We start from the raw sequence: 55,409 nt of genomic DNA, 5'->3' as shown, positions 1-55,409 counted from the left end.
GGGCCGACGCCGACGGCGTACAGCTGCGTGTCCAGCTCCGACTCGACGAATTCGAGGTAGGCGCGGGCGTTCTCCGGGAGCGCGTCGTAGCCCTCGCTGGCGACGGCGTCCCAGTCGACCTCGGGCCAGCCGTCGAACGTGCGGTAGTTCACCGAGCAGCGACCCCACTCCTCGGTCGTCGGCGGGACGGTGTCGATCTCGGTGCCGTCGAGATCGTAGCTGACGCCGACCTGGACCTCGTCGAGCCCGGCCAGTACGTCGATGTGGCCGACGACGACGCCCGTGAACCCGCTGGCCCGCGTCGCGTGGCGAAGCACCGGGAGGTCGAGCCAGCCGACACGGCGCGGTCGGCCGGTGACCGTGCCGTACTCGCCACCCTCGTCGCGGATGTAGGTCGCGAGTTCCTCCTCGCGCTCTCCGGCATCACTCAGCGGCTGCGCCGCTTCGTGGTCCGAGGCGCGCTGCGCCTCGCTGCCCTCGTAGCCCGGCGTGTCGCCCTCGACGCCGGCCAGCTCGGTCGGCAGCGGGCCGCTGCCGACGCGGGTGGCGTAGCCTTTGACGATGCCGACGATCTCGCCCTGCCCGATCTCGGTCGGCCCGAGGCCGGTCCCGGTACAGGCCCCACCGGCGGTCGGGTTCGACGAGGTGACGAAGGGGTAGTTCCCGTGGTCGATGTCGATGAGCGTCCCCTGTGCGCCTTCGAGCAGCACCTCGTCGCCGTCGTCGATGCGAGACTGGAGGTAGTCGCCACAGTTGACGGTCATCCCTTCCTCGGCGAGTCGCTCGCCGTAGCCGCTGTAGGTCTCGAAGAGCGTCGCCAGGTCGAGTTCCTCGCCGGCCTGCTTGTCGTAGACCTCTGCGACGACGGCACGCTTCTGGGGGACGACGTACTCCAGTCGCGTCCGCAACACCTCCTCGTCGAGGAGGTCGCCGACCCTGATTCCCCGCCGGCCGGCCTTGTCCTCGTAGGTCGGGCCGATCCCCCGACCCGTCGTCCCGACCTCCTCGTCTTTGTCCTCCTCTTCGATCCCGTCCAGTCGCCGGTGGTACGGAAAGATGACGTGGGCGCGCTCTGCGACGCGCACGTCCGGGTCGAGGCCGCGCTCGCGGAGGGCGTCGAGTTCGTCGAACAGCGTCTCGGGGTTGACGACACAGCCGTTGCCGATGACGCAGGTCTTCCCCCGAACGACGCCGGAGGGCAGCAAGGAGAGTTCGTAGGTCTCGTCGCCGACGACGACGGTGTGGCCGGCGTTGTCGCCGCCCTGATAGCGAACGACGACGTCGGCACCCTCACCGTAGAGATCGACGGTGCCGCCCTTCCCCTCGTCGCCCAGCTGCGAGCCGATGATCGTGACGGTCATACCGCCCCGGTATTTTTACCCTCGCTACAAATCGGTGCCGGTTTCGGGTCTGACAGCCCGCTGGCCGATCCGTCAGTACTCCCGCTCACCCGCTTCGATCGTGGTGTCGAGCCAGTTGGCCTCGGGCGGAAGCGGACAGGAGAACGTCTCGCTGAACGCACAGAAGGGGTTGTACGCGAGATTGAAATCGAGCACGACCTCGTCGCCGTCGGCGAGGGTCTCGTCGGGCTCCAGTTCCATGTAGCGCCCGCCGGAGTAGGTCTGCTGACCGGTCGTCTTGTCGCGGAAGGGGACGAAGATCGCGTCGTCGGCGTCCTGACGGTAGCCCGCGAGTTCGTACGCTTCGCCGTCGATCTCGAACTCGAACGTGACGACGCGCCGGTAGCGGACCGTCCGGCCGTCGCTGGTCTCCATCTCGACCGGCTCGGGCGAGTCGGCGACGGTGACCGTCGCAGTCACCCGGTAGGTCGGATCGGGTGCGAAGTAGTCCAGCCCATCGAAGTCCTCGCGGTCCTCTGGGGGGATCGGCGACTGGCGGTGTTCGTCGAAGAAGGCGTCTTTCTCCTCGCGACTCGCTCGCAGTTCGTCGGCCCATCCGTCGGGTACGTCGCTCATGGGGTGGGGTACGCCACGGGGAGGTTTATACTGCCGGCTGTCGGACGCGAGCGAGACACGACGGGCTCGGCGACGAGCGTCACGAGAGAATGCGCCGTCCGGGAATTGAACCCGGGCTATTAGCTTGGGAAGCTAATGTCCTACCACTGGACCAACGGCGCGCTCACTACGTTCGCGCCCCGTGGATCGCGAACTACTCGTTCGCTCACCAACGGCGCTCTTTTCGTTCGCCCCGCGGATCGCGAACTACTCGTTCGCTCACCAACGGCGCTCGTTCACACGTTGTACCTCGGTCGCACTTGAACGTAGCGTTTCGTCGGACGACAGCGACTTGTCGCTACAGGCCCCAGTCGTCGCCGTGACGCCACGGACGGACCCGCTTCCGCCGTCGCTCTTGCTGTACTTCGACGCGAGCGTCCGCTACGGCCAGGACAACGCGACGCCGACCTCCGCAGCGGTGGGGTTCGTCGTCGAAGACGGTACGGAGACGATGATAGAGGGATCGCTTCCGGTTCGGACGTTCGTCTCCAGCGCACACTTGGAGTACCGCGCGCTGTTAGAGAGCGTGCAGGCGGTCGCAGGCCTGGACGGGCGGATCGCCTCGTTACACGTCCACGGCGACGCCGACGCGGTGATCGACGCGGTCGACCCGGCGACCGACGCGACGCCGGGCGACCGAATCATGCGCCAGCGCGTCGCGGCCATCCGGGCGGCCGTCGACGAGATCCCGACGGTCACCTACCGCGCAGTCGGGCGGGGGCGCAACGAGCGCGCCCACGAACTCGCGCAGTCGGGCCACGCGACCGAGTAGCCGAGGTCAACGTCGGCGGCCCAGCAGGGCCGCGATCGCGAGTGCGAGCGCCGCGGCCAGACCGTCGAAGCCGGGACCGGAGCCCGTCGTCGTCACCGCACCGCCGCCCGACGCGTCCGTCTCGGGTGGCTCGCCGCCGGACGCTGCGTCGGTGGTCGGCTGCCGGTCCGTCTCCGTCGGGGTCGCCGTCGGCGCATCGACTGCGATGGTGCCCGCCGCCGTCCCCGGATCGACGCGACCGCCGTCGTCGTCGTCGATCTGGGCAGCCTCGACGGCGAGGGGCGCGGTGCCCGTGCCGTTGGCCTCGACGGTGACCGTCGCGAGGGTCACGTTCGTGGCACCCGGGCCGACTGCGGACTCTAGGTCTGCGGCCTCGATCGTGATTTCCCGGCCGTCGGGACCGACGTCGGGGTCGGTCGTCGGTCGGAACTGGTCGGGATACTCGGCACCGCCGACGGTCGCGACGCCAGAGCGGAGCGCGAGGCGGACCTCGAACCCGGCGAGTCCGTCCGGAGCCGAGTCGAGTGCCACGCGAACCGTCGTCGAGCCGTCCGGTTCCAGCGTCGCGTCGTCGATCGTGAGCGTCGGCTCGCTCTGGACGCCTCCGGCGGGCGCGACCGCCAGACAGGCCGCCAGGACGACGACGCAGGCGAGGACGAGCGGTCGAGTGGTCATCGGTCGACGATCAGATCTCCTCGTAGAGTTCGACGACGTCGTCGAAGTCGATCCGACCGTTGTCGTTGAAGTCGTAGGCCTCCGGATTCAGCTGGACGGCGTCGGAGTCGATCGCCTCGAACAGCAAGACCACGTCGTCGTAGTCGACGCGCCCGTTGCCGTTGACGTCCTCGTAGCGCCCGTCGCTGTCGGGGTCTTCCGGGACAGCGCCGCCGCCGGCAGCGGGGGGGCCGGTGATGACGAGCCCGCGACGGGTCTCGACGCCGATCTCGACGCCCGCCTCGTCGTCGATCCCTTCGACGGACACCGCGAGGTCCGTCGTGCCGGGAGCACTGCCGGTGACTTCGACGCCGGCAAGCGTCACGTCGAGTGAGCCGGGCTGGATCGAGCGCTCGATGTCGCCGACGCGGATCGTCGCGCTCGAACCGTCGTCGGCGATACTGACCTTCTGCAGGCCGATCGCGTCGGGGAACGTCACGTCGGAGATCGCCGCGACCTCGGGATCGGTGAGCGAGACGGTGAACTCCCCACCGGCGAATCCACCCGGCGCGGCGTTCATCGTGAGATCGACGGTGCCGGTCGCCTCCGGGGAGACGGCGACGGCCGAAGCGTCGAGGATCGCGTCGGGCTGGTAGACGTACAGCCCGTCGTTGGGGTACGAACGAGCGGGGCCGCCGAAGCCGTCCTCACAGCAGAGCACGCGCCCGTCGTCCATCACGTAGACGTTGTCGATGTTGCGCAAGGCGTCGTCGGCGTCGGCGGCCGGATCGGTGAAGTCGGGGCCGACGATCACCGGCTCCAGCGTCGAGACGTTGTAGTCGCGTTCGATCTGGCCACGGTAGACGACGCCGCCGTCGACGCGGTCCATCTGCACGTCGCCCTCGTCGTCCGCGAGGGCGTCGTTGAACTCCGAGATGCCGAAGTAGACGAAGTCGCCGGGGCCGGCGTCGTCCTGGCTGTCGACGCCTTCTGCCTTGTTGAACTCGATGGAGGCTCCGATCTCCTTGGCGGCGGCGCGCGTTTCGAGGAAGGGCACGCGTCGGAGCGCCTCGTCGACGTTCTCCGGGCCGTTCTGTTCGTACTGGGCGGCCCACTCGACGATCTCGTCGTTCGTGATGTAGTTCTGGTTGCCGTCCTCGACGACCGCCTTGTCGGCCTCTTCGAGCGCGGTCGCCAGGTCGTCGGTCCAGTCGGTCTCGGCGTGGGCTTCGAGGTAATCCTCCTGGGTCACGTCGTCGTACTCGGCGATCCAGGACTCGATTTCGGCGTTGCTGGCGTGGCCGAGTGCCAGCCACTCGATCTCCAGAGAGGCGGCTGCCGGAGAGTTGCGCTCGCCGCCGTCGGCGACCGAGGCCGCGTCGTTGGTGATCTTCGGCGCGTACAGAGTCCCCTCGACGTCCATCGGGTCCTCGTAGCTCGGGATCGGTTCGTCGGCGACGAACTTGTAGATGCCCTTGCTGTCGCCGTCCGAGCAGCCATAGACCGTCCGCTCGTCGGGCAACACGTCGGGCGACTCCCAGGCCGCTCGCCCCATCACGTAGTACTTGATCGGCTCTGGGGTCTCAGCGGCCGGCTCGCGGAAGTCGACGTGGTAGCCGTAGCGGTAGGGGTTGGGGTACACGTCGCCGATCGGGTTCGTCGTGTTGTTCTCGTTGTCGCCGGTCTGGTCGACCTGCTCTGCGCCGAGGTAGTACGCGAGGAACTCGACGCCGTCCAGCGCCCAGTACCCCTGGACGAACCACGAGTCGTCGCCGTAGTACTCGTCGATCGCGTCCTGAATACCCACCGGGTTCGGCCGGTTCCAGAACTGACAGCTGGCGACGAGCCCCTTGCCGGTGCCGGCCGACTCGATGTCGCCGACCGTGTTGGTCAGCGAAACACGGGGGTGAGCGTAGTTCTCCTCCGAGGAGAGCATCGTGTTCCACGGGCTGCGGTCGCCGTAGCAGTTGATCCGCGTCCCGCCGAGTTCGCGGAGCGGTTCCGTGTTCGCCAGGTTCGTGGCGTTCTCCAGGTCCGCTTCCCACTCGCCCTCGTCGGTCCGACTGACGGGCAGACGAGTGACGTTGCCCGGACTGTTCTCCCAGTTCGTGTAGAGATACCCCTCCGTCCCGTCGTCGTTCGTCGGGATGAACTGGTTGCAGTCGGGGTTGGTCGCGGCCGCGCCGTACTGGGTCCCCGCGAAGTTGTCCTGCGTAATCTCGGTGCCGTCGGGGGTCTGGACGACGCCGAATCGCTCGTCGCCGCCCTGGATCTCTTCCCGAGCGTGCGCCAGGAAGACGTACTCGCCCTCCGAAGAACGGATCCGTCCCTGTTCGTCGACCGTCGAGGGAACCGACAGCTCGGAGAAGTCGTCGTTGTCGCCGTCCAGTTCGAACGTGAAGCCACTGAAGTAGCCCACCCCGGCCCGGTCGAAGGGCGCTTCGTTTGCCTTCACGTCCGAGTTTTCGAAGTCGCCGCCACGGTCGCCCGTCGCGGGGTGTTGGTTGCTGTAGAGGAGACTGCCGTCCTGAAAGACGAACGGGCCAGTCACTTCCGCGCCGAAGGAGGTCGTCGAGAACCGCTTCAACGACCCGTTCACACCGGGCGCACCCGGCGTGTCCGATTCACCCACTTCGTCACCACTCGCGACACCCGCGACGCTCGCACCGAGCGCCGCTGCCACCGAACTCGCCATTAGATTTCGTCGATTGAGATCTACCATCTGCGGGTGGATCCGGGGAACCGCTGGTAAAGCTCGTTTATATGAGGGGTCCGTGCGTCGACGTACCGCTGTGACCGAAATTACTAGGCGACCCTAATCAAAACTATCTCGATATCTATTGAGAAATAATTTCACACAGCGCCGGGAAAATTCCGGGCTTTCGACAGAGTTCGAGGGCGGACTGCCCCGCCGTCGACTGTGAGACGAGAGGTGTACAGGTACCGGGCCGGTTCAGAGCGTCACTGACGGTCGACGATGCCCTCGCGAATCTCACTGGCGCGCTTGCGGACCCGCGAGACGTAGCGTTCGGCCCGTTCGGGCTTGTGGCCGTAGAAGGAAGCGACCCACTGGGCGTCGACGCCCGGCATCGTCACGAAGTACGCCGCCAGCGTGTCCCGGCCGGCCTGGACGATCTCCGGCGGGATACCCCGACCGCCGGTCCCGACCTCCGCGAAGCCGTTGACGTCGAAGTACACGTCGGCGTACAGCAGCGCGCTCTCCTCGTCCTCGAAGGTCTTCCCACAGTGGTCCGGCGCTTCGAACCGATACTGTGACCCCTCCTCCGCGGGGAGTTCGACGACCGAAATGTCCAGCGGATACGACGCACAGACCTGTTCGCCCTCCTGTCGTTCCCGTGACTGAGACATACACCGGTCGCTCGGAGGGAGACCACATCAACGTATGTAAGAGTCGTACGGAGCGGTCCCACAGCCTCCTGTGAGAACTATTTGCACGACCGAGCGGAGCCACCGCAAACGGATGCGTACCCGATCGACTGCTGTCGTGCGGTCGGTGTGTGGATCGTCCGCCGCCGGGTCAAGGCCTTTGACGCTGGCAGTCGACGTACCGAGTGATGTCCCACACGCTGGTCAACTACGAGGACGTGGAACCGCGCGCCGAGAGCATGCACTTTCTGCGAGACGCCCTCGGAACCGAGCAGTTGGGCGTGACGGTGCTGGACTGCGACCCCGGCTGGAGCGGGATGGAGCACGACCACGCCGACGAGGACCACGAGGAGGTGTACTACCTCGCGGAGGGCGCGGCGACGGTCACCGTCGACGGCGAGGCCGTCGAGATGGACGCCGGCGACGCGCTCCGAGTGTCGCCCGACGCGACCCGCAGTATCCAGAACGGCGACACCGAGAGCACGTTCGTGCTCGTCGGTGCGCCCTGAGAGCTGTTGCTGTCGGGTTGTAGCGAACGAAGATCGGTCAAAGTGTGGTGCAGGTGAAAACGGATGTGGTAGGTGGAGCGAACGAGTGATCGACGACCGCAGCCGCGAGCCTCGCGGGTCACCAGGTTTCCTGTTCGTTGGTCCAGCGGTCACTCTCCGGTTGCTCTCTCATATCGTGGCGCACATACTACCGTAAAGCTCCTTCCTACACGAAAAAGGAGAATCGGTTTGGGATCTACAGCGTGTCATAGAAGATGTTAATAATATTAGAGTGAGTGACATTCAATATAACGAGGGTAGTGTCACTCAGCCGAATGGTGTTGAAGGTCATGAAACAAACGAAATAAATAATAAATGAAGATGGATGTGAATTGGAAGACTATCGCGATAGATCCGAGAAAATCGCTCGTCCCAGCAATCATCGTCCTCCTTACCGGCGGTTTTCTATCGTTCGCCACACACACGAATACCATCTCTATTCCGAGCTCATTACGAATACTAAATATAACATCCACTATGGTATTCCCGGTCATCATCGGCACTCTCTCCTACACTTATTTCCGAACCGAGGTGTCGCTGTGGGAGATCCCAGTAGTATTCTTCTGGGGTTTGATTAGTAGCATGATTATTTTGTTTGTTTTGTTCTTGGCGACACTCGATTCAGCGGTGTCCTCGACCGCGTCGCCTGGCAGTGTCGGTGTCTCCCGGGGGCTCTGGTATCTCAAACTTTTCGCAGTTGATTCCGCTACGTACTCGCTATTATATGGATTCGCGGCAACGCGTCATCGTATCCTCCGCGCCCTATTGGTTCTTTTCACGCCAATTTTATACGGTACCATATATGTCGCTCTCTTAGTTGTGTAATACTCTTTCTACCGCGAGCAATCGTCTGACAGTACTTGCAGTAACACGCATCCCATAGCGCGGAAGGTGTCTGTGTTCTCGTCGGCGCTGTCTGCACTCTGTCGGCTGGACGGACGTTCGAGTCGAAACGATGGCGCAACCGCTATTCGATCGAAGACGGAGAAAAACCGCGTTTTGCGGACGATCCGGGCGTCAGATTACGGCGTTTGGGGTGGTGTGTTGTTCTAACCGAACTTCACATCATGCCGCCCATGCCGCCGCCCATACCGCCCATGCCGCCGGGCGCGCCGCCGGGGCCGCCTTCCTCGTCGCCGCCACTGGTCGAGAGGTCGCCAGCCGCGATGATGTCGTCGATTTTGAGCACGAGGTTCGCCGCCTCGGCAGCCGACGAGATCGCCTGTCGCTTCGCGTGGGCGGGCTCGACGACGCCCTCGTCGAGCGTGTTGACCACGTCACCGCTGTACACGTCGAGGCCGGCCTGGACGTCGCCACCCTCGTGGGCGGCGCGCAGGTCGACCAGCGAGTCGATGGAGTCCAGGCCCGCGTTCTCTGCGAGCGTGCGCGGGATGAGCTCCAGCGCGTCGGCGAAGGCCTCGACGGCCAGTTGTTCGCGGCCTTCGACGCCGTCCGCGTAGTTTCGCAGGCGGCTGGCGAGTTCGACTTCGGGTGCGCCGCCACCGGCGAGGATCTGGCCGTCGGCGACCGTCGAGGCGACGACGTCGAGTGCGTCCTGGACGCCGCGTTCGAGTTCGTCGACGACGTGGTCGGTGGAGGCACGCAGGAGGAGCGTGACGCCGTGTGCGGCGTCGCCCTCGCCCTCGACGTAGAAGAGCTCTTCCTCGGTGTCCCGGCGGACGGAGCCGTGGCCGAGGTCGTCGGCGGTGGCGTTGTGTACGTCGGAGACGATGTTCGCGCCGAGCACCTCTCGGAGGAACTCGATGTCGGACTTCTTGGCCCGGCGGACGGCGAGGATGCCCTCCTTGGCGAGGTAGTGCTGGGCCATGTCGTCGATGCCCTTCTGGCAGAAGACGACGTTCGCGCCGGTCGCGGCGATGGCGTCGACCATCTCTTCGAGTTGCTCCTCTTCCTTGTCGAGGAAGTTCTGGAGCTGGCTCGGGTCGTCGACGGAGAGCTGGGCGTCGACTTCGGTCTCGTCGAGCTCGATCGGCGTGTCGAGCAGGAGCACGTCGGCGTCGTCGACGGTGGTCGGCATCTCCTCGTGGACGGGGTCCTTGTCGACGACCGCGCCCTCGATGAGCTCCGAGTCAGAGACCGCACGGCCGGTCTGGGTCTCGATGTTGAGGAACTCGAGGTCGGCGATGACCGAGCCGTCCTCGGCCTCGACGGTGACGGCGTTGACCGCGTCGACGATGAGCTGGGCGAGCAGCTCCTTGTTGAGCTCCGCGCCCTTGCCCGTCATGGAGGTCTCGGCGAGCTTCTTGAGCAGTGCCTCGTCGTCGGGCTCGACGGACGTGGCGATCTCGCCGATCTGGTTCTTGGCTTCCGTCGACGCGAGGTCGAAGCCCTTGATGATCGCCGTCGGGTGAATGTCCTGTTCGAGGAGCTCCTCGGCGTTTTTCAGCAGTTCGCCCGCGATGGAGACGGCGGTCGTCGTGCCGTCGCCGGCCTCGTCTTCCTGGGCCTCGGCGACCTCGACGATCATCTCGGCCGTCGGGTTGTCGATGTCCATCTCCGTGAGGATGGTGACGCCGTCGTTCGTGACGGTCACGTCACCGAGCGAGGAGACGAGCATCTTGTCCATCCCCTTCGGACCGAGTGTCGATCGGACCGACTCCGCGACCGCGCGGGCCGCCGAGATGTTGTGGCTCTGTGCGTCCTTGTCCTTCATCCGCTGGGAGTCCTCTCCCAGAATGATCATCGGCTGACCCTGCATTTGCCGCTGGCTCATAATCGTTCGATTGATTGAATGTGCTTCTATATAAAAGTGTGGGTTTTACCCCGTCGACGGGATCGACGGATCGACGGTCAGGAGATCAGAAACCCGGGGACGACGCCCGAACGACGCGAATAGCGTGGGAAGTGTTGCCACGGGAAGGTCCCCGACTCCCCCATCTTTTATACGGCTCTAGTCGACCGGTTCCTTCCAGTTGACGGTGAGCGTCCCGACGACGAAGCTGTCGTCGGTGGTCGTATCGCGCTGGAACTGGAGGGTGTTCTCGCCCTCGCGCAGGCGCGCCGACGTGACGGTGTCCATCCAGTACTGCCAGCCGTGTTCCGTCGGGAGGTCGAAGCCAGACAGCGCCTGGCCGTTGATCAACAGCTCGTGGTCGTAGCTGCCCACGTCGTAGACCTGCATCTGGACGTACGGCTCGACGGGATCGGCCGTCGGCACCTCGAAGGTGTGGACGTCGCTCTCGTCGGCCGAGAACGTCGCCCACGGTACGTCGAGCGCGTTCGGGTCCGGCCCCAGCTGTTCCTGCAAGGACACCATCGCGTAGTTGGCGCGGTAGTCGGTCATAGTCGATCCCTCGTCCGGCGTGCCCTTATACTACCGGCTGTACATCTGTGAACGATTTCGCCACCCCGGGGTGGCGAAGATCTTCACGAAGCTACAGCCGGCAGTATTAGCTGTCGGGGGGCAGTGGCCTGCTCGCGAAACGCCCGAGGGGCGCGTCTGGACCGGTCACACACCGAGCGAGAGTCCGATCGACAGCGCCAGCGCCACGAACAGGAACAGGCTCGTACCGATCAAGAGGTACGCTGCAGGGCCGTACTCGGTGACGATCGGGTTCTCCTCGTACCGCACCAGTCCGTAGAGGCTCCCCAGCATGAGCATGGCGGCACCGAGCAACTGGACGACGGTGGGCAGGGTCAGCGCGAACGGAGAGACGACACCGAGCTGTGCGACCAGGAGGAGACTGACTCCCAGGAAGCACAGCGAGACCACACGAGAGGGATGCATCTATCGGAAGACACGCGATCAGGGACCGAAAGGGCTGTGAAGTGACCGCAATCAGGACGAGCCCTCCCTGCCTCCGTGGTACCGCCGTCAGATCGGCGAGAAACCGCTAACACGCCCGGTCAGTCGAAGATGGCACGGAACCGGTCGACGCTGTCGTCGGTGCCGGCGACGACGAGGTCGTCCCCGTCGGCCACGTGTACGTCCGGACCAACGTCGGTGATCACGTCGCCGTTGCGTTCGACCGCGACGACGGTACAGCCCGTCCGCGCCCGGACACGGGCCTGTCCGAGCGTCTGTCCGGCGAGTTTGTCGGCCGCGGTGCGGACGATCTCGACTTGCTCGTCCATCGAGATCACCTGTTCGTCGGCCAGGATCGTCGATGCGAGCATCCGGCCGCTGATCGTCGCCAGCGAGAGGACGTAGTCTGCACCCGCGCGGTACATCTTCTGGACGTTCTCGGTCTGTTCGGCACGGGCGATGATCTCCACGTCGGGGTTGAGGTCGCCGATCACGAGCGTGGCGAACTCGGTGTCGGTGTCGTCGGACAGCGCGAGCACGACGGTGCGAGCGTCCGCGATGCCGGCGGCCCGGAGTTCGTCCGGTTCGGTGGCGTCCCCGACCACGTCGACGCCGGGCTTGTCTTCGTGGTCGATGACGGTGTAGTCGATGCCCGCCCGGTCGAGGGCCCGTGCCGTGGTCCGTCCGACTTCGCCGTAGCCGACGACGACGGTCTCGCCGTGGCCGAACTGGCGGACGCTGGACAGCGTCATGTCCTTGAGTCGCTGGAGCTGGTCCTCGCGGCCGGCCACGAGCAACACGGTGCCGTTGTCGAGGGTCGCGTCCGGCGAGGGCGGACTCTCGAACTCGCCCTGGAACCACGCGCCGATGACGTTGACGCCGGACTCCTCGCGGATCTCGCTGTCGGCCAGCGTGCGACCGACGAGATCGCTGCCGCGGTGGATCGGCAGTTCCGCGATGTCGAAGTCCTGTCCGATCTCGATGGTGTCGCCGACGGCCGTCGAGACGCTCGTCGTCACCTTTCCGGCGAGGCTCTCGCCCAGCAGCCGACGCGGCGACACGACGTGGTCTGCTCCGGCGAGGTCGTGGTACCGCTCTCGGTCTGGCTCCTCGACGACGCTGACCGTCGAGACGCTGTCGTCGACCTCGCGAGCCGTGAGGATGATACTGGTGTTGACCTCGTCCGCGGCGTCGGCGACCAGCGCGCGAGCGTCTGCCAGCCCCGCGTTCCGTAGCCCCTCGACCGACTGTGGGTCCGCGTGGATGACGCGGTGGCCGTCCTCGTAGAGCTCGGTCGCCCGCTCGCGGTCGGGCTCGACGACGACGTGGTCGACCCCCCAGGTGTCCAGTTCGCCGACGAGCGTCTCCCCGCGAGGCGTGTAGGTGCAGATGACGACGTGGTCCTCGATGTCGTTCTCGACGGTGGTCGGGACGTTCGTCGAGACGGCCTCCTCGAACAGCGGAAAGAGCAGCACCGGCAGCGCCAGGAAGATCATGACGACGCCGGTGATGTCCATCACCGTCACGAGCAGGAGCATCTCGGGGCTCTCCCACTTGGCGTCTGACCCGTACCCCGTCGTGGTGAACGTCTCGACGACGACCTGGAGAGCCTCCAGAAACGTCCGTGGCCGGCCGTCGAACGCGCTCATGCCGTAGTCGTAGACGAGCGTAAAGCCCAGCATGACGCCGATCAGCCCGACGACGTACAGCGCAGTCCGTCGCTTCCAGGTGTCCATCTACACCAGTCTTATCGACCTCGGTAAAAACGGTTCTCCCTGCACCGAGCGGCCGGCAGCCACGTGTCAGACGCTCGTTCGCTCCGTCTCACGTCCTGCGGTTACACTTTCACTCCGCTTTCATCGCTTTTAACCCATCTCGTGTCCTTGGATCACCCGCACACCCTCCATCGGTGGTGGGCACCATCCATTTCGTTCCCCTTCCCCGAACGTCGCCCAGCGACGGCTGTCGCGCCAACAGTAACAAGCACCGGGGTGTAACTGCCAGTATGCTCGCTTTCGATGACGTGCTGGCCGCCCGCGATCGCGTCGCCGAAACGGCTCGACACACCCCGCTCGACTACTCGCACACCTTCTCGTCGATGACGGGCGCGGACGTACACCTCAAACTCGAACTGTTCCAGCGGACCGGCTCGTTCAAGATCCGTGGCGCGACCAACCGGATCGCGACACTGTCGGCGTCCGAACGCGAGGCGGGCGTCGTCACCGCCAGCGCGGGCAACCACGCACAGGGCGTGGCGCTGGCTGCGACCCGGATCGGCGTCGATTCGACGATCGTCATGCCCGAACGCGCCCCCGTCTCGAAGGTCCAGGCCACCGAGAACTACGGCGGTCGCGTGGTCCTCCACGGGCGAGACTACGACGCGGCCGCCCAGAAGGCCCACGAGATCGAGCGCGAGTCCGGCCGGACCTACGTCCACGCCTTCGACGACGAGATGGTGATGGCCGGCCAGGGGACGATCGGGCTAGAGATCTACGAGGACCTGCCCGGGGTCGACACCGTCATCGTCCCCATCGGCGGCGGCGGCCTCATCAGTGGGATCGCGACGGCGCTGAAGGGCCAGGACGACGACGTGCGCGTGATCGGCGTCCAGGCCGAGGGTGCATCCAGCGTCGCCGAGTCCCTAGAGAAGGGCCACCGGATCGAACGCGATTCGGTCCAGACCATCGCCGACGGGATCGCGACACGGACCGTCGGCGACCGGACCTTCGAGGTGATCGAAGAGCGCGTCGACGAGGTCGTCACCGTCTCCGATCCCGAAATCGCCGTCGCGCTGACGACGCTGCTGGAGCGGTCGAAGACGCTGGCCGAGGGAGCGGGCGCGGTCCCGCTTGCGGCCCTGCTCGAAGGGAAGTTCGACTACGAGGACGACGAGACGATCGTCCCGACGCTCTGTGGGGGCAACATCGACCTGAACACGCTGACGAACGTCATCATGCGAGGGCTGGTCGAGACCGGCCGGTACTGCAAGATCAGGACCGTCCTGGAGGACCGGCCGGGCTCGCTGGAGGAACTGGTCGAGGTGCTGTCGGCGGCCCAGGTCAACGTCTACGGCATCGAGCACGACCGGACCTCGCGGGACATCGCCATGAACGACGCCGAGGTCGAACTGGATCTCGAAACGCGGGGACCGGACCACGTCGCGGAGCTGCTCGACCGGCTCGAAGACGCGGGCTTCGAGGTCGAAGTGCTGGTGTAGCGCCCCACATTTATGCCCTCGCCGGTCGCGCGTTGACGTATGAAACGGATTGTCAGTACCGACGCCGCCCCCGCCGCGGTCGGAGCGTACAGTCAGGCCACGACGACCGACGACCTCGTCTTTACGGCCGGACAGATCCCGCTGACCCCCGAGGGCGACCTGCTCGACGAGGCCGCCATCGACGTACAGGCCCAGCAGGCCCTCGAAAACGTCGAGGCCATCCTGGAGTCGTCGGGCACGAGCCTCGACAACGTGCTGAAGGTGACGGTGTACCTCGACGACATCGACGACTTCGAGGCGATGGACGACGCCTACGAGAGCTTCTTCGAGAGCGAGCCGCCGGCCCGCAGCGCCGTCGGCGTCGACGAACTCCCGAAGGGCGTCGGCGTCGAGATCGAGGCGATTGCGACGAAGTAAAGGCTGCCCGACCCACAGCGTCGGTATGGACGATCGGACCAGAGAGAGCCTGCTGTGGGGCGTCGTCGGAGCGCTGTCCTTTCTCGTGCTCGTCCAGGGCTACGAGCTACTCGCCGCCGCTACGGTGACCATTGGCGTCAAGGCCGGCGTCGCCCTGCTGGTCGGCCTCGCCACCACGGCGCTGACGACCGTCGCCCGCGACCGCCTCCTCGACGCCCGGCGTCGGCCAGCCGAGAACGAAAGCCCTTAATCACACGCCCGCCGACGTATCGACGCGTGCCAGGATGGCCGAACGGTAAGGCGCACGCCTGGAAAGCGTGTTCCCTTTCGGGATTCTGGGTTCAAATCCCAGTCCTGGCGTCTTCTGGAGCGAACATCACGCCGAGAACCGTGGAGCGTGTTCTCGGCTTCCGTGAGCGGCGAAGACGGTGATAACTGGGATTTGAGCTCGCGAGTCGCAGCCCCGGAACGGTCGAACAGAGCGAGCGAACTCGCGAGCGGCGATCATGGCGACAGCTGGCGTCTTCTGACGCGAACGGATCGCTGAGAACGGCAGCTGTCTGTTCGGAAACGTGGCCGAAAAACCGGACGGCCGCCTATCGCTCGTCGAGGGGCACGAACGTCTGGTCTGTCGGGCCGACGTAGCGAGCGCGTGGGCGGATCAGCCGATTGTTCTCGTACTGTTCGAGGACGTGGGCCGTCCAGCCGCCGACGCGGGACATCGCGAAGATGGGTGTGTAGATGTCGATGGGGATGCCCATCTGGTAGTACGTCGAGGCCGAGTAGAAGTCGACGTTCGGGGCCAGACCCTTCTCTTCTTTGAGGTAGTCCTCGATGGCGGTGGACATCTCGTACCACTTGAGCGAGCCGGCGGCCTCCCCCAGTTCCTTCGAGCGCTGGCTGAGGATCTTCGCTCGCGGGTCCTTGACGTTGTAGACGCGGTGACCGAAGCCGGAGACGCGACGGCCCTCGTCGAGTGCGGTCTTCACCCAGTCGATCGGGTCCTGCTCGGCGTCGTCGACCTCCTTGAGCATCTCCATGACGTCCTGGTTCGCGCCGCCGTGGAGCGATCCCTTCAGCGTGCCGATCGCGGAGGTGATCGCGCTGTGGAGATCCGACAGCGTCGAGGTCGTGACCATGGCCGAGAACGTCGAGGCGTTGATGCCGTGGTCGGCGTGGAGCACGAGCGCCATGTCGAACGTCTCGGCGAGCACCTCGTCCGGTGCCTCGCCGTTGAGCATGTAGAGGAAGTTCGCGGCGTGAGAGAGGTCTTCCCGCGGTTCGACGGCGTCTTTCCCGTCACGGAACCGGGCGAAGGCAGCCAGCACGGTCGGGATCTTGGCGGTGATCCGGCGACCTTTCCGGAGGTTTGCGTCGAGGTCGGTCGGGTCGGCCTCGGCGTCGGGATCGTGCGAGGACAGCATCGAGACCGCTGTTCGGAGTGCGGCCATCGGGTTCTCGTCGGCGTCGGCGAGCTGCTCGACGGTCTGCATGACGTCGTCGTCGACGTGTCGCTCCTCGACCATCGCGTCGGTGAACTCGTCGAGTTCCGCTGCGTTCGGGAGGTGACCGTGCCAGAGGAGATACAGGACCTCCTCGAAGCTTGCGCCGGTCGCCAGGTCCTCGATCGTGTAGCCACGATAGACGAGCTTGCCCGCGTCACCGTCGATCTTGCTGAGCTCCGACTCGGTAACGAGGACACCCTCCAGACCTTGCTTGAGGTCGTCGGACATACGCAGAGAGTTTTTTACCTGCCGGGAAAAACATTGTCTTTCTGTGCGTCGCTTGCCCCGGTCTGTGTGGGAGATTTTTGAACGTTTAGCCATCGATCGGGCCGACAGTGGACGATCGTTCCGACCACCGCACAGAGTTCGACAGAACGGTGATTCGGAGCGGGCGACTCGGCGTCGGCGAGGCCGCCACGGCGAATAGCTTTTGCCCGCCCCCCGCGCAGGTGGAGACATGTCGACCGAGGTGGCCTACGAGCCGGTCAGCGTCAAGGCGGTGCTGGCCGAGATGAAAGACACCGCCGAGCTGTTGATCGATCTCTCGTACTCGGCGGTGTTGCTGGGCAGCGACGAGGTCGCCGCGGAAGTGCTCGAACTCGAAGAGCAGATGGACGTGTTGCAGTTGCGCGCCCGCATGAGTCTGCTCATGGCCGCCCGGAACACGGAAGACGCCGAGGCGCTGGCCCCCGTGCTGGGAATGGTCGGGGCCGCAGAGAAGATCTCCGACGCGGCCGGCGACATCGCCAAGGTCGTGCTCGAAGACATCGGTCTGCCGGAGGCGATGCGGGCCACGCTCCCGGAGGCCGTCGAGACGATCGTCCGTGCGACCGTCGCGCCGGGGTCGCGACTCGCCGACGAGACGCTTGGCGATCTCAACCTCGAAACCGAGACCGGCGTCCGCGCCATCGCGGTCCGGCGGGCCGGCGACTGGCTCCTCAACCCCGACGCCGAGACGACCGTCGCGGCCGGCGACGTGGTGCTCTTTCGGGGCCCGGACGACGGGATCGGCGAGGTGTATCGGGACGCGACCGGCGAGGGCTACGAGCCACCGGCACCGCCCGAGAGCGACATCGAGGACCTAGAGCGGGCCGTCGACTCGATCGTGCTGATGAAAGACATGGGCGAGCTGGCCGTCGATCTGGCCTACGGCGCGGTGCTGTTTGACGACACGGATCTGGCCGAGGAGGTCGTCGAACTCGAAGCCGAGGTCGACGCCCTCCAGTCCCGGTTCGAGGCCTGGACGCTCCAGGCGGCCGGTCGCCACGACGACCCGATCTCGCTGCGCGGGCTCGTCCACCTGGCCCGGGCGACGGAGGTGATCTCCGACGCCGCACTGGAGATCAGCGAGGGCGTCCTGCGGGGCCTCTCGACACACCCCGTCGTCGCCGAAGCGGTCCGGGAGTCCGACGAGGTGATCGTCAGCGTCCCGGTCGCGGCCGACAGTGCCCTCGACGGCACCACCATCGGCCGACGGCAGGTCAAGACGGAGACGGGCATGCGGATCATCGCCGTTCGTCACGCTGGCGCGAGCGATCGGACCGGACGCGAGGGGGGCGACTGGGAGGTGTCGCCGGGGCCGGAGACGACGCTGGCAGCCGGCGACGTACTGATCGCGAAGGGAACGCGCAGTGGTGCCCAGCGGTTCGAGGCGTTGGCCGGCGACTAGAGCGACCGGATCTGGCGGATCGCCGAGCCGGCGACGAACACCGCGGTGATGAGCCCACCCAGCGAGACGAACAGGACGAACGCCAGTCCGGTGTACAGCACCGCCGGCCGCTGGGCTCCGGGGATGACGACGAAGAAGGCAAAGACCGCTGCAGTGAGCAGCGCTGCCAGGAAGAAGCCGCGCTTGGCGTGAGTCGGGACGTTCAGCGCTGCCACGAGCGCGCCGGGGCCGGTGTCGGGCTGACTCTCTGACACGGCAGTCCCTTGGGACGGCCCGAATAAGGAGCCGTCGGTTCCGGCCAGCCCACGACCGCGAGCGGGCTCGCTACGGCGCGAATCCGAACCAGTAAAAGTCCCGGCCACCCAAAGTCGTTCAAATGGTTACCCTCGGGACGGCGACGGCCCAGCCGGGCGAGACGGACACGGGACGGCTGGCAGTCGGCGAAACACGGGACGGAAGCGAGGTCGGGCTGCCGGTCGCCGTCGTCAACGGGGCCGACGACGGCAAGACGCTGTACCTCCAGGCCGCGAGCGACGGCGACGAACTCAACGGCGTCGGCGTCGTCCAGCGGGTCGTCCCACGGCTCGATCCCGCCGAGATCTCCGGAACGATTCTCGTCGTCGGGATCGTCAACTACCACGCCTTCCAGGTGGCAGAGCACCGGAACCCGATCGACGACACGAAGATGAACCGGGCGTACCCGGGCAACGACGAGGGCACGTCCTCGGAGCGGATCGCCGCGGCGACGTTCGACGCCGCCACGCGGGCGGATCTCGTGGTCGATCTCCACCAGGGGTCGACCTCGCAAATGATCGACGAGTGTCGCGTCCGCTGTGGCACGCGCCACCGCCTCCACGACGAGTGTCTCGAACTGGCGAAGGTGTTTGGCTGTGGGTACATCCTCGACCAGAAGGGCCCGGACGGCCAGCTCGCGCGGGCCGCACCGGACGAGGGCGTGCCGACGATCGATCCCGAGCTGGGCGGCTGTGTCGGCTGGGACGAGCAGTCGATCCAGCGTGGCGTCGAGGGCGTGTACAACGTGTTGCGGTACTACGGGTTCCTCGCAGAGTCGCACAGCTTCGAGGCCCAGACTCGCGCTCGGGGGTTCGACCAGTACGGTTCCCCGGCGGGCGGTCTCGTCGACTTCCAGAAACAGCTCGGCGACCGTGTCACACGCGGCGACACGCTGTACACGATCACCGACGTGTTCGGCCAGCAGAAAGACGTGGTTACTGCCCGCTCCAGCGGGATCTTCTGGCGGGCTCGACGCCTCCCCCAGGTGGCGACCGGCGAGTACGTCTGTTCGGTCGGCACCGACATCGACTCGGTGTAGCCGGGCGACAGCTTTCCGTATCGGCGACCCGACACCACGACCATGTACCACTGCGAAGCCTGTGGTCGCGAGTACGGACCCGACGGCCCCTGGCGCTGTGCCTGTGGCCACGCCCTGGACTACGCCCAGCGACCGCTGCCCGACGCCGACGACCCGCCGGACCCGAGGACGCTGGACCGTGATCGTGGGCTCTGGAGCTTCGAACCGTTCCTCCCGGTCGAGCGTCGCGTCTCGCTTGGAGAGGGGTGGACGCCGCTGGTCGACGACGCGGCGTTCGACGCCCAGCTCAAGCTCGACTCCGTCTTTCCGACGGGGAGCTTCAAGGACCGCGGAGCGACCGTCACGCTCTCCCAGGCCGACGCGCTGGGCGTCGAGCGGGTGGTCGAAGACTCCTCTGGCAACGCCGGGCTGGCGATCGCGACCTACGCGGCGCGGGCGGGGATCGACGCCGAGATCTACGTCCCGGCCGACGCCAAGCCGACGAAGCTCCGGAAGATCGAGCGGACCGGCGCGGACGTGGTCCGGATCGAGGGCACTCGCGGGGACGTGACCGACGCCTGCCACGACGCCCTCGACGGGGCGGACGCCTGGTACGCCAGCCACGCCTGGCAGCCCGCCTTCTTCGCCGGGACGGCCACCTGGGCACTGGAAGTGGCAGCCCAGCGAAACTGGACGGTGCCCGACGCGGTCGTCGTCCCCGTCGGCCACGGGACGCTGCTGCTCGGGGCCTATCGAGGCTTCCGGGCGCTGCGAGCGGCCGGCTGGACCGAGGAAGTGCCACGCCTGCTTGGCGCACAGGCCAGTGGCTACGCGCCGATCGCCGCCGGCCAGCCGGCCAGTGACGGCGGGACCGACGACGCCAACGAGGTCGCCGACGGCATCCAGATCCACAGACCGGCACGGGGCGACCAGCTGCTCGACGCCCTCGCCGCGACCGGTGGCACCGCCGTCGCCGTCGACGCCGCGGCCACCGAGCGAGCCCACGACCGCCTCGCACGGGCCGGATATCAGGTCGAGCCGACCTGCGCGACCGCGGTGGCCGGGCTAGAGCGGTTTCGAGCGGCCGGGACGGTCACGGCGGACGAGGACGTGGTGGTCGTCCTATCAGGACAGAATTACTAGCGACAGTCGGCGACGTCGACGGCGAACGACGCGTCGACGGCGAGCCAGTGGGTCTCGGCGTCGACCGGATCGACGTCTTCGGGATAGAGGATACACCGCTCTGAGTCGTCCGCACGCTCCTCGACGACGGCAGACAGCTGTTCGCTGGGGAACTCCTCCTGGGGGAGCGGTTCCGGGGCGATCGACGGATTGGGGTCGCCCGACGATGGCTGGCTCATAGCACCCGGTTGGTCCCCGAGCGGTATTGTTACAGAGCGACTACCGGCGTGTCGGCGTCTGAAACGACCGGCAGTCGGCGGCTTCCGGGGGTCCCAGACGGCCGGGCGTCCATCAGGGACGTGTGTCGTGACTCGGGGCGGGGCCGTCTCGTGACGGTGATAGCCGACAGTGTAAGCCGACCCTAAAGCTAAGCGGACGGGGGCGAACATACGGACGATGGAGATTCTGGTCAACCAACTCGGTTACGAGACCGATGGTCCGAAACGAGCGGTCTGTCGCGCGACGGAGCGCCACGACCTCGACCGTTTCGTGTTGCACGACGGGGACAGTGTCGTCTTCGAGGGGACGCCGGAGTTCGTCGGCGGCGTCGCCGACTGGGGAGAGTGGGTCTTCTGGACGCTCGATTTCTCCTCGCTCTCCGAGCCCGGCGAGTACACGCTCCGGGCCGGCGAGGCCCACTCGCGGCGCTTCGAGATCGGCGAAGACCTCCACAAGGAGACGCTCCTCTCCGATCTGCTGTACTACTGCAAGACCCAGCGTGCCAGCGGCGAGTACGACCGGGCCGACCGGTCGGTGCCGTTCGTGGGCGACCGCGAGGGGACGGTCGACGTACACGGCGGCTGGTACGACGCCTCGGGCGACATGAGCAAGTATCTGAGCCACCTCAGCTACGCCAACTACTTCAACCCACAGCAGGTCCCGATCGTCGCCTGGGGACTCGCCGACGGGCGAGACAGACTACACGACGGCGACCACAGGCTGGGCGGGGAACTCGACGCGCGACTGCGCGAGGAGATCCACCACGGCGCGGACTTCCTCGTCCGGATGCAAGACGACGCGGGCTACTTCTACATGACCGTCTTCGACCAGTGGTCCAAGGACGTAGACCGGCGGGAGATCTGTGCCTACGAGACCGAGGAGGGACACAAGACGACCGACTACGAGGCCGGATACCGCCAGGGCGGGGGCGTCGCGATCGCCGCGCTGGCTCGCGCCAGCCAGGTCGAGGGACCGGGCGCGTTCGACCGTGAGACCTACCGCGAGGCCGCGATCGAGGGGTTCGACCACCTGCAGGCCCACAACACGGCGTACCTCGACGACGGGACCGAGAACGTCATCGACGACTACTGCGCGTTGCTCGCCGCCACGGAACTTGCCGCCGCCACGGACGACGAGCGGTTCCGGACGGCCGCCAGAGAGCGCGCCCAGTCGCTGCTCGACCGCCAGACGAGCGACGATCGCTACGACGGGTGGTGGCGTGCGGACGACGACGACCGTCCCTTCTATCACGCGTCCGACGAGGGGCTGCCGATCGTCGCACTGTTGCGCTACCGGGAGGTCGACGCCGACGGGCCGCTGGACGACGCCGTCGCGAACGCGATCGAGCGCTTCTGGACGTTCCAGACGACGATCGGCGACGAGGTCACCAACCCCTTCGACTACCCGCGCCAGTACGCCAGACCGGTCGACGAGGACGAGCCGCGCGCGTCGTTCTTCATGCCCCACGAGAACGAGACCGGCTACTGGTGGCAGGGCGAGAACGCCCGGATCGCCTCGCTGGCGACCGCGGCCGCGCGATCGCGGGCACAGCTCGACGCGGAGCTTGGCGAGCGCCTCGATCAGTTCGTCCAGGCGCAACTGGACTGGATCCTCGGATCGAACCCCTTCGGCGTCTGCATGGTCCACGGCGTCGGCGCGCCGGAACCGACCTACCACCGCCAGTTCCGCAACGTCCCCGGCGGCGTCCAGAACGGTATCACCGCCGGCTTCGAGAACGAGGCCGACATCGCCTACTGTCCCGAGCTCTGGGGCGACGACCACGCGCACCGCTGGCGCTGGGCCGAGCAGTGGATTCCACACTCGGCCTGGCTGTTCCTGGCGGTCAGTTCGCTGTAGCGTCGGGAGCGGTATATAGGACACATAGCAACCGCCTACATCCCCCGTTCCGTCGCCACCGCTACGAGCGGAGCAGCCACTCAAACTATGCCAGAGACACGCCAGTCCCGGATCGAGCACGCGCTCGAACTGCTCGACCGGGAAGTGACCTACGCGAGCGACGAACGGTCCGCGTTCGAGCGGTTTCGGTCCCGCGTTCGGACGCTCGATCCGACGAGTCCGAGAGACCCCGGCGTCCAGGCGGGCGGCGGTGGCGTCGTCGCCCTCGAAACGGCCGCGCCGACGGACGCTGCGGCACGCACGATTCGACAGGCCTACGACGAGACGGTCCTGTCGGTGCCACACTTCGAGGCCGAGTACGGCGAGACGCTGCGGCAGAACTTCGAGGCAGAACTGGGGACCGAGGTCACCGTCCAGGTGTTCGAGACCGGACGGGTGACGCCGCCGGTCCACGACGCCCTGCTGGCGGCCACCGAGCAGGCGATCGAAGAGCGGACGACGTACCTGGAGACGCTCCGGACCGAACGGGACTCGCTGTGTCGGGCTCGCGACCGGCTCGACGACTGCGAATCGCGGGCGGCCGAGCTCGGGGCACGGCTCACGGCGGCGGACAGCCCCGATCGCAGCGGGATCGACGACCAGTTGCAGTCACTCGAAGCGGTCTGTGAGGACGTGGCCCAGACCAGGCAGGAACTGCTCCACGGCCGTTCGACCGCACAGCTGGTCGGCATCTCCGGGGAGACCCTCGTCCAGTTCCTCTATGCGGAGTGTACGGCGACGTGTCCGGTGCTGGCCGACGCCGCCGACTGCATCGAGACGATCCGACACCAGCGTCGGCGGAGTCTCACGCTGCCGGCCGTCACGTCCTGACCCGCGTCGCGGCCTGTGGGCACCGTGGCCAGCGACTCACCGCTCGGGGTGGCACGGGCCGTCGAAGCCGCCGCGGACGAGGGGCTTGGCGACGTGACGCCGCGCCACCGGCGGGACCTCGTACCAGCCGGGCTCGATCGCTCGGGCCAGCGAGCGCTCGACCTTGCCGTCGCGGTGGGTGTCACAGTCTCGACAGCGGTAACCCTGATCGCGCCCGGCGCTGCTCATCGATCGGCCGCACGCCGGACACTCCGGTGTCACCAGTTCCGTCTGGACGGGATCACGCAGCGCGAACTTCTCCAGTTTGAGCGTGCCGTCGCCGACCTCGCCACAGACCGTCAGCACGTCGCCGGGACGGAGCGCCCGGACCCGGTCCCGGAAGCGCTTGGTCGGCTCGAAGGCCGCACACTCGACCGTCGCGTCCCCGTCGGCCAGTGTGAGGAAGACGTGGCCACCTTCCCGCGTTTCCGGTGGCTCGACCACGGTCCCGTCGGTCCGGTAGGCACTGCCGTCGGTCAGCGCGTCCAGCGGGGCCGACCGGAGGTGAGCGTCGGTCCCCTGATTCGTCACAAAGGTCCGCGTCCGGTCGACCGGTTCGCCGTCGATCGCCGCCGCGACGCTGCGACAGGCCTCTGGATCGTCGCCGCGGATGCCGTAGAGGATCGGACACGGCGTCCGGGGGACACAGACCGGATATCCCGACGCGTGATCGACGGTGTCCCAGACCGTCGGGTAGTGGCGGTCGGCGGCGGCGAAGACGGAGTCGGCGTCGACGGAGCGCTCGGTTCCCCAGCGGTCGCGCTCGCGGTAGGCGATGTGCTCGTACGTCCAGTCCTCGAAGGCCCGCCAGGCACCGACCGCGGCGAGCGCGCCGATCAGACCGCGGCCGTTGCCGACGGCCGTCGACTCGAAGCCGGCGTCGGCGATCCGTCGGCGGGCCGTCTCGACGTCGAGTAGCTCGTGGACGGCAGCCTCGGCGTGGTCGGCGGCGGCCTCGGGGACGGCCGCCGGATCACAGTCCGCGACGACCAGTCCGGGGTTCGTCCGGGGATCGTCGGCCGCCATGGCGAGTGCGTCGGCCCCGAGATCGAGTGCGCGATCGGCGGACACGTCACAGTGGACCGCCAGCGCGGCGTTGCCGCGGGTCTTGTGCTCGACGGCGGGGTCGAGTCGGACCAGCAGCGTCCGCTGGACCGACCCGCCCGCGGCCTCGATGCGCTCTGCCAGCCGCGTGGCTGCGAACGTCGTACACATCCCCTCGGTGCGGGAGTCGGTGTCGTCGAGGCCGATGACCGTCACGCCGTCGGCTACGCTACGGGACACTTTCGGCGTTTCGACTGTCGGTGAGCCCGCAAGCGCGTCGACCTGTCGTCGAGTAGACGAGAACTGGAGATACAGCCGTCCTATCCCGGCGCAACGCATATATGCAGCGAATATCTTGTGTTATAGAGAGGGACAGAGTACTATGTCACGGTCGGCACTGGTCGAGAACGTCACGGCGATGCTGGAAGACGCTGGCTTCCTCGTCAGCGACCGGTGTGCGATTCGGCCGAAGAGCTTCGACGTTGCAGCGCGGCGCGGGGAGGACGTGTTGCTGGTGAAGATCCTGGGCAACATCGACGCGTTCGACGCCATGACCGGCGCGGAGATGCGACGCCTGGGGACCTACCTGAACGCGACGCCGATGGTCGTCGGCCTCCGGACCCGCGACGAGGAACTCAAACCCGGCGTCGTCTACTTCAGGCACGGCGTCCCAGTGCTGTCGCCGGACACGGCGATGGACCTGTTCGTCGAGGAGGTCCCGCCGCTGATCTACGCCGCGCCGGGCGGGCTGTACGTCAACATCGACAGCGAGGTGCTCGCGGACGCCCGCGAGGAACGGGACTGGTCGCTGGGGCGACTCGCAAAGGAACTGGGCGTCTCCCGCCGGACCGTCTCGAAGTACGAGGACGGGATGGACGCCTCCGTCGACGTGGCCGCCGAGCTCGAAGAGCTGTTCGACGCGCCGCTCACGTCGCCGGTCAGCGTCCTCGAGGGAGCCGAAGCCGTCCGAGAGGAGGACGACACCCCCGACGACCCGGACATCGATCCGGCCGACGAGTCGCTCGTGACGGTCTTTACCCGGATCGGCTTCGAGGTCCACCCGACGGATCGAGCGCCGTTCAAGACCGTCTCCGAGAACGAGCACGAGCGCCAGCAGGTCCTGACCGGTCGCTCGGAGTTCACCAAGACCGCCGAGAAGCGCGCCCGGATCATGTCCTCGGTCGGCGAGGTCACCCAGACCCGCTCGATCTACGTGGTCGACGAACTCAAGCGGGAGTCCGTCGACGGCACCGCCATCATCGAGGAGTCGGAGATGGAGGCCATCGACGACGCCGACGACCTGCGGGACCTGATCATGGAACGGGGCGACGATCCGGAAGAAGTGGCCTGACGACGCCGTCCTCGTCGCCTGCCCTCCTGTCGAGAAATCGCCAGCTCACCAGCGGATAGACCGCGAGTGCTGGCCAGCGTCTGGACGCTACTGTCCGATAAATAGTAGCGAATAGCATTAATTTATCCCAATACGAAATATTATTATCCCTCAGCCACACTCGTCGATCGTGTCAATGAGGCGGAGGCAAGCACTCAAATCGGTCGGGGCTGGTCTGACAATCACCAGTGGACTGTTGGGACTGAGCGGATCGGCCGCGGCTTCACAGAACCGGATCCAGTGTACAGTCACGGAGCAAAACGGCGTCCGGACGAAGTTCCAGATGTCGCTCGACGACGGCTCGTTCCTCGACTATCCAGACGACTGGGAGGCAGAGGACGGCACCCTGATCGGGACACTCGACGGCGAGAGCGAGACGTTCGCGATGCAGGCCGGGTACGGTGGCGGTCTGATGCAGCGCATGGGCTTCGACGACACCGGCAGTCGGGGCAGCGCTTCGGTCATCTTTGATCCAGCGTATGCCGACTCGTGCGTGAGCGGTTTCACCGGCAGCGGCGAGGTGAGCGTACGAGAAGAAGCCGGGAACCGCGCGAAGTATCAACTCCGAACGAACGCGGGGATCGCAGAGAAGCCAGTGGTAGCGCCACACGACGGCAATTCCGGAGACAGCGCGGCGGGTGTGGTGAAAGGCGGCCGGGACGACTACCAGACGCGTGGCTACATCGACCACGTCGCCGTGGGGTTGAACAGTTCGACCGTGACGCTGCTGCGAGAGCAGTTCGACCCCACGGACTGCGACAGACTGATCGGCTGATCTCGTCCGTCGTCGATATTTCGCCGCTCGGGATGGCGACGATCGTGACGCGGTGACAGCCGGCAGTGGCGCGCCGCCGTACGTCTCTTCGAGGTACTCGACGATGTCAGACCCACCGTTTCCGCCTCGGGTCCGGTCACGCCGTTCCCGGACCGCTCGTCGCAAAACGTGGGCGAAAAGACCGTCCACTCGCTTCGCTCGTGGACGAAGACACTCCTTACGCTGCGCCGCCGTACGTCTCTTCTAAGTACTCGACGATATCAGACCCACCGTTTCCGCCTCGGGTCCGGTCACGCCGTTCCCGGACCGCTCGTCGCAAAACGTGGGCGAAAAGACCGTCCACTCGCTTCGCTCGTGGCCGAAGAGAATTCCTTACGCTGCGCCGCCGTACGTCTCTTCTAAGTACTCGACGATGTCGTCGGACTCGGACATTCCGTCGACGCCGTTGTCGGGATCGACCAGGACCGGGACGCCGGTCTGGCCCGAGACCTCCTCGACCTCAGTGCGCTCGTCGTGGGAGCGCGGGACCATGTGTGACTCGTAGTCGAGGTCGAGTTCGTCGAGTTTGTCGACCACTTTCGCGCAATAGGGGCAGCCTTCCAGTTCGTACAGTTCGAGGTTCGTCATCGAGAGAGGGTAGAAGCTCGCGGTATATCAGGACCACGGTGGTGTGTGGCGTCCGGACACAGCCACGCCGGCAGCGCCGAATCGCCAGCGAGAGCCACGCCGATCAGAGCTGGCCCGCGAGGAGCCCGCTCGTGCGGACGAAGAAGTAGAAGACGAACGCGGCCGCGAGGACCCACTGGCCGGCGTGGACGTCGCTGGCTTCGCCCTGTGCCGCTTTGACGATCGGGTAGGAGATGATGCCGGCGGCGATACCGTAGGAGATCGAGTAGGTGAAGGGCATGATGAACATCGTCAGGCCGGCCGGAACCGACTGGGAGAGGTCCGACCAGTCGATGTCGGTGATGTTGGCGAGCATCAGCACCGCCACGACCACGAGCGCGATGTGGGAGGCGTGCAGCGGCACCGCCGCGGCGAGTGGCACGAGCGCCAGCGAGGCGAGAAAGAGGAGGGCGACGACGAGGGCCGTCAGTCCCGTCCGACCACCCTCCTCGACGCCGGTCGAGGACTCGATGTAGGTCGTCACCGTCGAGGTGCCGATGATCCCGCCGACGGTCGTCCCGACCGCGTCGGCCATCAGCGGCCGGTCGATGTCGGGGAGGTTGCCGTCCTCGTCGAGGAAGCCCGCGATCTGGGAGACGCCGGTCAGCGTCCCGGCGGTGTCGAAGAAGTCCACGAAGAAGAACGTGAACACGATCAGCGAGAAGCCCAGCGCGTCGACGTTCGAGAACCCGCGGAGGAACGCGCCGATCAGCGGCGTGATGTCGTACCCCGCCACCGAGTAGACCACGTCGGTCGTCCCCGTCAGTGAAGTGGGAGTGTAGAGGAAGACGCCCTCCAGCGACGGGACGGTGGGGTCGGCGGGCACGTAGCCCAGTGCGTCGGCGGCGTAGGAGGCGAGCGTCGTGACGACAATCCCGATCACGATCGAGCCGGGCACGTCGGCGGCGTACAGCGCGAACGTCAGGAACAGGCCGACGACGGAGATGATCGCGATGGGGTCGGTGGCGAAGACGGGGTTGAACTGGAGGAAGGTCGCAGGGTCGGAAGCGACGACGTGCATCGCCTCCAGCCCGATGATCGCCAGGAACAGGCCGATCCCCGCTCCGACGGCGAACTTCACCGGTTTGGGGAACAGTCTGATGATGTACTCGCGGGCACCGGCCATCGTCAGGACGATGAACAGCACGCCCTCGACGACGACGGCGGCGAGCGCCGTCTCCCAGGGGACATTGAGCCCGCGGACCACGGTGAACGCGAAGAAGGCGTTCAGGCCGAGCCCCGGTGCCTGCGCGAAGGGACGGTTGGCGTAGAACGCCATCACGAGCGTCGCGACCGCCGCGGCGATGATCGTCACGACGGTGAGCATCTGTCTGGTCTGTGCGTCGGTCCGGCCAGCGACGTCGATCGCTTGTCCCAGAATCGAGGGGTTGACGACGACGATGTAACTCATCGTCAGGAACGTCGTCAGACCGGCGAGCACCTCCGTCCGAACGTCGGTGTCGTGTTCGTCAAGTCCGAAGAATCGTTCGAATACGCCCATCTACCTGTCACTCAGTCTTGTCGCTGTTAAACGTGACGAGAACGGTGGCGACCAGTTGGCGTTTTGAGGAGTGGGCGCTCACTCGGCAGCGTCGCCGGGCCGGTCGGCCAGCAGATCCGACGCCGTCACGAGCGAAGACAGTTCGAGGTCGTGCTCGGCGAGGTTCTCGGCGGCACCCTCCTCGCGGTCGACGACGACGAGGACCCGGGAGACCGTCGCACCCGCCTCACGCAGTGCCTCGGCGGCGTCGACGGCGCTCTGGCCGGTCGTCGCGATGTCTTCGAGGATCACGACTTCCTCGCCTTCGGCGAGGTCGCCCTCGATGAGGTTGGCGGTGCCGTACTCCTTCTGTTGCTTGCGGGCGATGACGTACGGCGTGCCCGTCTCGACGCTGGTGACGGCCACCAGCGGGACCGCACCGAGTGCGACGCCCGCGAGCGTGGTGTCGTCGGCGTACCAGTCGGCCCCCGCGAGCGTCTCGGCGAAGGCCTCGCCGATCAGTGCCAGACACTCCGGGTTCGTCTCGAAGACGTACTTGTCGACGTAGTAGTCGCTGGTCCCACCGTGTGAGAGCTCGAACTCGCCGTACTTGACGGCGTCAGCGTCCCGCAGCGCGGCGATGAGTTCGTCGTTGGCCATACCGCCAGTCTGCGGTGTGGGCGCTAAAAGGCGTTGAAACGGCGTCGCGTCCGGTCGGTAGGGTCGCCCCGTACAGATTGTGTCGCCCGTTCCGGTGAACGACTTTTCCGTCCCGAGGTGGGGGAGACGATCACCGGGAAACCGCGCCGACGATCCGTATCAGTCCGCGAGCCGCCAGCCGCCGTCGGCCCACTCGATCACGTCGCGTCGCTCCATCTCGGTCAGTACCTCGTCGAGACGGTTGGGCTGGGCGATCTCCATCTGGATGCGTTCGACGCCGTGGTACTCGCGAAACAGCTGTCGCAGGTCGTCCTCGTCGTGGACTCGCTGGTCGCTCTTTGCCATCAGTCCCGAGAGGAGTTCGATCATGTCCTCGACGAAGTTCCAGGGGTAGACGACCCAGGTCCACTCTTCGAGGCGCTCGCCGACGAAGTCTGGCTCGTGCTTGCTGGTGTCGAGCAACTGGAGCGTGGCCGTCCGGACGCTGGCGGGGTCTGCCTCGCGGACGTAGTCGGCGGCGGTCTGGATCGACTCGCCGGTGTCGGCGATGTCGTCGACGACCAGCACGTCCTTGCCGGCGACGGAGTCGTCGGGCATCGGGTACTTGATCTGGGCCTCCTGGCCGGACTGGGCCGTGCCGACGTAGTGTTCGACCTTCAGACTCGTCAGGTCGTCCAGTCCGAGGAAGTCACAGAGACAGCGCCCGCCGAACCAGCCCCCGCGGGCCAGCGCGACGACCACGTCCGGTTCGAAGTCCGCGGCCTTCACGTCGTTGGCGACGTGGCGACACAGGCCGTAGATGTACTCCCAGTTGGTGATGGTACACGAGAACTCCTCGGGGAGATCGCTCATACACGACCTGCGTGTGCGGGCGACCTTAAGCCGATTGCAACGGGTAGCGACCGCGAACGCTGTCGTCACTCCGGCGTCGGAGCGGGCGCGCGCGGCAGGACGACGGTGATCGTGTTGCCCGTCTCGTCGCTGGTGACGAACTCGACCCGACCGTCCGAGAGGTCGACGATCCAGTACACCAGCCACAGCCCCAGCCCGGTGCTGTGGTACACGTCGCTCATCGGTTTGTCGCCGGTCAGTACGCGGTACTCGAACTCGGGCAGGGGCGGGCAGTCGTCGTCGATCCGGATCTCGATCTCGTCGTCGCGAACGCGTCCGGAGATCCGGACGGTCGGGGCGTCGCTCTCGGCGTGTTTGACGGCGTTCTCGATCAGTTCCGAGAACGCGACCTCGACCTCCGAGAGCGCGCTCGCGACCAGTCCGTCGGCGAGTGTCGTCTCGATCGTGGCCGCCGGGTAGCGAACGCGGACGCTCGCGAGCGCGGCGTCGACGGCGTCTGCCACGTCGACGGTCGTCGGACAGGCGGGCGACCGAAAGAGGTGCAGCGTCTCGCGTTGCTTTTCGGTCGTCTGGAGGAGCGCCTCGCCGACCCGCCGGATGACGGCGGCCCGTTCCGGGGCGTCGACCTCGGGGTCGTCGGCGATCAGCTCCGCCTGCCCGAGGATGGTCGTCATGTCGTTGCGAATGTTGTGTCGCAGGAGGTTGTCGACGACGGCGAGCTGGCGCTCCCGGCGGTTGCGATCGGTCACGTCCCGGGTGAACCCGACGATGCGGACGACTTCCCCGTCCTCGACGATCGGCTCCGCCTGGACCCACACCCAGCGGTTGTAGTTCTCGCCCGGATTGACCCGATACTCCATGTCGACCGATTCGCCCCGAGAGAGCGCCGCCATCGACCGCTGAACCGCCGGCAGGTCCTCGGGATAGATGCAGTCGAGGAAGGCGTCCGTATCCGCCTCGATGGCGTCGATCGAGCCGCCGTAGACGGACTCGTAGGCCGGGTTGAGAAAGAGCAGCTCCGACCAGTCGCCGCTGAACATCCAGAGGACGTCGTCGGTGTTTGCCGCCAGCTCTCGCAGTCGGGTCTCGGTCTCGTCGCGCTCCCGTTCGGCCGCGATCCGGTCGGAGATGTCCCGCGTGCTGACGACGTACCCGCCCAGTTCCGAGTCCGTCAGGTTCGACATCCGACTCTCCAGCCACACCCAGCCCTCGTCGCGCTGACGGTGGCGGTACTCGACGGTCACGTCGACGAACTCGTCGTCGACGGCGATCGTCTCCTCGAAGCGGGTCCGAACGTAGTCCCGATCGGACGGGTGCATGTACTCGAAGGCGTTCTCGCCGACCAGATCGTCTGGATCGTACCCCAGGATCGACTTCGCCGCTCGATTGAGGTACTGGTAGGTCCCGTGCCGGTCGACGACGGCGATCTTGTCCTGCGCGTAGTCGAGGAGCACCCGATCGACCGGAGGGTTCATATCAGCGTGTATACACTGCGTGCGGGCAAAAGGGTGGTGGTCGTTCACATGCATCGAGATCCAGTCGTCGAAAGCGACGGAGGCGGTAGCCCTAAGCCGGTCGGCACACGAGTGCCCAGCGAGATGCACGTCTTCGGGTCCAGCGGCGTCAGAGGTGTGGCAAACGAGGAGGTGACACCAGCGTACGTCCTACAGATCGCACAGGCGACCGGCTCGGTGTGGGACGGCGACCGAATCGCGCTGGCACGAGACACGCGGACCAGCGGGGAGATGCTCGCAGACGCCGCGGCCAGCGGGCTGGCCAGCACCGGCCACGCCGTCGACCTGCTCGGCGAAGCGCCGACGCCCGCCCTCCAGGCCTACTGTGCCCGTCACGGCGTCCCCGGCATGATGATCACTGCCTCGCACAACCCGCCAGCGTACAACGGCGTCAAGCTGATCGGCGCGGACGGGGTCGAACTCGACAGGGCCGTCCTCGACGACATCGAGGATCGCCTCGAAGCCACGGAGTTCGACACCGTCCAGTGGGACGGGCTGGGCCGGACGAGGGCGGTCGACGGAGCCGGCGAAGACTACGTCACCGAAGTCCTCGACGCCGTCGATCGGACGGCGATCGGGGCGGCGGAGCTGACCGTGGTCGTGGACCCCGGCCACGGAGCCGGCTGCCACACCAGCCCGACGTTCCTGCGAGAGCTTGGCTGTACCGTCCACACCGTCAACGCCCAGCCCGACGGCCACTTCCCAGGCCGCGATCCGGAACCGATCGATCCACACCTCGCCGACCTGCGGGAGTACGTCCGCACGACCGACGCCGACCTCGGCATCGCCCACGACGGCGACGCCGACCGTGCGGTGTTCGTCGACGAGACCGGGACGACGATCAACGGCGACGCCGCACTCGCGGCACTCGTCGAGGCGACCGTCGAGCCCGGCGACCACGTCGTCTCGGCGGTCAACGCCTCACAGCGCCTCGTCGACGTTGTCGAGGCCGCCGACGCCGAGCTGACGCTGACCCGGATCGGCTCGACGTACCTCATCACGCAGATCCAGCAGCTCCGAGCGGCGGGCGAGACCGTCAGCGTCGCGGGCGAGGGCAACGGCGGCATCATCTTCCCGGGCTACCGGATCGCCCGCGACGGGGCCTACACCGCCGGGAAGTTCCTCGAACTCGTCGCAGAAGAACCCGCCAGCGAGATCGCCGCCCGCTTCGACGACTACGTCAACGTCCGCGCGGCCGTCGAGTACGAAGACGAGACAGAGCGCGCGGCGATGCTCGACGCCGTCGAAGCGGCCGCCACCGAGGCCGTCGCGGACCTCGATACGACCGACGGCTACCGGCTGAAGTACGGCGACGGGTGGGTGCTTGCCCGCCCGTCCGGGACCGAGCCCGTCGTCCGGATCTACGCCGAGGCCCACACCCAGGGGCGGGCAGACGAACTGCTGTCGACTTTCGCCGACCCGATCGATCGAGTCCGCGAAGACGGGTGAGCGATCACGCCAGCGGCGACAGCTCGTCGAGCGCGTCACGGAGCGCGTCGCGCTCGGCCCGCAGGTCGGCGAGTTCGTCCGCGACCGCGCCCGTCCGGAGCCGTTCTCGCTCCGCGTCGGTCAGACGCTCGCGAGCGACGGCACTGTCTCGCAGCCGATCGTAGTCCGACCGGCGAGTGAGCGCCCGGACGGCCCGCAGGTCGCTCACCACGTCCGGGGCGAACCGGGCGACGACCGAGATCCGTTCGTTGCACTGCCAGCGCAGCGTGTCGGCGGCGGGCGGGGGCCAGCCGACGGTCAGGGGGTCGGCGTCGAGCCGTTCGAGGTAGGTCTGGCGGGTCGCGACGGACCGCTTGAGGGCGTCGGCGTCCGCGACGTAGTGGTCCAGCTTCGACTGCGAGTACGCCGCGTACGCGAGCAGCTTCGGGATCGGCTCGGTGCCCGCCTCGTGGCCGTGGACGTACGCCAGCAGGTCCTCGGGCGGTTCGCGAAACGGGACCAGCGGGTACAGCGCCGTCGTCTCGACGAAGTCGAGTACCTCGCGGGCCGACGCGTTCGATCGGAAGGCGTCGAACGCGTCGGTGACGGCCTCGTCGTAGCGCTCGATGGGCTCGCGGAGCCGCTCGGTCGGCGCGTCGAGGTCGGCCTCGCCAAGTTCGACCAGGCGCTCGCGGTCGTCGATCTGGTCCCCGACGGTGTCGAGGCGACGCCGCGCGGCGCGTCTGGCCTCCCGGTAGCGCTCGCGGGCGTCCTCCCACTCGACGAGGGGGTCGACCGTCTCCGCGGCGGCGTCGATGCGCTCGCGGACGGCCGCGAAGTCGTCCTCGGTGAGCCGGCGCTGCTGGAGGCGCTCGTCGATCTCCTCGAAGACGGTCCGCTCTGGCAGTTCCTCGTCGAGGTCGTTCGTGAAGTGGGCGATCCGGTCCTGGAACTCGATGAAGGCCGCGAAGTCGCCGTCGCCGGTCGCCCGACCCTCGTACTCCGTCAGCAGCGCACGAAGCTCCTCGCAGGCCGTCCGGAGGGCCCGGAGCGCGTCCTCGCCGACCGCATCCACGCGCTCGCGGGCCGCCCGCCGGTCGGCGTCGGCCCGCCGGAGTCGCGTGACCGCGTCAGCGTCGGTCATCTACTCGTAGACGTCGTCGGGATCGAACACCTGCTCACCGACGACCTCGCCGTCGACCGTACGGTGGAAACAGGAGCGGTAGCCGGTGTGACAGGCACCGCCCTCCTGGTCGACCAGGTAGAGGATCGCGTCGCCGTCACAGTCCATCCGGATCTCCTCGATTCGCTGCGTGTGGCCGCTGGACCCGCCCTTCTTCCAGAGTTCGTCGCGGCTGCGCGAGTAGTAGTGAGCGTAGCCGGTCTCGCGAGAGCGTTCCAGGGCCGCCTCGGAGACGTACGCGAGCATCACGACCTCGCCGGTGTCGGCGTCCTGTGCGACCGCCGGCAGGAGGTCCTGTTCGTCGAAGGCGAGTTCGCCGTCGCTCATGAGCGGGCGAACGCGTGTCCGCCGCATAGGTCTTCTGCTAGCCCAGCCCCAGCGTCCTGAGCAACGACACCAGCACGTCGCCGTAGGTAACCGAGAGGAGGAGTCCGGCGAAAGTCGGCACGAGGAACGGGATACCCGGCGAGATCCACACCTCGTCCTCGGCGGCGATCACGTCGAGACCGTCACGCAGCCCCGCGGGCGTGGTACCGTACGCTCCGTCGACGTCGTCGAGGAACGCCTCGGCCCCCCAGGGATCGTCGTGGTCGGTGGGCGAGGGGTCGGGTGCCGTGCCGCCGTCGGTCCGAATGTTCCCGTCCCCGACCTCGCCGGGGACCGCCGGCAGGCTGTCGGGGTCCCGGTGGGCCGCCGGATCGGCGCGCAGATCGGCCAGCGTACAGTCTCGCCAGCGCAGATACATCCGGAGGGCGTCGAGGTCGAGCCCGCGGCGGGTGAAGCCGTCGGGCGTCTCCAGCAGGAGGCCGTACTCCTCGATCAACGCCGGCGTCGCGACGGGCTTGCCGATCACCATCGGGAGCCCGACGCGACCGCGAGCGAGGTTCGAGACGGCGACGCCGACCGGATACAGCGCCCCCGCGACGACCGTGTTCGAGAGGATCGTCAGCGAGAACACGCCGATCGCGGGCTGGAAGGTCGGCAGCGTCGTCGTCGGCAGGTAGTAGATCGGGTAGGCGGGAAAGAGCAGTGCCAGCACGTAGAACGCCTTCGTGTCGGCCCCGCCGAAGCTGCCCATGTACCAGAACGCCGTCACCAGCGGGACGATGAACCCGAGGCTGATCGCCGCCTGCAAGAAGAACAGTCGGTCGCCGCCGACGTACGCACCGTACCCGTCCCAGACGAGCAACACGACCGCGAGCGCCGCGAGCGGGAGCCATGCCCTGGTCGGGACCCGCCGTGTCTTGACGTCGCGATAGGCCGCCCACCCGAACACGGGGATCGCGACGAGTCGGAGGAGATCCGAGGCCGGTGCCGCCACCCCGATTCCGGGGACGGTAACGAGACTGTCGAACGTCGAGGATAACACGAGCGGTGGATATCGGCCCACAAAGATATCACTTGCGGGGAGAAAGCGGGGTCGTTACCCCCAGGCCATCCGTGGCCGAGAACAGCAGGTCCTCAGATGACGCGGTTCTGCAGGTAGTCGAGGTGCTTCGCGTTGTACACGATCTTGACCTCGTCGGCGTCGGGGCTGCCGATGCAGGTCAGACGGACGTTCTTCTCCTCGACTTCCTCGTCGGAGAGGATCTGCTGCATGTCCATGTCGATCTCGCCTTCGACGACGATGGCTGCGCAGTTGGCACAGGCACCGGCGCGACACGAGAAGGGCCAGTCGTAGCCCTGGGCTTCAGCGGCTTCGAGGATGTACTCGCCCTCGTTGACTTCGAGCGTGCCGTAGTCCTCGTCCGAGAGGTCGGCGTCGGCGGCGTCTTCGAAGACGCCGTCGTCGTACATGTCCCAGCCTTTGTCGTCCACTACTTCGTAGTTGAGGTACTCAACTGTGGGCATCACCTGTTCGGTTGGCCCCCCGCACTGTTAGACTTTGCTGTTCCGCCCGAGCGGCCGCCGGAATTCGGTCAAAAAATCGGGACGAACTTGAACACCAGATAGGCGGCGAGCGTCGCGACTGCGGGAACGAAGTTTTGTGTGAGGATCACTCTCGCGGTCGTCTCCGGTTCGAACAGGTCCGCCGCTTTCGGGATGTCTTCGGGCTCGCCGATCGGCTGTTTGTGCTTCTCGCTCGGCGTGCCGGCCTGGCCGCCGACGGTCGGCGCGTCGGGGGCGTCGGCGGTGAGTGCGCCGACCGACACCTCCGGGGTCTCGCCGTTGCCCGTGACGGTGTCCGAGATTTTCGTCGTGCGGGTCGCCCGTCCCCATCCCAGACCGACGATGCTCATCGTCGCGATGATGACGAAACTCGCCGGCACGCCCAGCGCCGAGAGGAAGGTGACGATCGTCGAACTGACGGTCGCGACCAGCAGCGCCGCCAGCAGCGGCAGGTCGGTGAGGTCGTTGCCGACGGTGTCCATCGTTCGACGGGCGATGGTGAACGCCCCGAGTCCGATGGCTCCGCCGCCCAGCAGGATGGCGGGCGTCATCTCCAGTGAGCCGTTGCCCACCAGCGGCGCGACGGCGTTGGCGACGTTCGACGCGCCCGCCGAGAAGGCCATGTAACAGCCGATGCCGACCACCAGGAGCGTTCCGACCAGCTCCCGCAGCGTCGTGTTCTCGCCCATCGTCGGCCGTGGGATCGCGCCGGACCGATCGAGCGCGAGCAGCGAGCCGTCTGTCTGTGGGATCGCGAAACGCTCGACCAGAGCCGGGTAGAAGTACCGGCCGATGACGCCGCTGATCCAGAACGCGATCACCGGCGAGACGAGCCACCAGGAGACGATCTCGCCCATCGCCTCCCAGTCGAGCGTCCCCTGGGCGATCCCCAGTCCCGCCATCGCACCGACGGCCGTCATCGAAGTCGAGGCAGGGACCCCGACCACGTTCGAGAGGAAGAGCGCGAAGCCGATGAAGAACAGGACGACGATGCTGACGGTCATCGTGAACTCAGACTCGACGAGGCCACTCCCCAAGGTCTTGACGACCTCGCGACCGACGAAGTGACCGCCAGCCAGCGCGAAGATCGTCATCAGAGCGGCGGCACCGAGCTTCGAGACTGTCCCCGCGCCGACGGCCGGACCGAACGCGACACCCGTCGAGGACCCACCGATGTTGAACCCGACGAAGATCGCGACGAGAATACCGATCAAAAACAGTACTTCGACCATATCCGTGGCACGTCCCAGGGCCGTTAAAGGATACCGACACCCGCTTTCGCGGGTGTCCAGTACTCACGTGTCACACGCTCACGTCTCGCTGTCGTTCGCGTCGTCGGCGTCCCGGCCGTCGTCATCGCCGGACTCGTTCTCCGGCAGGACCTCGCGTTCGCGCTCGACGGTCTCTTTGACCTCGTCTGCGACCTCCTTGGCCGTCCCGGTCTTCTCGCGGGCCTCGTCGGCCTTCTCGGTGGCTTCGTCGGCTTTCGCCGTGGCCTCGTCGACGCGTTCGGTCGCTTCACCGACCCGCTCGGCGGCGTCTTCGGCGGTATCGGGGTCGGTATCGGCGACCGTGTCGGTGACCTCGTCGACCTGTTCCGTGGCTTCGTCGACCTCCTTGGCCGCTGTCTCGACGTCGGTGGCGGCGTCCTCGACGGTCGCGGCCGTCTCGTCGAGTTCGTCGGCGACGGTCTCGACTTCCTCGGCGGCCTGTTCGAGTTGCTCGGCGGTCTCGGCGACCGTCTCGGTGCCGTACTCGTAGGCTCGCGCGATGACGACGAACTGGACGATCCCCATGAGGACGAACAGCGTGACCGCGATGCCGACGGCGATCTCGAACGTCGAGACGACGGCGGCACCGAGGTCGACGACCCCGAAGACGAGCAGGGCGTAGGCCCCGGCCAGTCCGGCGGTCGCGACGCCGGTCGCGCGGACGAACTGTCGGTACGCCGACGACTCGTCGAGGACGGCCGCCTGAAACCGAGCGAGCAGCCCGGGACCGGAAGATCGTGACATGTCTCCCTATCGAGTGGACGTGCGCATAAGGGTTCGGGACGCGGCGGCCGGGACACCGATACCCTTTCAGCGATCGGCGGCACACTGACGCGTATGTTTCCGGAGTTTGCGGTGATCCCGGCGGTGGACATGCAGGACGGGCAGGTCGTCCAGCTGGTCGGTGGGGAACGCGGGACCGGCAAGCGCTACGGCGAGCCCGTCGCGGCCGCCCGACGGTGGAGAGCGGCCGGCGCGACGACGCTGCACCTGGTCGACCTCGACGGTGCCTTCGAGGGCGAACGAGCCAACGCCGACGCGATCGACGCCGTCCTCGACGCGGTCGACGCGGACGTGCAACTGGGCGGAGGGATCCGGACCGCCGACGACGCGATCGACCTGCTCGACCGGGGCGTCGACCGGGTCATCCTCGGCACCGCGGCCGTCGAGAACCCCGAGATCGTCGCCGAGATCAGCGAGACACACCCCGGCAGCGTCCTCGTGAGCCTCGACGCCAAGGACGGCGAAGTGGTCGTCTCGGGGTGGACCGAGGGGACCGGGCTGGACCCGGCCGAGGCCGCGAGCCGCTACGCGGAGCTGGGTGCCGGCGGGATTCTCTTCACCGACGTGGACGTGGAGGGACAGCTGGCGGGGGTCCGCACGGAGCCGGTCCGGCGCGTCGTCGACGCCGTCGAGATCCCCGTGATCGCCAGCGGCGGCGTCGCGACCGTCGAGGACGTGCGAGCGCTCCGGGACGCGGGCGCGGCCGCCGTGGTCGTCGGCAGCGCGCTCTACGAGGGCGCGTTCACGCTCGAAGAAGCGATGGCAGCGGTCGAGTGACGGCCGCTCGCACCGCCGTCAGGCGTCTCTGATCGTCACTTCGCGGGCGGCGTACTCCTCGTAGTACGGTCCCAGGCCGCAGGCCTGGCCGCCGACGCTGACCAGTCCGTCGTCGGTCTCGACGACCAGCGAGTTCTCGATCGGGAACGCGTTGTTCACCGGTTCGACGAGGTTCTGGCGCACCTCGCGGATCGGGACGCCCTCGAACTGACGGACCGTCTCGTCGGTGGTCGCGACCACGTCGAGGTCGGCGACCACGTCGTGGCCCGCCGTCGTGTGGAGGGCCGCAGCCGTCACGCCCGAGCGAAACAGCTCGAAGGTCGCCGGTAGCGCCGGTGGTTCGGCGACGAAGCGCTGTTCGCCCATGGGCCAGACGTTGCTGACGTAGTTGCCGAAAAAGCCAGAGGCGACCTCGTTCTGGTTGAACGCGAGCGCGTAGCCCCGGCCGTGGCGGCTGGTGAGCATGCCGTGTGAAGCCAGCACGCCCCCCAGCGCGTCCCGGACGACGAACAGCGGCGGGCGGCCGTCCCAGCTCCGGACGACGTGTGCGTACCGGCCGGGGTCGTCCATCTCGGCGACGTGTGACTCCGCGGACTCGCCGGCCAGCAGACAGTAGACGGTCAGTCCCCGCTCCCGGGCGTCGGCGAGCGCGTCGGCGACGGCGGGAAAGGCGTTCGACGGGACGATCGCGAAGACCTCTCGCTCCGCACGCGCCAGTTGGCGTTCGAGGCGGCGCTCGACGGTCTGACTGGCGTGGACGACCTCGAACCCCGCCGCCGTCTCGGCCGGCTGATCGTACACGCTCTCGACGGCGGTCTCGAACTCCGAGAGGTGCATCGACAGCGCGTCGACGGCCTCTTGGGGTGGCCGAGCGCGGAGCTTCGTCGGCGTCGCGCTCTCGTCGACGATGACCAGTCCGCGTTCGGCCAGTGCGGTCGCGATCTCGTAGACGTAGCTCTGTGAGACGCCCGCGGCCTCCGAGACGGCCCGGGTCGTCGCTTCCCCCCGCTGTAGAATTGCCAGGTAGGCGTCGACCTCCTTCGTCGAGAGTCCGAAGGCCGACAGCGTCTCCCTGATCTGGCTTTCACCCATACGAGGACTTTTCTTATACTATTAGAAAAACTTTTCTCGTCGGATCACCACGCTTCGACTATGACTGCAGGTGTCGCACGTCCTGACGTTCTGGCCCCGGACCACCGGACGGCAGGTGAAGCGTGACCGGCTCGAACCGCCGGCTCTGGACGGCGGCCCTGTTCGCGACGATGGCGCTGACCGGCGCGATCATGATGATCCGTGGCCCGGTGATCCCGGAGCTGCGGACCACCTTCGACGCGCCCGCGTGGCAGGTCGGTCTGATCAGCACCGCCGGCACCGCCGGCTACCTGGTCGTCGTCTCGATCGTCGGTTTCGGGGCTGGCCACCTGAAACCCCACCGGTTGATCGTGGGCGGACTGTTGGGCAGCGCGCTCTCACTGCTGGCGATGGGCGCGGCCCCGCTCCTCGGGGTGTTTCTCGTCGGCACGCTCGTGCGCGGAACGATGAACGGCGTCCTCAGAGGGCTGAATCGGCCGATACTCAGCCACTTCTACCCGGACAGCCGCGGCCGGATGTACAGCTACTACGACATGACCTGGGCCGCCGGTGCGATGGTCGGACCGATCGGGGTCGTCGCCGTCCTCGCAGTGGCCGACTGGCGACTGGCCTACTACGGGCTGGCCGTCGGGATGGCGCTGCTGGCCGTCGTCGTCTGGCGGCTCGACGCCCCCGCGGTGACGGGAACCGAGGAGCCCTTCGACCGCCGGGAACTGCTGGCGCTGCTTCGCAGGCCCGAGATCGCCGCGATGATCGTGGTGATGTTTCTGGGGACCGGCGTCGAGGGCGGGCTCTTCCTCTGGTTGCCGACCTACGTGGACAGCGTCGTGCCGACCGGCGTCGCCGGCCTCGGCCTCTCGGCGGCGGCGCTGTCGTCGCTGTCGCTGTCGGTGATGATCGCCGGCTACGTCCCCGGTCGCCTCCTCTATGGCCGCCTCTCGGAGCGAGTGGGCTACCTCAAGATCCTCATCGGGATCCTCGCGCTCCTGATCCCGACCTTCTACGCGACGTTCGTCCTCGCGACGGGACTGTGGCTCCTCCCCGGCGTCGTCGTCATCGGCGCGCTCATCTCCGGCATCTTCCCGATGCTCGTCTCCTACGCCACCGACGCCGTCCCCCGCCACAGCGGCCCCGTCACCGCCGTCGCCGCCATCTCCTCGTCGCTGGGCGTCGGCATCGCGCCCGCCGTGATGGGGTGGATCATCAGCGGCTCGGACCCCAGCGCGGCCATGCAACTGCTGCTCGTGCCCCTCGTGGCCGCCCTCGCCGTGGTGCTCGTCGCGCGAGTGGCCGAACGAAAACGGGAGCAGGCGGGCCTCTCCGTAGCGGACTGAGCGTTACGCTGTGGTTGCCGGGCGCGGACGATACCGTCCTACCGCGAGGACCGCGCCGCCGGCCCCTCGGACTGGACGAACTTCGGGAGGATCAGCGCGTAGGCCCCGCCAGCGACAAGCAGTGCGCCGACGATGTCCGTCGCCATCGTGTAAAAGAGGAGCGCGCCCGCCAGCATGACCGCCGACGCGGCGACCTGTCCTTTCGCGTCGTCCATACGTATCACTCGTCGAATATCGGCATAAGCACCCGGCAGACAGTCGTCTGACGCCCGTTCCGTGCGTGTGGTCCGCTATCGGCGGGGCGCAACCGCCAAATAGCCGGCCCGACACTACTGGCGTATGACCGACCGCACCGCGGCCGTCACGCGGGAAACGGCCGAGACCGACATCGAGGTGACGCTGGACGTCGACGGCGACGGCGAGTCGACGATCGACACCGGCGTCGGCTTCTTCGATCACATGCTGGATTCGTTTTCGACCCACGGCCTGTTCGACCTGACCGTCCACTGTGACGGCGATCTGGAGATCGACGACCATCACACCGTCGAGGACGTGGCGATCACGCTGGGCGAGGCCCTCGCGGAAGCGCTGGGCGAGAAACGCGGCATCCGGCGCTTCGCCGACCGCCGGGTCCCGCTGGACGAGGCTGTCGCCAGCGTCGTCGTCGACGTGTCCGGCCGGCCCTACTTCGCGTTCGACGGCGAGTTCTCACAGGGACAGGTCGGCGGGCTGACCAGCCACATGGCCAAGCACTTCTGTCGGTCGCTCGCGACCAACGCCGGGCTGACGCTGCACGTCGACGTGAGCGGTGAGAACGCCCACCACGAGATCGAGGCGCTGTTCAAGGGACTGGCGCGGGCGCTGGACGACGCCACCCGGATCGACGAGCGCCGGTCGGACGTGGCGAGCACGAAAGGCGAACTGTAGCGACCGAGTTCGGGTACACGGCGGCGTTCGGTGCCGCCGGAGCCGTCATCTTCGCCGGGGCCGCCGTCGTGCTGTCGCTGCGTCACATCTCCGAGAAGACGAACACGGCCGGCGCTGCCGGGACGGCCCTGGAGGGGTGACGGCGTGTCCGGTAGTATGAGAGATCCTTTCCGGCCGCCCGTGCAGGGTGTGATATGGCTCCAGCCACGTTCACCGCAATCGGTCTGCTCGCGATCGTCGGGCTCGTCGCCCTGAGCGCCTTCTTCTCCAGCAGCGAGAGCGCGATCTTCACGCTCCCCGAGGACTGGGACGCGGAAAGCGACGACCGACGGGCAGCGACGCTGCATGCGCTGGAAGACGACCCCCACCGACTACTGGTGACGATCCTCGTCGGGAACAACGTCGTCAACATGGCGATCGCCAGTATCACGACTGCGCTGCTGTCTGGCGTCCTGCCGGCCGGCGGGGCCGTCACCGCCTCGACCATCGCGGCCAGTTTCGTCGTGCTGGTGTTCGGTGAGATCGTTCCCAAGTCCTACGGGCTCGCAAACGCCCGCGAGTGGGCGCTCACCATCGCCGGGCCACTCGCCGTGATCGGTCGGATCATCTCCCCGCTCGTGGTCGTCTTCGACGTGTTGACGGGATACATGAACCGCCTGATCGGCGGCGACGCCGGAATCGAGAAGCCGTATCTCGACGATCAGTAGCCTCTATGCCGACCAAGATGGACACGCTGGGGCCGAATTTTGTTCACGCGGCCCCCTCGTGGCGTGACGAGAGAGCGGCACCGGAACGAACTACACCAGCGGTTTGGGTGGATACACCTGCAACAGCGTACGAGCCCCGTATTCGAGGACTGCGGCGACGACGATCGGAACGAGGAACGTGAACCACCAGCCGAGATAGAGCACAGAGAACTCGGGACCGCTGATCACGTGGTCACTGAGAGCCAGGACCGTGAACAAGAGAACGAACGCACCGGGCGAAACGAGCCCACACCAGAGTGCGAATGCGATCGCGACGCCTGCGAGGAGAAAGAGTCCGACAGCGTGATACGCCACACCCATCGTCGTCGAAACGAGGTCGGTTCCAGGTGGCCCGATCGGCTGGAACAGATACGTGTTCGCGAGCAGTAGTGCTGCGTAGGTCGTCCCGACGAGTGCCGTAGTGACAGGGCGACTCGGAAGGTTCATGAGTTGGTCGTTGTATAAGTGCCGTTCACGAGAGGAGTGCGATCTTCCCGTCGTGAGTATCGAAATCCTGCTCACTGTAGTCCAATGAGTGGATCCAACTGCTGTGTTCCTGGCCGTCTGTCCAACAGTCCTTCGTGGCAGTTCGCGCGGCGTTGAATTGCCAATCCTGGCAACCAACACCAGTGAACTTGCAGTCCTGATTGTGATCCCAGGGATCGATGTGTGCCTGCCCGAGGACTGGATACGGTTCCTCGCCGTAGTTGTAGACCCGGATATCGATCTGTTCGTAGATGTCTGTCGGGATCGGAATCGGACCGAGCCAGATTATGTCATCGCCTCCGAGCGTCTTCTGGATCCGGGTGTCGTTGCTCTTGACGCCGTCATCAGTGACAATGTATCGTTTCACATCTGGCTGCGGTGCGGAGACCCAGTTGCACTCGTCGGCGTAGTGATCTTCCGCGTCGGAGGCCGTGGAAACATCCCAAGCGACGTTGATCGGAGCCTTACGCTCGCCGGATGTGTCAGCCGATTCGTAGTGGTACAACGGGATCTCGTCGTCGAGGTGGTGCTGTGCAGAGACAGTATCTGACGACGCGTCCCAGATTTCTTTCTCTGCGGTCCGGTGTTCCTCGAAGGTCCCGATCACCCGTGTGGCTGTGACACTGGTTTTACCGCCGTCTTGGAGAGAGTCAGGGACACGCTCTCTGGGAAGTCGCTCTGGTTCGAACTCAATGACGGGATCTCCGTACCGCTCTGCCAGGGCGTCGCTCTCGAACCGGTGTCGGTGGATTATCTGTTCCCCATCGGGTTCAAAAGTATGTGTACTCGTGCCACTGGCGACAATTGGCAATTGCTGTTCGTTGTCCACACTACCCGTCCCAGGGTGCCCACCGTCGTGTCCGCCAGTTTTGTGTCCTCCTGACCGATCGCCGGCAGCGGTCCCAGTGGCTCCGAGTGCACTCGTCGCAGCTATCGTCTCGAGCAGTGTTCGCCTGTTTAGTCCACCAGTCATGTACATCAGTTTATCATACTTCAGATTATAACAGTTTATATTAGATTTTGTTTTTAATATATAATTCTATCTATACCAACGACCGAAGCGATTCACACACCGATCGCACTTCCGTCGTGCGGTCGGGTGTGCATTGATTTTCAATGGCTACTATAACTCGTCACCGGATCCCAAGACCGAAGCAGCCTGCTTGCAATGGCTTCTCCATGTTCGACGAGATCATGGAGAAGTTCTCCGACTCCCCCGGCCAACAGCAGGTGATCCGCCTGCTGCTCGAACGGGGCTTCTCCGTCAACGACGACGGCCGGGTCGTCTCCGGCGGCATCGAGATTCCGAACACGGAGGTCGCCCGCGAGGTCGACGTGGACCGCCGGGTCGTCAACGCCACGACGAGCGCGATCCTCGAAGACGAACAGCTCACGCGCATCTTCCAGAACATCTCGGCGATCCCGAGCCTGATGGATCTGGCACCGGTGCTCGATCTGACCGTGCTGACCGTCGCTGTCAGCAACGCCGAGGAGAGCGGCATCGTCGCGGCCGTCACCGACGCCATCGCGGACCACGACATCACGATCCGGCAGGTGATCTCCGAAGATCCGGAGTTCACCGACGACCCCCGCCTGTACGTCATCACCGACGAGGCCTTCCCCGGAGACCTGATCACCGACATCAACGCGCTGCCCTTCGTCCACCGGATCGAGTTGCAGTAGATGGCCACGATCACCGTCGAGACGCCCGACGGCGTAGTCCGAGAGATCGACTGCGAGGCCGGGCGCGTGTTGCGGGACGTGCTGATAGAACACGGGCTGTCGCCCCACAGCCGCCTCGCCGTCGCCAACTGCGGCGGCCGGGGACTCTGTGCGACCTGTGGCGTTCGACTCGAAACGCCGCCCGACGCGGAGCACTGGCACGATCGGCTGGCCGATCGCTTCGGCTACCCGCGGCTGTCCTGCCAGATCGAGATCGTCGACGGCATGTGCGTGCGGATTCCCGAGAAGCGAGTGTGGGGCCGGCGAGAGTGAGCCTGTCCGGAAGGACAAACCGTATGCCCACACCGCCACAACGGCCGCTGTGACCGACGAGGCGTACGACACCGTCGCGGGCCGGGGAGAGGCGGCCTTCGAGGTGCAGGGCTCGGAGTTCGTCGGCCGGGTGCGCCCGGCCCACACCGTCGACGAGGCGGAGGCGTTCGTCGACGCCGTGAGCCGAGAGTACGCCGACGCGACCCACAACGTCCCGGCCTACCGGGTGCGGGCCGACCCCCTGCGCGAGTATTCGAGCGACGACGGCGAGCCATCCGGCAGCGCCGGCAAGCCCGCGCTCAACGTCCTCCAGCAACGCGAGATCGAGAACGTCGCCGTCGTCGTCACCCGCTACTACGGCGGGACCAACCTCGGCGTGGGCGGCCTCGCCAGAGCGTACTCGCGGGCGGTCAAGGACGCGATCGACGACGCCGGCATCGCGACCGAGCGACCCCACGAGCGGCTGACGATCACGGTCGACTACGACGACTCGGGCACGGTGCGTGGCATCGTCGAGAGCACCGGCGTCGAGTTCGACGCGCGCTACGAGGCGACGGTGACGTTCGACCTGCGGGTGCCGGTCGCGGAGGTCGACACCCTCCGTGAGCGCATCGCCAGCGCGACCAGCGGTCGGGCACGAATCGGTTCGTCAGACGACTAGATTTCTGGGGCCGAGAACGGGTGCGATCGTTCGCTCGAAGTTCCACTGGAACTCGCATTGGGCCACTGTCTTGCGAATTTCCACCCGAAGAGAAGGGGTTCGTGGATCGTCGAACGGACCTGCGGTGTCCACCCGTCGACCGTCCGGGACGTTAATCAGTTCGGAACGCTCTGTCACCGGCGTCGCCCAGGCCGGGGACGATGTAGCCGTCGTCGTCGAGTTCGTCGTCGATCGCGACCGTCAGCAGTTCCGCGCCGGGATCGGCCTCGTTCAGGCGGACCAGCCCCGGGGGCGCGGCCACCGCAGAGAGCACGAGGAGTTGCTCGGGATCGGGCCCCTGCGAGCGGATCTCATCGAGAACCGCGGCCATCGTCGAGCCCGTCGCGAGCATCGGGTCGGCGACGATGACGGTGTCGGTCGCGCGGATCTCCGGCAGCTTCACGTAGTCGATCGAGATGGGGAACGAGCCGTCGTCTGCCATCCCGGCGCTCTCGTCTCGGCTGGCCGAGATGACGCCCTGCCGGGCCCGCGGGAACGCCTTGAGCAGTCCTTCGACGAACGGCGTGGCCGCCCGCAGAACGTTGACGATCACCACGTCGTCGAGCCCCTTGACGCGCTCGCCCATCGTATCCGTCAGAGGGGTCTGGATGGAGACGTACTCGGTCTCCATGCGACCGTCGATGATCTCGTAGCCACAGATCCGACCGAGACGGACCAGTCCCTTCCGGAACTCGACCTGTTCGGTCTCGACGTCACGGAGCCGCGACAGTTCGTCTCGTGCCAGTGCGTGGGTGATCACTTTCGCCTCGCCACGGTCCTCGATAGCCATGCGCGGAGGCACGGGCGGACGGCGCTTAACTGTTGATCGATCGCTCCGGAGCGGCGACCGCTACGCGTCGCCGGCCCGCGGCGAGAACGACATGTCGGCCTCCGTCTCCTCCTGTCCGCCCTCGGGCGTCTCCGTCTCGGCTTCGCCGTCGTCCGCGCCGTCGTCGTCCGCGCCGTCGTCCTCGTCGGTCCCGACGGCACCGCCACCGCCGCCGTCGCTACAGCCGGCCAGCAGGCCGATGCTCGTGAGTGCTGTCGCCCTGACGAAGTGTCGTCGAGTGCTGTCGTCCATGCACCCGGTGCTGGGCGTGGGACCCATTTCGTTATGCGATTCGAATCCGGAACAGTTCACACTTATCCGACGGTAAGGACGGGTGGCGGGCCGAGAGACGGTTCTACGCTGGACTTATACTGCCGGCTGTCCCTTCGTGACGAGCTTCGCCACCCGGGGTGGCGAAATTGGTCACAGATGTGCAGCCGATAGTATTACCCCGGCTACGCGGCGTCGGCGGCCGCTCCGGAATCGCCGCGGGGGGCCGCCCGCCGGTTCTTCGCCAGCAGCGCGACCAGCATCGCGAGTCCGACGGCCCGGAGCAACAGGTCGGCGGTCAGCGAGACCGAACCGCCGCCGAGCCCCAGCAGCGCCGTCACGTCGTAGCCGGCCGACACCGGGAGTCCGGGGGCCATCAGCAGGAGAGAGCTGACCGCCAGTCCGGCCCGTTCCCAGCGGTCGAGGGGCGCGTAGACGAAGCCGATGACGGTGCCGGCCAGCGCGACGACGCCGAGGAAGACGCCGACGACGGGGACGAACACCTCCGGGAGCGACCAGCCAAGCTCTGCCAGGTCGGCCAGCGTGGCGACGCGAAACTGCTCGCCCAACGGCAGCTCCGCCGCGTCGTCTTTCTCGCGCAGCAGGACGATGCCGGGGACCAGCACGAACGCGAAGGGAACGATCGCCTTGTTGAGCGACAGCGAGAACGCCTCGATGCCCGTCTGGAAGGGGTCCGACTTCGCGATGCCCGAGGCCGCGTAGGCGGCGACGGCCACCGGCGGCGTGATGTCGGCGATGACGCCGAAATAGAGGATGAACAAGTGCGCGGCGAGTTCGGGGATGCCGAAGGTCACGAGCGCGGGCCCCAGCATCGACACGAGGATGATGTAGGTGACCGTCGTCGGCATCCCCATCCCGAGGATGATCGACGCGATGGCGGTGATGACCAGCAGGAGGACCAGCGAGCCGCCGGCCAGCGAACGGATGAGCGCGACCAGGTTCGGCCCCAGCCCGGAGACGCTGATCACGCCGGGGATGATGCCGGCGGCCGCGACCGCGACGACGACCGGGACCGCCGTTCTGGCACCGCTGTCCATCGACTTGAGCACGAAGGTGCCGAGGCGGACGAGCCCGTTGTCACCCGCCGCTGGGCGACCGACGGCCGTCGAGATCTCGTCGGCAGCCTCGTCGACCGCTGGGTCGAGCGCGAGCCACGACGCGGTCAGGCGCGGCTTCGAGAGCAGTGTCAGCGCGCCCGCCGCGATCGACAGCCAGCCGACGGTGCCAAGCGTCGCCGAGACGGCCCCGCCGATCGACTGTCCGCCCGGACCGCCGCCACTCAGTGCGGCGACGAGCGACGCGCCGGTCAGCCACTGTGCGAGGAACTGCCCCGTACCGAGCACGAGGAGGATGGCGACGAGACGACCGCGCGTCTCGTCGCTGTAGGCCGCGACGAGCGTGATCAGGGCGACGATGGCCACGAGCGTGAACCACGCCGAGCGCGCGACCGAGAGCCGAGCGCCGATGAGGTAGTACAGCAGGAGGAAGATGGGAACGAGGTAGAACCACCCGGTCCGCAGGTGAGCGCGGATGTCGACGACGGAGTCGGGATCGAGCCCGCCGATACCCAGCCGCGAGGCCTCGAAGTGGACCATCACCCAGACGCCGAAGAAGAAGACGACGGCCGGGATCGCGGCGGCGACGATCACGTCTGCGAAGGGCGTCGCAGTGTACTGGACGATCAGGAAGGCCGCGGCACCCATCACCGGCGGGAGGATCTGGCCGCCAGAGGAGGCCGAAGACTCCACGCCACCGGCGAACTCCGGGGAGTAGCCAGACCGTTTCATCAGCGGGATGGTGAACGCGCCGGTCGTGACCGTGTTGGCGATCGACGAGCCGGAGATCGTCCCCATGAAACCACTCGCGAGGATCGACGCCTTCGCGGGCCCGCCCTTGCGCGTGCCCGTCGCCGCGTACGCGAGATCGATGAACCACTGGCCTGCACCGGACATCTCCAGGAACGCGCCAAAGAGGATGAAGATGTAGATGAACTGCACCGACACCGTCACCGGGATACCGAAGACGCCGTTCTCCGTGTTGTACCAGAGGTTCTGGACGATCGAGGGCCACGTCAGCTCCGGGATCGAGAGGACGCCGACGTAGGCCGCGTCCTGTGGGATCAACACGCCAAAGCGGGCGTAGACGATGAACGCGCCCACGATGACGACGAGATAGAGGCTGATCGCTCGCCGGGTCGCCTCCAGGACGAGCAGCACGCCGACGACCCCCAGGACGAACGCGTAGGACACGTCCGTCAGCGGGCCGAGCAGGCCGGCCACCGGATCGAGGAACGAGAACACCTCCTGGATCGGGCGGCCGGCGGGCAGCCCCAGCGCGCGCATGCGCTGGATCTCCTGGAAGTCGGTGACGAAGTACGCACTCGACAGCACCGTGACGGCGATCAGGAGGAGATCCGACGGCGTCACGCGGTCGAGGTCGGGATCGACGAGCAGCCAGGCCAGTCCGTCGCCGACCGCGTCCATCGCCGAGACCAGCGGGCTGTCGGGACCGAGCCGGGAGGCCGTCCGCGCTCGGAGCTGGCGACAGGCCCGCGATACTCGCCCGTCGCCCGTGGTGCCGGGGTACAACAGGAACGTCAGGACGAGCGCGAACCCGACGTGGACGGCGTTGATCTGCAACAGCTGCAGGGAGGCGAGTTCGACCTCGCCGAGGACGGGCACCTCGACGGCGAAGACGAACCCGCGGGCGGCGAACCACATCTGGTAGGCCGAAAAGAGGACGCCGACGATCGAGACGACGACGCTCGCCACCCGCCGCAGCGATCGCTTGCGTTCGATCTCCTGGAGCAAGTCGTCGGCCGCGACGTCGGTATCGGTGATGCGAGGAGTCATGCTGTGACGTGCTCGACTGCCGCCCAAACCACCGACCGGCGTTCGACGGTGATGCGAACGGCGCGTGCGTTCGAACGGTTCACCAGGTCGTAGCGCCGGTCACCGACGTGGAGGCGGTGGCCGGCGATGCGCCCCGGCTTGACCGTGATCGTCTCGAACGTCCCCGGCGGGTCGTAGACGAACGAGCCGTTCACCCGCGAGACGTTGGCGTCGGCCGGCAGCCCCCAGCCGTACGATTCGAAGGCCATCCGGGTCATCTCTAAGTGGCCGTCGCGGACCCGGTACGTGTCGACGACGCGCGTGCGCTCGACGCTGTGGGTGTACGCCAGCGCGACGCGCGTGTCCTCCTCGACCGGCGTCTGGAGGAGTACGTCACCGGAGTCGACCGACGAGACGACCAGCGTCTGCTGGGCCGGCAGCGAGACGCCGACGGCCGCCGTCACGAGGACCGCGGCGACCAGTCCGGGACGGAGCCACCCCATCGGATCAGGCGTCGAAGTAGGCCGCCGCGCCGGGGTGGAGCTCGATCGACATCCCGTCCTGTGCCGAGTCGACGCCGATGAACTCCGTCTTGATCGTCAGCGCGTCGACGTTGTCGAAGATCGCCGCGGTCACCGTCTCGACCGTCGCTTCGGGCACGTCGGCGTTGGTCGCGATCATCGCCTGGACGGCGACGGTCTCTACATCTTCGGAGACGCCCGAGTACGTTCCGCCCGGAATGGTGTCGTCGGCGAACCACGACGCCGCGTCCTTGACCGCCGTACGGTTGTCGCCGTCGATGGGGACGATCGCGATGTCGTTGGTCGTCGCCAGATCCTCGATCGCGCCGACCGGCCAGCCCCCGACGACGAAGGCGGCGTCGATGTCGCCGTTCCGGAGCTGGTCGGCCGCCTGCGAGAACGAGGCGTTTTGCTCCTCGAAGTCGGTGATGCCGACGGCTTCGAGGATCTGGTTGGCGTTGACCTGCGTGCCGCTGCCCAGATCGCCCGTGTTGATCGTCGCCCCCGAGAGGTCAGACAGCTGCGAGATGCCGGTGTCGGCGAGGGTCACGATGGTGATCGTCTCCGGATACAGCGTCGCGACGCCGCGCAGATTCTCGATGGCGTTGTCCTGGAACGCGTCGATACCGGTGCCGTTCTTCGCGAAGTACGCGATGTCGTTCTGGATCAGTGCGAAGTCGGCGTTCCCGTTGGCGAGGCTGCCGACGTTCTCGACGCTGGCCCCCGTCGACTGGACGTTCAGCGTAAAGTCGGTGTTGTCCTCGACGACTGTCTTGAACTCGTTCGAGAGCGGGAAGTAGGTGCCGCCGGTCCCACCGGCGTGCCACGAGAGGCGGGTGTCGACCTGGCCGTCGCCGCCGTCAGACGATTCGGTGTCGGTGGCCGTCTCGTCCATGCCTCCCTCCGTCTCGTCGCCACCCTCGTCCATCCCCGTCTCGGTCGGTGAGTCCTCCGCACCGCCGTCGTCGTCGCCGGCACAGCCGGCGAGTGCGGTGACGCCCACGAGTCCAGTCGCGCGGATGAATCGTCGTCTGGTGTGATCGCCCATAGACCGGTCGTACCACCGGACGACATTTCGTTATGAGATCCGAAACAGCCAGTAAGCGGGTCCTATACTGGAGTGAACGGTCGCTGCGATCGTCGCGAGCGTGGCTGTCTGTGCCGATCGGTACCACGCGCCCGACGAAAGCTTATGGTGGTGTAGCGACAAAACTCGCCAGCACCAACGGATGGGCACCAGGTCCACCAGCTGTTCTAACCGACCATGGAAAACATAGAAGAGAGCGTCTCAGGCTTCAAGCGCCGCGGTGGCTGGGTCGACGTCGTCGAACACGGCGAGCGGATCGTCCAGGCGCTGCGAGAGCTGGCGACCGACGAGCGCGTCGACCGGCCAGTCGACGGCGACGCCCTCGAAGAGTTCGACGAGTGGCGACCGAAGAGCCACGAGCGGCTCGACGAGGACGTCAACGAGAAGACCGCCGAACAGGCTCGCGTCGACGAGGGCAAGGGCGAACAGGCCGGGAAAGACCCGGACGACGACCTCCGGACGGCCGGCGAGAAGCTCGCGGACTCCTACGAGAACCTCGACGAGCCCGACGAAGCCGTCGAGTCGTGGGGCGAGAGCTTGGACTACGTCGCCCGCGCCGCCGACTCGGCCAGCCGCAAGGCTCTGCGGACGGTCGAAGACACCGTCTACAAGAACGTGATGACCCAGATCGCACCGTACTACTTCGACAACGCGCTCGTGAGCGCGAACCTCCAGCGGGTCAACGGCGACGACCGCCCAGAGTACATCTTCGAGATCAACGTCAACGACGACGACCTCAAGGAACGGGTCTCGAACCGCCTGGCGGACTTCGACAGCGACGTCGACCGGTGGCACGTCAACACCGAGAAAGAAATCGAGGCCGCCGCCACGGCGGAGGGCGTAGAGGTGAGCGAGGAAGAGACGGGCGACGAGGAGACAGATGCGAAGACGAACTAAACGCTGCTCTGTCAGCGTTTAATTTCGGGTTCGTATCCGGGAGACGCTAAAACGAACTGAGCGAGGGAAGCCGAGCGAAATTTCGGTTTGGCGTCGGGAAGACAGACGGACGAACTGACGCCGTGAGAAACGGGACCAAGCGGCGGAGAATTTTCGGAGAGAGAGCGACTGCGGATCCAGATTACGGCCACTATTTCTGGAAGAATCACGGTACCGAATCGCACACGCCAGAATTACTCACGGAGTTGTTTCCCTATAATGAAAATCCGGGTGCCCTGAGTGTCTCCTGTAAGTCGTTTTGTATCAGTAGATAAAATTCGTTAATTCGAAGCCGGACTCTGCGGTAACAGTTCCGTACTTCCCGAATAACTGTGTAAAATTATGAAGGACTTATGTGGGATTCTCACAACGTCTTCGACGGAGGTTCGGCCCTTCCCGGTTCGCGGCGGCGACCGTCGGGCTGTCGAGCGCCCGAGGTCGTCCGACACACCACTGGCATGGGACGCGTGGGGTTGGGGCCAACGACTGCCTCCGAGAGTGACAACTATGGACAATTCACGCAGAGAGTTCATTCGTGCGGTATCGAGTACGTTCGTCCTCGCGGCTGGCGCTGGCACAACCGTGGCCGCGACGGACTGTAGCAACGTCGCCGAGTGGGACCCAGACGCGACCTACAACGGCGGCGATCAGGTGACCTACGAGGGGTCCCTCTGGACCGCCGAGTGGTGGACGCGGGGCACCGCCCCGGCCGAAAGCGAGGCCGTCTGGACGCTCGAAGGGTCCTGTGACGGCGACGGTGGAACGGGCAACGAGGGGCCGACGGCGTCGGTCAGCGCGTCCTCGACGACCGTCGAACCCGGAACGACCGTCGACCTCGACGGATCGGGATCGTCCGACGCCGACGGGTCGATCGCCAGCTACGAGTGGGAGCTGGGCGACGGGACGACGGCGACCGGAGCGACGACGAGTCACAGCTACGACGCGACCGGGGACTACACCGTCACACTCACCGTCACCGACGACGACGGGGCCACCGACAGTGCGACGACGGGAATCTCCGTCAGCTCCTCGTCGGGCAGCAGCGACGCGATCTTCACGCCGTACCTCGGAACGTGGGGCGACATTCTCGGAGACACACGGAACGCGAGCACCGACCGCGTCGTCCTCTCGTTCGTCGGCGACGGCACCGACGACGGGACGGTCACCCCCGCGTGGCTCACCGCGGACGGCGACCGGCCGCTCTCGGACCACGCCGACAAGATCAGCACGCTCCAGGACGAAGGCTACGACGTGTGGGTCGCGATGGGCGGCTGGGACGGCCGGATCGTCGCCCGCGACGCGAGCAGCGTCTCGGAGGTCAAAAGCGCCTACGAGACGGTCCTCGACACGCTCGGCGTGACGCACATCGACATCGACGACGAGAACTACGACGAGCCGGGCCGTGACGGCACCTACTACGAGATGCGAAACGAGGCGCTGGCACAGATCCAGTCCGAGCGGCCGGACGTGAAAGTCACGTACACGGTCGCCGCCAGACCGTCCGGGATCGTCAACGCCGATCACTGTCCCGGGAAAGACATGATCACCGACGCGCTGGACAAGGGCGTCGAACTGGAGTACATCAACATCATGACGATGGACTGGACGGACGTGGACACGACTCCCGAACGGGTCAAATCGGCCGTCGAAGGCACGGTCGACTGGATGAGCAACGTCTATCCAGACAAGAACGAGGCACAGCGGCGTGCGAAGCTCGGGTTCCTCCCCAACGTGAACGAGTCCGAGTGGTCGGTCAGCGACTCCCAGAACGTCGCCGACTTCGCGAAACAGCAGGGGATCGGGAACGTCAGCATGTGGGCACTGCACCGAGACACCAGCGACTACGGCCACTCCGACGCCTTCTACCCAGTCGAGAGCGGGAGCAACTGATACTGCCGGCTGTACATCTGTGACCGATTTCGCCACCCCCGGGGTGGCGAAGATTTTTGCGAAGTTACAGCCGGTAGTATGAGGCCGTTTCCCACCAGTCGACAGCCTAATACGCTGGCCGGCGAAAACCGGTGACAGATGGTTGCTGGGAGCACGCTCGGAACGCTCGTGATCGCCGCCGCAGCGAGTCTGTTCATGGCCTGGGCGATCGGTGCGGGATCGTCCGGCTCGACGCCGTTCGCACCGGCAGTCGGGGCCAACGCCATTTCGGTGATGCGGGCAGGCTTTTTCGTCGGTATTCTGGGTCTGCTCGGAGCGGTGTTACAGGGGGCCAACGTCACAGAGACGGTCGGGAGCGGCCTCATACTCTTCCCCGACGGTGGGGGCCTCTCGGCGATCGCGGCGACGATCGCGCTGCTGACTGCGGCGGTGCTGGTCGCAATCGGCGTCTTCGCCGGCTACCCGATCGCGACGGCCTTTACCGTCACCGGCGCGGTCGTCGGCGTCGGGCTGGCGATGGGCGGCCAGCCAGCCTGGCCAAAGTACCAGCAGATCGCCTTGCTGTGGGTATTGACGCCGTTCGCCGGGAGCTTCGTCGGCTT

General features: G+C 66.6%; 56 protein-coding genes and 2 tRNA genes (2 of these 58 cut by a window edge). 24 read left to right on the top strand and 34 right to left on the bottom strand.

The window, feature by feature from the left end:
* The 3 genes from ACAH01_RS01465 to ACAH01_RS01455 all read right to left on the bottom strand — a co-directional run.
* Positions 1-1,361, bottom strand: the 5' portion of a protein-coding gene (locus ACAH01_RS01465; protein WP_372480013.1) for an adenylosuccinate synthase. Its footprint begins 43 nt before the window's first position; only the first 1,361 of its 1,404 coding nucleotides appear in the window; it begins with the start codon at positions 1,359-1,361; its stop codon lies beyond the left edge, outside the window.
* 72 nt (positions 1,362-1,433) lie between these two features.
* Positions 1,434-1,976 (bottom strand): DUF1684 domain-containing protein, encoded by a 543-nt coding sequence (locus ACAH01_RS01460; RefSeq protein WP_372480012.1) that lies wholly within the window; start codon positions 1,974-1,976, stop codon positions 1,434-1,436.
* Between the two features lie 90 nt (positions 1,977-2,066).
* A tRNA-Gly gene (locus ACAH01_RS01455) sits at positions 2,067-2,137 on the bottom strand.
* Positions 2,138-2,334: 197 nt separating this feature from the next.
* On the opposite strand from ACAH01_RS01455, the gene ACAH01_RS01450 reads away from it, so the two are divergent.
* Positions 2,335-2,787 carry a reverse transcriptase-like protein gene (locus ACAH01_RS01450; protein ID WP_208627413.1) on the top strand — a complete coding sequence of 151 codons (453 nt, stop codon included), beginning with the start codon at positions 2,335-2,337 and terminating at the stop codon, positions 2,785-2,787.
* Between the two features lie 6 nt (positions 2,788-2,793).
* Here ACAH01_RS01450 and ACAH01_RS01445 read toward each other — a convergent pair whose 3' ends face one another.
* From ACAH01_RS01445 to ACAH01_RS01435, 3 genes are all read right to left on the bottom strand, one after another.
* The gene (locus ACAH01_RS01445) at positions 2,794-3,462 is read right to left on the bottom strand and encodes a cell surface protein (RefSeq protein ID WP_372480010.1); all 669 of its coding nucleotides are present in this window, start codon (positions 3,460-3,462) and stop codon (positions 2,794-2,796) included.
* A 10-nt stretch (positions 3,463-3,472) separates the two neighbouring features.
* The gene (locus tag ACAH01_RS01440; RefSeq protein ID WP_372480009.1) at positions 3,473-6,163 is read right to left on the bottom strand and encodes an alkaline phosphatase PhoX; all 2,691 of its coding nucleotides are present in this window, start codon (positions 6,161-6,163) and stop codon (positions 3,473-3,475) included.
* Between the two features lie 239 nt (positions 6,164-6,402).
* Entirely contained in the window at positions 6,403-6,810 is a 408-nt protein-coding gene (locus ACAH01_RS01435; RefSeq protein WP_372480008.1) for a hypothetical protein, read from the bottom strand.
* Positions 6,811-7,016: 206 nt separating this feature from the next.
* Between ACAH01_RS01435 and ACAH01_RS01430 the strand changes: the two genes are divergently transcribed.
* Positions 7,017-7,337: a cupin domain-containing protein gene (locus tag ACAH01_RS01430; protein ID WP_372480007.1), complete on the top strand. Its 321-nt coding sequence runs from the start codon at positions 7,017-7,019 to the stop codon at positions 7,335-7,337.
* Positions 7,338-8,436: 1,099 nt separating this feature from the next.
* Here the strand turns inward: ACAH01_RS01430 and thsB are convergent.
* The 4 genes from thsB to ACAH01_RS01410 form a co-directional block, all read right to left on the bottom strand.
* Entirely contained in the window at positions 8,437-10,110 is a 1,674-nt protein-coding gene (gene thsB, locus ACAH01_RS01425; protein ID WP_372480006.1) for a thermosome subunit beta, read from the bottom strand.
* Positions 10,111-10,287: 177 nt separating this feature from the next.
* Positions 10,288-10,680 carry a hypothetical protein gene (locus tag ACAH01_RS01420; RefSeq protein WP_208627418.1) on the bottom strand — a complete coding sequence of 131 codons (393 nt, stop codon included), beginning with the start codon at positions 10,678-10,680 and terminating at the stop codon, positions 10,288-10,290.
* 165 nt (positions 10,681-10,845) lie between these two features.
* The gene (locus ACAH01_RS01415; protein ID WP_170092959.1) at positions 10,846-11,124 is read right to left on the bottom strand and encodes a hypothetical protein; all 279 of its coding nucleotides are present in this window, start codon (positions 11,122-11,124) and stop codon (positions 10,846-10,848) included.
* Between the two features lie 119 nt (positions 11,125-11,243).
* Positions 11,244-12,878 (bottom strand): TrkA family potassium uptake protein, encoded by a 1,635-nt coding sequence (locus ACAH01_RS01410; protein WP_372480005.1) that lies wholly within the window; start codon positions 12,876-12,878, stop codon positions 11,244-11,246.
* 269 nt (positions 12,879-13,147) lie between these two features.
* On the opposite strand from ACAH01_RS01410, the gene ilvA reads away from it, so the two are divergent.
* From ilvA to ACAH01_RS01390, 4 genes are all read left to right on the top strand, one after another.
* On the top strand, positions 13,148-14,359 hold the full coding sequence (gene ilvA, locus ACAH01_RS01405) for a threonine ammonia-lyase (protein WP_170092962.1): 1,212 nt from the start codon (positions 13,148-13,150) through the stop codon (positions 14,357-14,359).
* Positions 14,360-14,398: 39 nt separating this feature from the next.
* A complete protein-coding gene (locus tag ACAH01_RS01400; RefSeq protein WP_015761814.1) occupies positions 14,399-14,776 on the top strand; it encodes a Rid family detoxifying hydrolase in 378 nt (125 codons plus the stop codon).
* A 25-nt stretch (positions 14,777-14,801) separates the two neighbouring features.
* Positions 14,802-15,026 (top strand): hypothetical protein, encoded by a 225-nt coding sequence (locus tag ACAH01_RS01395; protein ID WP_153552218.1) that lies wholly within the window; start codon positions 14,802-14,804, stop codon positions 15,024-15,026.
* A gap of 28 nt (positions 15,027-15,054) precedes the next feature.
* Positions 15,055-15,136: transfer RNA gene (locus tag ACAH01_RS01390), tRNA-Ser, on the top strand.
* A gap of 236 nt (positions 15,137-15,372) precedes the next feature.
* Here ACAH01_RS01390 and citZ read toward each other — a convergent pair.
* Complete coding sequence (citZ, locus tag ACAH01_RS01385; RefSeq protein WP_372480004.1) at positions 15,373-16,509, bottom strand: citrate synthase; 1,137 nt, start codon at positions 16,507-16,509, stop codon at positions 15,373-15,375.
* Between the two features lie 229 nt (positions 16,510-16,738).
* Between citZ and ACAH01_RS01380 the strand changes: the two genes are divergently transcribed.
* Entirely contained in the window at positions 16,739-17,950 is a 1,212-nt protein-coding gene (locus ACAH01_RS01380; RefSeq protein ID WP_170092964.1) for a potassium channel family protein, read from the top strand.
* Here the strand turns inward: ACAH01_RS01380 and ACAH01_RS01375 are convergent.
* Positions 17,947-18,204, bottom strand: a complete 258-nt coding sequence (locus tag ACAH01_RS01375; RefSeq protein WP_153552221.1) for a hypothetical protein — start codon at positions 18,202-18,204, stop codon at positions 17,947-17,949. The two genes, ACAH01_RS01380 and ACAH01_RS01375, sit on opposite strands and share 4 nt — an antisense overlap.
* A gap of 122 nt (positions 18,205-18,326) precedes the next feature.
* Here ACAH01_RS01375 and ACAH01_RS01370 point away from each other — a divergent pair, with 122 nt between their 5' ends.
* Both ACAH01_RS01370 and ACAH01_RS01365 read left to right on the top strand, forming a co-directional pair.
* Positions 18,327-19,283, top strand: coding sequence for a succinylglutamate desuccinylase/aspartoacylase family protein (locus tag ACAH01_RS01370; RefSeq protein ID WP_372480003.1), 957 nt, complete (start codon positions 18,327-18,329; stop codon positions 19,281-19,283).
* Positions 19,284-19,325: 42 nt separating this feature from the next.
* Entirely contained in the window at positions 19,326-20,405 is a 1,080-nt protein-coding gene (locus tag ACAH01_RS01365; protein ID WP_372480002.1) for a pyridoxal-phosphate dependent enzyme, read from the top strand.
* On the opposite strand, the gene ACAH01_RS01360 is transcribed toward ACAH01_RS01365, so the two are convergent.
* A complete protein-coding gene (locus ACAH01_RS01360) occupies positions 20,402-20,623 on the bottom strand; it encodes a hypothetical protein (RefSeq protein ID WP_372480001.1) in 222 nt (73 codons plus the stop codon). The two genes, ACAH01_RS01365 and ACAH01_RS01360, sit on opposite strands and share 4 nt — an antisense overlap.
* 217 nt (positions 20,624-20,840) lie before the next feature.
* Between ACAH01_RS01360 and ACAH01_RS01355 the strand changes: the two genes are divergently transcribed.
* Positions 20,841-22,520: a glycoside hydrolase family 9 protein gene (locus ACAH01_RS01355; protein WP_372480000.1), complete on the top strand. Its 1,680-nt coding sequence runs from the start codon at positions 20,841-20,843 to the stop codon at positions 22,518-22,520.
* 87 nt (positions 22,521-22,607) lie between these two features.
* Complete coding sequence (locus ACAH01_RS01350; RefSeq protein ID WP_170092969.1) at positions 22,608-23,390, top strand: hypothetical protein; 783 nt, start codon at positions 22,608-22,610, stop codon at positions 23,388-23,390.
* A 36-nt stretch (positions 23,391-23,426) separates the two neighbouring features.
* Here the strand turns inward: ACAH01_RS01350 and ACAH01_RS01345 are convergent, their stop codons facing one another.
* The gene (locus ACAH01_RS01345) at positions 23,427-24,689 is read right to left on the bottom strand and encodes a DUF1743 domain-containing protein (RefSeq protein ID WP_372479999.1); all 1,263 of its coding nucleotides are present in this window, start codon (positions 24,687-24,689) and stop codon (positions 23,427-23,429) included.
* Between the two features lie 166 nt (positions 24,690-24,855).
* On the opposite strand from ACAH01_RS01345, the gene ACAH01_RS01340 reads away from it, so the two are divergent.
* Both ACAH01_RS01340 and ACAH01_RS01335 read left to right on the top strand, forming a co-directional pair.
* Entirely contained in the window at positions 24,856-25,824 is a 969-nt protein-coding gene (locus ACAH01_RS01340; RefSeq protein WP_372479998.1) for a transcriptional regulator, read from the top strand.
* A gap of 322 nt (positions 25,825-26,146) precedes the next feature.
* The gene (locus tag ACAH01_RS01335; protein ID WP_372479997.1) at positions 26,147-26,638 is read left to right on the top strand and encodes a hypothetical protein; all 492 of its coding nucleotides are present in this window, start codon (positions 26,147-26,149) and stop codon (positions 26,636-26,638) included.
* Positions 26,639-27,010: 372 nt separating this feature from the next.
* On the opposite strand, the gene ACAH01_RS01330 is transcribed toward ACAH01_RS01335, so the two are convergent.
* From ACAH01_RS01330 to ACAH01_RS01310, 5 genes are all read right to left on the bottom strand, one after another.
* Positions 27,011-27,265: a glutathione S-transferase N-terminal domain-containing protein gene (locus ACAH01_RS01330; protein ID WP_372479996.1), complete on the bottom strand. Its 255-nt coding sequence runs from the start codon at positions 27,263-27,265 to the stop codon at positions 27,011-27,013.
* Positions 27,266-27,368: 103 nt separating this feature from the next.
* Positions 27,369-28,805 (bottom strand): NCS2 family permease, encoded by a 1,437-nt coding sequence (locus ACAH01_RS01325; protein WP_372479995.1) that lies wholly within the window; start codon positions 28,803-28,805, stop codon positions 27,369-27,371.
* 78 nt (positions 28,806-28,883) lie between these two features.
* Positions 28,884-29,444 carry an orotate phosphoribosyltransferase gene (gene pyrE, locus ACAH01_RS01320; protein WP_372479993.1) on the bottom strand — a complete coding sequence of 187 codons (561 nt, stop codon included), beginning with the start codon at positions 29,442-29,444 and terminating at the stop codon, positions 28,884-28,886.
* Between the two features lie 159 nt (positions 29,445-29,603).
* The gene (locus ACAH01_RS01315) at positions 29,604-30,296 is read right to left on the bottom strand and encodes a phosphoribosyltransferase (protein ID WP_170092973.1); all 693 of its coding nucleotides are present in this window, start codon (positions 30,294-30,296) and stop codon (positions 29,604-29,606) included.
* A gap of 65 nt (positions 30,297-30,361) precedes the next feature.
* Positions 30,362-31,771 (bottom strand): PAS domain S-box protein, encoded by a 1,410-nt coding sequence (locus ACAH01_RS01310; protein ID WP_170092974.1) that lies wholly within the window; start codon positions 31,769-31,771, stop codon positions 30,362-30,364.
* A 123-nt stretch (positions 31,772-31,894) separates the two neighbouring features.
* On the opposite strand from ACAH01_RS01310, the gene glmM reads away from it, so the two are divergent.
* Positions 31,895-33,259, top strand: a complete 1,365-nt coding sequence (gene glmM / locus ACAH01_RS01305; RefSeq protein WP_372480818.1) for a phosphoglucosamine mutase — start codon at positions 31,895-31,897, stop codon at positions 33,257-33,259.
* Positions 33,260-33,263: 4 nt separating this feature from the next.
* On the opposite strand, the gene ACAH01_RS01300 is transcribed toward glmM, so the two are convergent.
* From ACAH01_RS01300 to ACAH01_RS01275, 6 genes are all read right to left on the bottom strand, one after another.
* Entirely contained in the window at positions 33,264-34,382 is a 1,119-nt protein-coding gene (locus tag ACAH01_RS01300; RefSeq protein ID WP_372479991.1) for a hypothetical protein, read from the bottom strand.
* Positions 34,383-34,748, bottom strand: a complete 366-nt coding sequence (hisI, locus tag ACAH01_RS01295; protein WP_153552239.1) for a phosphoribosyl-AMP cyclohydrolase — start codon at positions 34,746-34,748, stop codon at positions 34,383-34,385. It lies immediately after the preceding gene.
* 37 nt (positions 34,749-34,785) lie between these two features.
* Positions 34,786-35,790 (bottom strand): prepilin peptidase, encoded by a 1,005-nt coding sequence (locus tag ACAH01_RS01290; protein ID WP_372479989.1) that lies wholly within the window; start codon positions 35,788-35,790, stop codon positions 34,786-34,788.
* Between the two features lie 92 nt (positions 35,791-35,882).
* Positions 35,883-36,272: a ferredoxin Fer gene (gene fer, locus ACAH01_RS01285; RefSeq protein ID WP_015761835.1), complete on the bottom strand. Its 390-nt coding sequence runs from the start codon at positions 36,270-36,272 to the stop codon at positions 35,883-35,885.
* A 68-nt stretch (positions 36,273-36,340) separates the two neighbouring features.
* On the bottom strand, positions 36,341-37,543 hold the full coding sequence (locus ACAH01_RS01280) for an anion permease (RefSeq protein ID WP_372479987.1): 1,203 nt from the start codon (positions 37,541-37,543) through the stop codon (positions 36,341-36,343).
* A 78-nt stretch (positions 37,544-37,621) separates the two neighbouring features.
* The gene (locus tag ACAH01_RS01275) at positions 37,622-38,326 is read right to left on the bottom strand and encodes a hypothetical protein (protein WP_372479986.1); all 705 of its coding nucleotides are present in this window, start codon (positions 38,324-38,326) and stop codon (positions 37,622-37,624) included.
* Between the two features lie 93 nt (positions 38,327-38,419).
* Here ACAH01_RS01275 and hisA point away from each other — a divergent pair, with 93 nt between their 5' ends.
* Positions 38,420-39,142, top strand: coding sequence for a 1-(5-phosphoribosyl)-5-[(5-phosphoribosylamino)methylideneamino]imidazole-4-carboxamide isomerase (gene hisA, locus ACAH01_RS01270; RefSeq protein ID WP_372479985.1), 723 nt, complete (start codon positions 38,420-38,422; stop codon positions 39,140-39,142).
* 18 nt (positions 39,143-39,160) lie between these two features.
* Here hisA and ACAH01_RS01265 read toward each other — a convergent pair whose 3' ends face one another.
* Positions 39,161-40,234, bottom strand: coding sequence for a TrmB family transcriptional regulator (locus ACAH01_RS01265; RefSeq protein ID WP_372479984.1), 1,074 nt, complete (start codon positions 40,232-40,234; stop codon positions 39,161-39,163).
* A 122-nt stretch (positions 40,235-40,356) separates the two neighbouring features.
* On the opposite strand from ACAH01_RS01265, the gene ACAH01_RS01260 reads away from it, so the two are divergent.
* On the top strand, positions 40,357-41,568 hold the full coding sequence (locus ACAH01_RS01260; protein ID WP_346775217.1) for an MFS transporter: 1,212 nt from the start codon (positions 40,357-40,359) through the stop codon (positions 41,566-41,568).
* A 38-nt stretch (positions 41,569-41,606) separates the two neighbouring features.
* Here ACAH01_RS01260 and ACAH01_RS01255 read toward each other — a convergent pair whose 3' ends face one another.
* Positions 41,607-41,783 (bottom strand): hypothetical protein, encoded by a 177-nt coding sequence (locus tag ACAH01_RS01255; RefSeq protein ID WP_372479983.1) that lies wholly within the window; start codon positions 41,781-41,783, stop codon positions 41,607-41,609.
* 124 nt (positions 41,784-41,907) lie between these two features.
* On the opposite strand from ACAH01_RS01255, the gene hisB reads away from it, so the two are divergent.
* Both hisB and ACAH01_RS01245 read left to right on the top strand, forming a co-directional pair.
* Positions 41,908-42,495, top strand: coding sequence for an imidazoleglycerol-phosphate dehydratase HisB (gene hisB, locus ACAH01_RS01250; protein ID WP_170092983.1), 588 nt, complete (start codon positions 41,908-41,910; stop codon positions 42,493-42,495).
* A 194-nt stretch (positions 42,496-42,689) separates the two neighbouring features.
* Entirely contained in the window at positions 42,690-43,202 is a 513-nt protein-coding gene (locus tag ACAH01_RS01245; protein ID WP_372479982.1) for a CNNM domain-containing protein, read from the top strand.
* A gap of 90 nt (positions 43,203-43,292) precedes the next feature.
* On the opposite strand, the gene ACAH01_RS01240 is transcribed toward ACAH01_RS01245, so the two are convergent.
* Together ACAH01_RS01240 and ACAH01_RS01235 are read right to left on the bottom strand one after the other, a co-directional pair.
* A complete protein-coding gene (locus ACAH01_RS01240; protein WP_372479981.1) occupies positions 43,293-43,556 on the bottom strand; it encodes a hypothetical protein in 264 nt (87 codons plus the stop codon).
* 157 nt (positions 43,557-43,713) lie between these two features.
* A complete protein-coding gene (locus ACAH01_RS01235; protein WP_372479980.1) occupies positions 43,714-44,556 on the bottom strand; it encodes a hypothetical protein in 843 nt (280 codons plus the stop codon).
* Positions 44,557-44,906: 350 nt separating this feature from the next.
* Between ACAH01_RS01235 and ACAH01_RS01230 the strand changes: the two genes are divergently transcribed.
* Genes ACAH01_RS01230 through ACAH01_RS01220 form a run of 3 tightly spaced genes read left to right on the top strand, consistent with a single transcriptional unit; the run spans position 44,907 to position 46,383 of the window.
* The gene (locus ACAH01_RS01230) at positions 44,907-45,410 is read left to right on the top strand and encodes an amino acid-binding protein (RefSeq protein WP_170092987.1); all 504 of its coding nucleotides are present in this window, start codon (positions 44,907-44,909) and stop codon (positions 45,408-45,410) included.
* Positions 45,411-45,722: a 2Fe-2S iron-sulfur cluster-binding protein gene (locus ACAH01_RS01225; RefSeq protein ID WP_372479979.1), complete on the top strand. Its 312-nt coding sequence runs from the start codon at positions 45,411-45,413 to the stop codon at positions 45,720-45,722. It begins immediately after the preceding gene.
* A gap of 49 nt (positions 45,723-45,771) precedes the next feature.
* Positions 45,772-46,383, top strand: a complete 612-nt coding sequence (locus tag ACAH01_RS01220; RefSeq protein ID WP_170092989.1) for a YigZ family protein — start codon at positions 45,772-45,774, stop codon at positions 46,381-46,383.
* Between the two features lie 151 nt (positions 46,384-46,534).
* On the opposite strand, the gene upp is transcribed toward ACAH01_RS01220, so the two are convergent.
* From upp to ACAH01_RS01195, 5 genes are all read right to left on the bottom strand, one after another.
* On the bottom strand, positions 46,535-47,212 hold the full coding sequence (gene upp, locus ACAH01_RS01215; RefSeq protein ID WP_170092990.1) for a uracil phosphoribosyltransferase: 678 nt from the start codon (positions 47,210-47,212) through the stop codon (positions 46,535-46,537).
* Between the two features lie 60 nt (positions 47,213-47,272).
* On the bottom strand, positions 47,273-47,503 hold the full coding sequence (locus ACAH01_RS01210) for a copper-binding protein (RefSeq protein ID WP_170092991.1): 231 nt from the start codon (positions 47,501-47,503) through the stop codon (positions 47,273-47,275).
* Between the two features lie 203 nt (positions 47,504-47,706).
* Positions 47,707-50,394, bottom strand: coding sequence for a TRAP transporter permease (locus ACAH01_RS01205; RefSeq protein WP_372479978.1), 2,688 nt, complete (start codon positions 50,392-50,394; stop codon positions 47,707-47,709).
* Positions 50,391-50,876 carry a DUF1850 domain-containing protein gene (locus ACAH01_RS01200; RefSeq protein ID WP_372479977.1) on the bottom strand — a complete coding sequence of 162 codons (486 nt, stop codon included), beginning with the start codon at positions 50,874-50,876 and terminating at the stop codon, positions 50,391-50,393. The genes ACAH01_RS01205 and ACAH01_RS01200 overlap by 4 nt, the downstream gene beginning before the upstream one ends.
* Positions 50,877-50,880: 4 nt before the next feature.
* Positions 50,881-51,942 (bottom strand): TAXI family TRAP transporter solute-binding subunit, encoded by a 1,062-nt coding sequence (locus ACAH01_RS01195; RefSeq protein ID WP_372479976.1) that lies wholly within the window; start codon positions 51,940-51,942, stop codon positions 50,881-50,883.
* Positions 51,943-52,158: 216 nt separating this feature from the next.
* On the opposite strand from ACAH01_RS01195, the gene ACAH01_RS01190 reads away from it, so the two are divergent.
* The 3 genes from ACAH01_RS01190 to ACAH01_RS01180 all read left to right on the top strand — a co-directional run.
* Complete coding sequence (locus ACAH01_RS01190) at positions 52,159-52,878, top strand: DUF5828 family protein (protein ID WP_153552053.1); 720 nt, start codon at positions 52,159-52,161, stop codon at positions 52,876-52,878.
* A 546-nt stretch (positions 52,879-53,424) separates the two neighbouring features.
* Positions 53,425-54,807 (top strand): PKD domain-containing protein, encoded by a 1,383-nt coding sequence (locus ACAH01_RS01185; RefSeq protein WP_372479975.1) that lies wholly within the window; start codon positions 53,425-53,427, stop codon positions 54,805-54,807.
* 138 nt (positions 54,808-54,945) lie between these two features.
* Positions 54,946-55,409 carry the start of an inorganic phosphate transporter gene (locus tag ACAH01_RS01180; RefSeq protein WP_170092996.1) on the top strand. Its footprint extends 721 nt past the window's final position, so 464 of the gene's 1,185 nt are visible here — the first part of the coding sequence; it begins with the start codon at positions 54,946-54,948; the stop codon falls past the right edge of the window.

Origin of the sequence: Halomicrobium sp. HM KBTZ05, assembly GCF_041530035.1 — an archaeon.
GTDB lineage: Archaea > Halobacteriota > Halobacteria > Halobacteriales > Haloarculaceae > Halomicrobium.
Note: the sequence above shows the minus strand (reverse complement) of the source record. Positions and strands in the feature narration are given on the sequence as shown.

Bases quoted from the DNA above. Each gene is read 5' to 3' on its own strand.
- ACAH01_RS01460 (WP_372480012.1), bottom strand. From the start codon at position 1,976: ATGAGCGACGTACCCGACGGATGGGCCGACGAACTGCGAGCGAGTCGC.
- ACAH01_RS01445 (WP_372480010.1), bottom strand. From the start codon at position 3,462: ATGACCACTCGACCGCTCGTCCTCGCCTGCGTCGTCGTCCTGGCGGCC.
- ACAH01_RS01440 (WP_372480009.1), bottom strand. From the start codon at position 6,163: ATGGTAGATCTCAATCGACGAAATCTAATGGCGAGTTCGGTGGCAGCG.
- ACAH01_RS01435 (WP_372480008.1), bottom strand. From the start codon at position 6,810: ATGTCTCAGTCACGGGAACGACAGGAGGGCGAACAGGTCTGTGCGTCG.
- ACAH01_RS01430 (WP_372480007.1), top strand. From the start codon at position 7,017: ATGTCCCACACGCTGGTCAACTACGAGGACGTGGAACCGCGCGCCGAG.
- thsB (WP_372480006.1), bottom strand. From the start codon at position 10,110: ATGAGCCAGCGGCAAATGCAGGGTCAGCCGATGATCATTCTGGGAGAG.
- ACAH01_RS01420 (WP_208627418.1), bottom strand. From the start codon at position 10,680: ATGACCGACTACCGCGCCAACTACGCGATGGTGTCCTTGCAGGAACAG.
- ACAH01_RS01415 (WP_170092959.1), bottom strand. From the start codon at position 11,124: ATGCATCCCTCTCGTGTGGTCTCGCTGTGCTTCCTGGGAGTCAGTCTC.
- ACAH01_RS01410 (WP_372480005.1), bottom strand. From the start codon at position 12,878: ATGGACACCTGGAAGCGACGGACTGCGCTGTACGTCGTCGGGCTGATC.
- ilvA (WP_170092962.1), top strand. From the start codon at position 13,148: ATGCTCGCTTTCGATGACGTGCTGGCCGCCCGCGATCGCGTCGCCGAA.
- ACAH01_RS01400 (WP_015761814.1), top strand. From the start codon at position 14,399: ATGAAACGGATTGTCAGTACCGACGCCGCCCCCGCCGCGGTCGGAGCG.
- ACAH01_RS01395 (WP_153552218.1), top strand. From the start codon at position 14,802: ATGGACGATCGGACCAGAGAGAGCCTGCTGTGGGGCGTCGTCGGAGCG.
- citZ (WP_372480004.1), bottom strand. From the start codon at position 16,509: ATGTCCGACGACCTCAAGCAAGGTCTGGAGGGTGTCCTCGTTACCGAG.
- ACAH01_RS01380 (WP_170092964.1), top strand. From the start codon at position 16,739: ATGTCGACCGAGGTGGCCTACGAGCCGGTCAGCGTCAAGGCGGTGCTG.
- ACAH01_RS01370 (WP_372480003.1), top strand. From the start codon at position 18,327: ATGGTTACCCTCGGGACGGCGACGGCCCAGCCGGGCGAGACGGACACG.
- ACAH01_RS01365 (WP_372480002.1), top strand. From the start codon at position 19,326: ATGTACCACTGCGAAGCCTGTGGTCGCGAGTACGGACCCGACGGCCCC.
- ACAH01_RS01360 (WP_372480001.1), bottom strand. From the start codon at position 20,623: ATGAGCCAGCCATCGTCGGGCGACCCCAATCCGTCGATCGCCCCGGAA.
- ACAH01_RS01355 (WP_372480000.1), top strand. From the start codon at position 20,841: ATGGAGATTCTGGTCAACCAACTCGGTTACGAGACCGATGGTCCGAAA.
- ACAH01_RS01350 (WP_170092969.1), top strand. From the start codon at position 22,608: ATGCCAGAGACACGCCAGTCCCGGATCGAGCACGCGCTCGAACTGCTC.
- ACAH01_RS01340 (WP_372479998.1), top strand. From the start codon at position 24,856: ATGTCACGGTCGGCACTGGTCGAGAACGTCACGGCGATGCTGGAAGAC.
- ACAH01_RS01335 (WP_372479997.1), top strand. From the start codon at position 26,147: ATGTCGCTCGACGACGGCTCGTTCCTCGACTATCCAGACGACTGGGAG.
- ACAH01_RS01330 (WP_372479996.1), bottom strand. From the start codon at position 27,265: ATGACGAACCTCGAACTGTACGAACTGGAAGGCTGCCCCTATTGCGCG.
- ACAH01_RS01325 (WP_372479995.1), bottom strand. From the start codon at position 28,805: ATGGGCGTATTCGAACGATTCTTCGGACTTGACGAACACGACACCGAC.
- pyrE (WP_372479993.1), bottom strand. From the start codon at position 29,444: ATGGCCAACGACGAACTCATCGCCGCGCTGCGGGACGCTGACGCCGTC.
- ACAH01_RS01315 (WP_170092973.1), bottom strand. From the start codon at position 30,296: ATGAGCGATCTCCCCGAGGAGTTCTCGTGTACCATCACCAACTGGGAG.
- ACAH01_RS01310 (WP_170092974.1), bottom strand. From the start codon at position 31,771: ATGAACCCTCCGGTCGATCGGGTGCTCCTCGACTACGCGCAGGACAAG.
- glmM (WP_372480818.1), top strand. From the start codon at position 31,895: ATGCACGTCTTCGGGTCCAGCGGCGTCAGAGGTGTGGCAAACGAGGAG.
- ACAH01_RS01300 (WP_372479991.1), bottom strand. From the start codon at position 34,382: ATGACCGACGCTGACGCGGTCACGCGACTCCGGCGGGCCGACGCCGAC.
- hisI (WP_153552239.1), bottom strand. From the start codon at position 34,748: ATGAGCGACGGCGAACTCGCCTTCGACGAACAGGACCTCCTGCCGGCG.
- fer (WP_015761835.1), bottom strand. From the start codon at position 36,272: ATGCCCACAGTTGAGTACCTCAACTACGAAGTAGTGGACGACAAAGGC.
- ACAH01_RS01280 (WP_372479987.1), bottom strand. From the start codon at position 37,543: ATGGTCGAAGTACTGTTTTTGATCGGTATTCTCGTCGCGATCTTCGTC.
- ACAH01_RS01275 (WP_372479986.1), bottom strand. From the start codon at position 38,326: ATGTCACGATCTTCCGGTCCCGGGCTGCTCGCTCGGTTTCAGGCGGCC.
- hisA (WP_372479985.1), top strand. From the start codon at position 38,420: ATGTTTCCGGAGTTTGCGGTGATCCCGGCGGTGGACATGCAGGACGGG.
- ACAH01_RS01265 (WP_372479984.1), bottom strand. From the start codon at position 40,234: ATGGGTGAAAGCCAGATCAGGGAGACGCTGTCGGCCTTCGGACTCTCG.
- ACAH01_RS01255 (WP_372479983.1), bottom strand. From the start codon at position 41,783: ATGGACGACGCGAAAGGACAGGTCGCCGCGTCGGCGGTCATGCTGGCG.
- hisB (WP_170092983.1), top strand. From the start codon at position 41,908: ATGACCGACCGCACCGCGGCCGTCACGCGGGAAACGGCCGAGACCGAC.
- ACAH01_RS01245 (WP_372479982.1), top strand. From the start codon at position 42,690: ATGGCTCCAGCCACGTTCACCGCAATCGGTCTGCTCGCGATCGTCGGG.
- ACAH01_RS01230 (WP_170092987.1), top strand. From the start codon at position 44,907: ATGTTCGACGAGATCATGGAGAAGTTCTCCGACTCCCCCGGCCAACAG.
- ACAH01_RS01225 (WP_372479979.1), top strand. From the start codon at position 45,411: ATGGCCACGATCACCGTCGAGACGCCCGACGGCGTAGTCCGAGAGATC.
- upp (WP_170092990.1), bottom strand. From the start codon at position 47,212: ATGGCTATCGAGGACCGTGGCGAGGCGAAAGTGATCACCCACGCACTG.
- ACAH01_RS01210 (WP_170092991.1), bottom strand. From the start codon at position 47,503: ATGGACGACAGCACTCGACGACACTTCGTCAGGGCGACAGCACTCACG.
- ACAH01_RS01205 (WP_372479978.1), bottom strand. From the start codon at position 50,394: ATGACTCCTCGCATCACCGATACCGACGTCGCGGCCGACGACTTGCTC.
- ACAH01_RS01200 (WP_372479977.1), bottom strand. From the start codon at position 50,876: ATGGGGTGGCTCCGTCCCGGACTGGTCGCCGCGGTCCTCGTGACGGCG.
- ACAH01_RS01195 (WP_372479976.1), bottom strand. From the start codon at position 51,942: ATGGGCGATCACACCAGACGACGATTCATCCGCGCGACTGGACTCGTG.
- ACAH01_RS01190 (WP_153552053.1), top strand. From the start codon at position 52,159: ATGGAAAACATAGAAGAGAGCGTCTCAGGCTTCAAGCGCCGCGGTGGC.
- ACAH01_RS01185 (WP_372479975.1), top strand. From the start codon at position 53,425: ATGGACAATTCACGCAGAGAGTTCATTCGTGCGGTATCGAGTACGTTC.